Here is a 43,073-nt window from a genome sequence, read left to right as displayed (position 1 = left end):
GGCTCGGCGCGCTTTAACTCTGCCGCCGAGAGGGCGGCGGTGGCCTGGGCCTGGCGAAGGCTGGCATCCTTGGCGTCCAGTTCCTCAGGGCGATCGCCCTTCAGCAAGTCGGCCAGCCGGGCCTCGGCGGTGGCCACCCGGGAGGCGGCCTCGTTGCGGGCGGCCAGTTCGTCATCCGTGTTCAGGGAGAACAGCGGCGCGCCCGTCGTGATGGCATCTCCCCGCATGACGTCGCGCTTCACCAGCCGGCCCGCCACCGGGGCTGCCACCCGGACGTAGTCAGCCTCCACGTAGCCGTTGAGCAGATTGGGATCGCTCTTGGTGCATGCAGGGAGGGCCAGCAGGGTGGCCAGGAGCATGGGAAGCGGAGTTTTCATGTGGGTTTCGGGTTGGGAATGGCAGCCTGGGGCAGGGCCGATTGCAGCCCTGCGAGCGCCATGTCGATGCGTTGGGAAATGGCCTCGTCACTGAAAACCGCGCTCTCCAGCCCCTCGAGAAGCGGGGCGGGTACGAGGTCAAACTTGGACATCACCGTCCCCACCACAAAGGGCATGGTGATGCTGCCGGCAATGAAGCCAATGAGCTGGGGCACGGCAATCGCCGGAAGCTGCCCGGCCGCCTGCGCAGCCATCATGCGGGGCACCATGGTGCCAATGATGCGGGGCTGGTTCTTGACGAAACCATTGATCACCACCTGCTCACCAGCCATGGCGTCCGCGGCGAGTCGCATGAGCAGCTCCCGATGGTCCCGCGCCCAGCGGCCGAGGGCGTTGAGCGCCGTCCGCAGGTTTTCCAGAGGTGTGACGTCCGGTTGGGAGGTGTGCTCAAGCCGGGCCAGGATCTCGTCATACGTCCGGCTGATCAGCGTCTCCAGAAACGCTTCCTTGTTCCCAAAGTGGTAGTGAAACATCCCCAGATTGACCCCGGCATGGCTGGCCACCTGGCGGAGGCTGAGTTTATGGCAGCCCATCGTGGGAAGCAGCTCCCGCGCAGCGGCCAGGAGTTTCTCGTCAACATGGGAGGAAGGGCGGGGCATGGGTGAACTATACAACTGTATAGTTATACAGCCGACTAAAAAGTGAGTTTTTTCACTGGGGCACCATTTGAACAGCGGATTTTGAACAGGAGGGCTGTGAATTGGCACCCACTCCTTTATGCGACTGCTTCCCATGGGTTGCGCATGTCTCCTGGCCATGAACGCAGGTTGTGATCCCGTGCTGCCTACCGCCGGTCAGGCGGAGGACGGGGCCGGAGACTATGAGATCGAGAGGAAGCGCATGGTGGAGACCCAGATTAGAGTGCCAGAACGGGGCATCCGGCATGATGGGGTGCTGAAGGCCATGCTGGAGGTGCCCCGGCACGAGTTTGTGCCGCTCAAGTATCGCTCAGAGGCCTACGACGATCGGCCCTTGCCCATCGGTCACCGGCAGACCATCTCCCAGCCCTTCATCGTGGCCTTCATGTCGGAAGCCCTCGATCCCCAACCCATGCACCGGGTGCTGGAGATCGGTACGGGCTCCGGCTATCAGGCTGCGGTCCTGGCGCGGCTTGTGAAAGAGGTGTTTACGATCGAGATCGTGGAACCCCTTGGCCGGCAGGCGGAGAAGGACCTCAAGCGTCTAGGGTATAACAATGTGCAGGTGCGCGTGGGCGACGGCTATGCCGGCTGGCCGGAACAGGCCCCCTTCGATACCATCATCGTCACCTGCGCCCCGGATCACGTGCCCCAGCCGCTGACCGATCAGCTCAAGGAAGGCGGCCGCCTCATCATCCCAGTGGGAGAGTTGGGGAACCAATCCCTGGTCCTTATCCGCAAGAAAGACGGCAGGCTGAAGCAGGAGCAGGTGATGGAGGTGAGGTTCGTACCCATGACGGGGAAGGCGGAGGAGTAGGCGAATCGAGTGTCCAAGGGTTGCCAATTTGGCCGGACGTCCCGAGGAACCGTTTTCCCTTGACGAAGTGGCTGCAAATTCACACTCTCAATGCAGGCCTTCTGCCGTTCCCTTCCCCATGCCGAGGAACCCTCAGCCGCTCCGTCGTGCTTTTTACGTACCTAGCGAAGATAGTGCTGGGCATCATTTGCTGAGCAGGGGCTGAGTGTTGCAACGGCTCCCAACCTGTCTCCGATTCACCATGAAAACGGGCGTCGCTATGGTCATCCTCTCAGCCGCCCTGTGCATCACTGGCTCGGCGCTATTCGCGGGCAAGCCTTCCAAAGACGATCAGCAGTCTCGCAATGTGATGGGCATGAGCCTGCTCAAAGCCTTTGATCGTGGGGCGCAAATTTATCTTGTCACCGAAGGGGAACGTGAGCCCTTTCCTGAGTCATCGAGCCGCAACCTCCTGCGTGGCATAGTAACGATGCGGGTTGACTCGACGCTACGAGGTCCGGCGGTGGAAAGTGTGCGCCTGCCCTATTGCTACGTCTATACTGGGTCGCTTCACCCTGTATGGCAGAATCTCGTCTGGACCAAACCTGGCACACTACATACATGTGTGGTGATACCACAGGGCTGGGACCCCGGAGTGGTCTATGCAGAGGAAACGCAGGCCGTGGCTGCTTTTGTTTGGTCTCACCGAACTCCCGAAGCTGCTGCCGTCAGGGCTGCCCAGATGCGAAAGTTGATCGCGATTTATGATGGGGAGAAGGATGTTGACTCCATAAGACGGATTGAAGAGGCAGTTGCAGATGCGGATCCAGTTGTGTGCGGCTTTGCACTTCAGTACGCGGTGCTCAATGCCCGCCATCTTTCGCCGGATGTAGTGATGGGCATGTTGACCAGAGAAGTGCAGAATCCTCGTCATGGTCAGAACTCCGCCATCTTGGTGGAGCTGGCTGGTGCGGCGGAGCTGCGTTTGCTCTATGTTAGCGAGAAGGAGGGCAGCAAAAACACGTCTTTGCGTTGCTTGGCCGTACTGACTCAATGTCCCAATGAAAAGGTGAGGGAGGCCTCCCTGAATGCCATCGGCTCAGTAATTCATCGCTATTCCGCGTCCTCTAAGGTTGCAGATCTTGGCAGCCTGAGTTCCGCGGAGGAAGAAGCCCTCCGCAAAACACTGGAGACGAATGCTGTGCATCCTCTATCGGATGAGATGGGGAAGTGGCTGGATCGGCCGAAGACGCCGTAATGAGGGTGCAAGAGCGAAGACAACGGTCAAGCCTGCGCCCGCAGCACTCGTAGCATGTTCCCCCCTAGAACCGCGCGAATGTCCTCATCCTTGTGCCCACGCATCACCAGGCCGAGGGTGAAGAGGGGCCAGTTGGTCCAGGCCAGGCTTTGCTCCGCCTCCAGGGTGGTTTGAAAGTCATCCTTGGGCCAGAGGTGTTCCCAAGAAGGGCCGGGGGCGCTGAGTGGGGAGCTGCCGTCGGCGCGACGTTTCACCTTCAGGCGCTCGGCCTTGTCATTTCTCGAGAGGTAGCCCACATCTGTTCCAATGGCCACGTGAGTGGGGCCAAACCTCTTCAGCAGGTGATCGAGGTGATCCATCATCGCGACGATGTCCCCTTTGCCGCCCAGGAAGCGCGAGATGCAGCAGATGCCGACGAGACCGTCGGTGTCGCAGATGGCCTGGATGACGTCATCCGGCTTGCCGCGGAAGTGCCTGTAAAGGCTGGCGCACGAGGTGTGACTGGCCACCATCGGCTTGGAGGAGGCTTTGGCGGCCTCCAGACTGGTTCGCCAGCCTGAATGAGCTACATCCACGATCACGCCAGCGCGGTTAAGCTCCGCCACGGCCTGTTGCCCGAAGTCGCTGAGGCCGCCATTGCCGGGTTCGCCCGCGCCATCGCCCAGCGGATTGCGGCGGTTGTAGGTCACATGCATCATGCGCACCCCGAGTTGCTGGAAGATCCGCACGAGACGGAGCTCATCGCGGGTGCTCTCCCACTCGCCGCGCAGGGGCACGCCATTGGTGGTGAACAGCAGGCAGATGCCCTTGGACTTGTGGGTGAACACGACATCCTCTGCCGTCACCGCCTTGGTGACCTCCGGCTTCATGAGGTCTGTCTTCTGGGTGAAGCGGGCCAGGCGTTTGAGGAGACGAAGCGGATCATTGCCTTCCTCTCCCGCATTCTGAAAGATGCAGGTGACTCCGGCGGCTCGGAAGGCTTCCAGAAACTCCTTTCTTTCAGCAGGATCGGTGGCGCTCCGCGTCATGGACATCTCCTCACGCAGGTCCACCAGCTCTGCCGGGCTGGCCCCGGATTCGACGGCAGCCTGGAATTTCTCCCCATCAAGGGCGGCGCGTGGCGCGAACCCGTAGCTGTCCAGGACCAGTGCGCTGTGATGCAGCTCCCATGCCCGTTCCAACTGGGCCGGGGTGGGCTTGAGCAGGCTCAGCGCAACTTCCCGGGCGCGATCAATCACTTCGTTTCCGGTTCGCCAGAGGTTCCCAGTTTCCTGGGCCCGGACATGGATGTTGAACAGCGGGGCGACGGCGAGGGCTGAGGCAGTCTGAACGGTACGATGAAGCAACTGACGGCGGGAGAGTGACATGGGGCGGGGGTGGGCAAGATAAGCGCTAGTGGAAGTTGAGAACTAAGGGGCCTGGTAGACCAGCTGGCCAGCCAGCCAGGTCTTGAGCACCTTGGTTTGCGACAGGTCGCTGATCGGGCAGGTGAGGGGATCGCGATCCAGGAGAATCATGTCCGCTTGTTTGCCGGTCTCCAGAGAGCCCGTCTGGGTCTCAAGGAACAACAACTTCGCGTTGTTGATCGTGTACATCTGGATGGCCTGTTCGCGGGTCAGGCATTCCTCGGGATGCATGGGTTCATTGAGAAAGCGGGCCGTCCGGGTGATGGCGATCCACATGCCCAGCCAGGGGTTGTAGGGATTCACGGAGCGGAAGGAGCCGATCTTCTGCATGTGGTCACTGCCGCCTCCCACAACACCGCCTGCGGCAAAGATGCTCTTGAGCGGTTGAAACCAGCGGGTGCGCTCCTGGCCGAACTGCCCTAGCAGCGTGCGGGAATCCAGGTGCAGCCAGATGGGCTGGATATCCATCATCACCCCCAAACTTGCAGCACGGCGGACGGCCTCCTCACTCATGAAGTTGCTGTGGGTGATGCAGGCCCGCGTGTCGCGCACCGGGTGCGCCGTGTTGACCTTTTCATACGCATCCAGCAGCGTGTGCACCGCGCCATCGCCCACGCTGTGTGCGGTGAATTGCAGCCCTGCGGCAGTCACTTTGTCCACCATCTTTTGCAGAGTCTCCGGCGGGATGTTCAGTGTGCCCTGGTACTTGGGATCGGAAATGCCGTACACCTGGCTGATGCCCCAGGGCTGGCGCATGTAGGCGCTGCCCGTGAGCATGCCGCCGTCCAGCCAGACCTTGGTGCCGATGATGCGGAGACGGTCATCACCCTTGCACAAGGGGTGGCCGATGACCTCGTCGATGCCCTGCTCGATGGTCCGCCACATGCCCACGGTGTTGAAGGTGTGCGAGCACATCACCCGCAGGCTCAGCTCACCCCGCTTCTTCATTTCCTCGTACCGATCCAGGGAGGAGCGTCCCGCTCCGCGATCGCCAATGGCAGTGAGCCCCACCGAGTTGTAGTCCTGGAAAAGGGCTCGCGTGCGTTCATAGACCTCAGCGGGAGTGGGGGACTTCACCTGCTGCTTCACTTTCACGAAGCGACCCATCTCGCGCAGCAGGCCGGTGGGCTCACCCGTAGCGGGATCGATCTCCACCTTCCCGGGACCTCCGTCGGTGATCTTGAAATCGCGGCTGATGCCACTCAGTTGAAGCGCCAGGCTGTTCAGCAGGCAGTCCGGTCCGGTGGAGAAGTTGACGGCATGTTTGGGCGCCGCCGTGTCCAGTTCCTGCCGCGTGGGATAACGCTGTTCCTTCAGCCGGGTGATGAAGACCTGCCGGATGTGGATCCACGAACCTTCCGGGGTGCCTTTGGCCCGGGCGGCGATGTAGTCGAGCACGTCCTGGATCGTCTCCATGATGGGGATCTCATGGTCGTACTCCGTGAGGGCGGCGCCGGGGTGCACGTGGGAGTCCATGAGCCCGGGCATGAGGGTTTTCCCCGCCAGATCAATCAACTGCGTGCTGTTGTCTTTGAGGGCGAGCACCTCACTATCACTGCCGCAGGCAATGATGCGGCCCTTGGCATCCACCGCCAGGGCTTCCCGGATGCTGAAGCCTGGATCCACCGTGAGGACCCTGCCGTGATGAAGGATCAACGCGGGAGCCGTACTTTGGCCCCAGCACGGGCTGAGGGTGACTGACAACAGCGTGACGGCGAGTGCCGAGCGCAGAATGGGAAGCGGACGCATGAACGAACAAACGCACCGACAGGTGCCGTTCGTGCATCGCGTGGAGGATCCTTCCCTACGTGGGAAGTCTCACGGGGCAGCCCTGTCTCTCAGGACTGCACGGGCTCGTCACTCTTCCCGGTGATCGTGCGGATGAGGTAACGGCCGAAGAGGATCGTGCTGAAGCTCATTCCCATGAGGAGCAGGGCATCTCTTCCCAGCACGATCTCCCCATTCTTGAAATCTTTCACCACCGGCAGGGCGGTGGCAGCCATGACGGCGAGACAGGCCAGCATGGCCAGCGCGGACTTGCCCCGCACCGAGCCTGATTGCTTCTTCTTGGCCTTCTCAATGTAAGCCGCTGCATCGTCTCCCACGATGCCGTGCTTGGCCCCCAGCCACACCCGGATTTCGAACTCAGGTGTCTGCAGGTCCACCTTGTTGTCCACCTGCTCCTGAATAGTCCATTGATGAGGGGCCGCCTTGGGGGCATTGGGATCAATCTTAGTATCGTCCTCTGGGATCGGCGCGAAGAGGGGATCGATCTGTCGGTCCACGAACCAACGCGTCACCCCTTTGGCCATCGCGAGGGCGATGAATGCCAAAGCTCCGAGGCCGAGAATGAGCATCATATGGCTGAATTCTTAGCACAGAGCGTGCGAAATCCCAGGAGAAAGACGTCCTCCTCCCGGGGATTCCGCAGCCCGGTTATGGCCCACTCTGATGTCTCACAACCGGCTCGAAGTCTGGGCTACTACAACTCCGCCGTCACGGCCACTGTGGTCGCGGCCGGACCGCCGCCAGGGCTGGAGAGTTCCACCTTCGTGAGCGGGGATTCGGGCTGAAGTGGAACTGTAAACCAGCGCAGGCCCTTGTTCTTGACCAGGCCATCCGCGAACTTGGAACCTGGCACTTCCACATCACCCGCGTAGTCCGTAAAGACGATGCCATCACGAAGGTCTACTTCGTCCACCTTGCCGTTCGCGTAGGTCAGTTTCACGGTCATTGCGGTGCGTCGTTCTCCGGCTTTGCTCGCTCCCCAGCCGGCCACGCCGCCCAGGAAGTGCAGCTTCTTCGCGGCATAGCCCACCGGGATCTCCACACGCTGGGGCAGTGTGTTGGCGAAGGACTCGGGCGGCCCGCCTTTCAGCACGATGACATTGCCACCCAGCGAGCTCTTTTCCGGGTCCATGATATCGAAGGGGATGCCCTCTACATTCACGATGCCGAACTTCAAGAAGGGCAAGGTGTCACCGGTTTGCTCCTGGCTCTGATAGAGCCCACGACGCGTGTCGGCAGTGAACGCGTGGGTGAGGTTGAGCACCCGGTGCTTGCCGGTGTCGGCACAGATGTAGGCCAGCAGGTCGCGCAGGATTTCGCCACCCAGGGCTTCATAGCCTTCAGGCATCAGGGAGCGATGGGTGTTGGTGCGTGTTTTGATGTCGGCTTTGGCCACCTTCACATCCGCCCCCGGCATCTTAACGAGAACCTCCGTGGCATTCTCATTGGCAATGATGCCTGAATGGAACTTGCCGTCATTGAGCTCGAAGCTCCACACCTCGTAGTTCGCATCCACCTGGCGGTTGGGATCCAGGATGTGGACCATGAGGTCAGCCGGGCCATGCAGACCGATGCCGGTGAGCACCGGGCCGATTTCGTGGCCGAGGTCATTGAACTTGTGGCACATGGCGCAGGTGGCGGCAAAGATGGCCTGCCCTTTGGTGGCATCTCCGCGTTGGAGCACCTCGGGCACCAGCCGGGCGATGGCGGCGTCCTTGTCCTTGGAGACCGCCCGGAGCTGCTCAAGCATCTGGTTGGCACGGGCGGCGACCTCCTTCGCTGGGTGTGTGCGCAGCTTGAAGAGCGTGGCAGGCCCCAGAAGGTTGATGCTGATCTCCTTCTTTTCCACCGCATCCAGAAACGCCATGGTCCAGTCGCTGCGGGTCAGAAGCAAGTCCACGGTGGAGGGTTGGAGAGAGGCTGCGAGGTGGTTAAAGGAAAGAACCATGAGCTGCCCTGCGGCGGCGTCGTTGAGGCTGCCCAGCTGTGTCAGCACGTGACGCTTGAGCGCCTCCGGGTGGTTGGTGGCAAGCACGCTCCCCATCGCGGGGAGGATGGCGGGATCGGCGGCACGGGCTCCGCAGAGCGCCGTGGCCATGTCCATGCGCAGCGGGAGAGGGACCTCGGCGGAGGCCAATTGTTTGAGCAAGTCCTGAACCAGGGGCTGGATGACCTCATGCAGAGGCCCGTCAGCACGCCAGGCCACCGTGAGGGGCAGCGCCGCTGCGCGAATGGAGGGATGCTTGGAGGTGAGCAGCGCCCGCAGCGTGGCGGTCACTTCCGTGGATGGACTCGCTGGCGCAGTCAGCAGCCGTGCGGCAGAGACTATCTCCTGCACCAGCGGAGCGGCCCGATCTGGCGCGTTTGCGCAGGCTTGAAGCAGTGGGATTAAGTCGCCCGCCTGATGCCCCTCCGGCAGCTTGCTGGCTACAGCGGTGACGAACGAGGCGAGGGCCTGGGGTTCGGAAGATTCCAGCGCCACTTTCAGCACTGGCAGGGGATTCTGGGAGGCGGCCGCCACCGCAGCAGAGCGGGCCCAGTCGTCCGGCAGGGTGGGCACCACGTTGGTGAGTTGTCTTGCGGCCTCGTCATCCAGGCCAGTGACAGCGAGCGCACGCAACATGGCGATGGCGACGCGGATGTCTTTGTCACCGAGTGCGTGCGCCACGCTTCCCTGGGGCGGTGTGGCCCCGGCCTCGATGATCAGCGCGGCATTCTTTCGCAGAGCCGGATCGGGATCGGCGAGCGCAGCGGCCAGCGCTGTCTGGTCCAGAGTGCCCAGTCGATGTAATCCCCAGAGGGCGGCCACGCGTGAGGCGGTAGGGTTCGATGAAGCAATCATGCCGGTCAGGGCGGCGGAGCTGTGGGCACCGCCTTGTTCGCAAAGCAGACGCAGGGCGTTTTCCCGCACCACCTTGTTGGGATGCTTCAGGGCCTGCGCCAGTTCATCTGATCGTGCCTTGGCAAGATCCGGCACCACGAGTCGGATGGCATCCTTGTGATCGATGCGATAGACCCGTCCAAAGTAGTGATCCCGGTCCGGACGCACCGAGGCACCGGACTTGCTGTGCTGAGGGCCGCGACTGTCACTGTGCGCCACCACCGGGCAGTAGAAATCCAGCACATAGGCGGCACCATCAGGGCCGCAGGCGATGTCGAACGGGCGGAACCAGTAGTCTGGAGAGAGGGCGTACTCTGCATCCTTGCGCACCATCTCTCCTGCAAACGTGGACCCGGTGGGGCTGAGCACTTCATGGTGCAGGATGTTCAGGATGGGCTCCGTGGTGAAGGCGCTCCGATTCCACTCCGCGGGCCACGACCCGCCCTCGTAGATGAGGGAGCTACAGGCCGCGCTGTAGCCTCCCACAACGTCGATCTGCATGAGCGCGGCCCGGTCTGGCATTTCTCGCCTCACCACCTTGCGTTGCTTGATCACGGATTCCGCGCCCAGAAGATTGCCGATCCGCCCCTTCGCCAGCACCGTCTCTGGCACCACCACATGTTGGATGGGGTTCCCACTTGTGGCCTGGTTGAAGAAGATCTCGCCATCGCTTGTGATATCGAGCCCGAAGCCGTTGCCTCCTTTGCTGGACACCTGCTCAATGGCGGACCCATCTGGTTTGAAGCGGAAGACTCCGGAAATAACTTTGCCAAACGAGTGGTTGCCGTCCGGTGACTTCACATTGGCGTCGCCGCCCATGTTGGCGTAGATCCAGCCATCCATGCCCTGAATGAAATGGTTGGCAACGAAGTGGGAGTCCCCTGGGGTGAATCCCGTGAAGATCCGTTCCACCTTGTCCGCCCTGCCATCCTGGTCCGTGTCCCGGATGAAGACAATGTCCGGCTGATGCACGGCGATCACGCCATCCCGGTGCATGCAGAATCCGGTCACCAGCTCCAGGTCCTCATGCCATACTGTCTTCTTTGTAAAGCGTCCGCTGACATCGGGTGCGCTGAGGATGCTGATGCGGTCGCGCGCGGGCCGGTCATAGGTGCCGGGTTGGAGGACGCCCGTTTCCTTCCATGATGCGGCCACATTCTCCCGGCGCCCGTTGGGATACTCAACCGATTCAGCGATCCACATCCGTCCAGAGGCATCCCATTGGATGGCGATCGGTTTGTTGATCAGCGGCTCGGAGGCCACTTCACGCATGACAAAGTCCGGATGCAACTCCATCTGCCGGGTCACTTGGTCTGCGGGCTGAGCCCCATCCTTGGGGTAGCGCAAGGCGGTTACTTCTGGGGGTGTGAGATAAGCGTCGATCTTTGCCTGTCCCGTGGTCCAGGCCAGGCTGCGCAGGAGAAAGGCGCGCATGCTTGGATGTTGCAGGGTCTCCGGAGATCCCTGCAACAGCACCACTGCCTTGTGCCCGGCTGCCTCATAGGCCCACATCTGCGGCTGGATGTCGAAGATGTTGGCGCGGTTGGAGTCTGTCGGCGCGGATCCTTTCTTCGACGATACCTTGGGCGTGAAAGCGGACCCCAGCACGGTGAGGCCCTTGTTCTCAAGCTCTATATCCAGGTCAAAAGCGGCGTCGTCGGTGATGTCGAACGGGGACGCTCCCGCCATGATGGAGTGCTGGTCCGTCATGGTGTAGAACATCATGCGACTGCTGAACTTGCGGCTGTGGGAAGTCCATGCCCCACCTGCCAGCGGCTTCATGAATTCAGGGGCTGCACCTGCAAGGGCCTGATGGATGAGAATGATTCCTCCACCGCGTTTGGCCGTTGCCGTCAGTATTTCTCGTTCACTCTCCGTCAGCTCTTTGGGTTGGGACGCTTGCAAAAGCACAGCATCCCATGCTCCTGCCTCATCGGATGTGGAAAGGCCCCGCGCGGCGAGATCGCTTTTGAAGCTTTGGACGAAGGCTGGATCATCGCCCAGCACGGCCACCTTGGGAGGTGATGCCGCGGGCAGACGCAGGGCGCAGAGCCCGGCGAGAAGGAAGGTTCCGAGGGAACGGAGAGGGTGTATCATGGCTGTTCATAAAACGGCGCTTGAGCAAAAAGCGTATCCACATGCACCTTCGCAAAATCCACAAGATGCTGGATCAGTTGGGCTCACGCTGCTGAGCACTGCCGTTCCATGAGTTATGAATCAATCGGGGCACTGGTGTTGCCGGTGATGAGACGCAGCAGACACTTGAGAAACCAGAAGGCACAGATGCAAAAGACGGCAAGCAGTGCCAGCGTCCTCCCTCCCAGGAGCACCCCTCCCACTGCGGCGAAAGCGGTCGGCACGCCAGTGGCAACCATTCCCACCCCGGAAATCAACATGCCGTAGACGGCCCTCTCCCGCACCGCCAGTTTTCTCTTTCGCTGGGCAATGGCGAGCATGCGGTTAGCGTCTTTTCCGGAGATGTAGTGTTTTTCCTCCAACCACGCCCGCACTTCATCCGCCGGAGTGTCCCAGTGGATCTTGGACGTCACCTGCTCCTGAATGGTCCAGCTCTTGGACCCTGGAGGAGGGGATGGGGGTTCATCCTTCGGGGACTCACGAAACTCCGGAGTCTCGGAGCGATGGGCAATCCATGCTGTCAGCAAGTGAGCTGCCACGCCAGCGGCGGCGAGGGCCAGGAGGACAAACGGAAACGAGTTCATGGCATTCGTCGGGCACCGTCCATCATGACAGCCATTGCTCCTTCGTCGAGCCTGATTTGGGCAAGATGACACCCACTGAGGCGTCCGGACTTTTCATAGGTGCGGGGTCGATATTGATTGAGGATGGAAAAAGCGGCTCCATGGTGTCCACGGATTTGCGGCTTGGATCATTCATCGTTGCCTCCTCCTGAATCTTCTTGGTATCGCCTCCCCGGCGCTGATGCTAAGTGCGACGGTGGTTGCTGAGGCACCAAGAGTGATCTCTCCTGCCTCACATAACTTATGCTGACGCCCGCCCTTCGAGATCGATTGTGTAAAGCTTATCTTCTATTGTCGATGAGCGTCTGCGTCATTGTGTCCAGCGTGATCGTCTATCAGTCTATTGACAGATACCCCATCTGCCATGTCGGAATCGAGCCGCGAGAGTTCGCATGGGCATTGCTACCTTCTTGCGGCGTATTTCTTGCCTCGTCATCAAGCGCCGCGCTGAATCGGTGGGCAAGAATATCCTGGGTGACGCTCCTGGTCGTACTGGTGGTGATGGATCAGTTTAACTTCCTGATCGAGTATGATGTTTGGGTTGGTCGTGGCGGTCCAGATTCCGGCACTCCACCTTGGAAGGTCTATTTTGGCCGCTGAGGCTTCCCGGCTTCAACCTGGAGTGAGGGTCTCATTGCGTCGCAGTTCCCGCCATGCTCCCGGAGGCAGGTCTGACAGCCCGAGCGATCCAATGCTTTCACGGTGCAAGGAAATGACGCGATTCTCCACCCGGTGAAACATGCGCTTGATCTGGTGATAGCGTCCTTCATGCAGAGTGACTCTCGCAAGCCGCTCTCCCAGGATCTCCAGCTCCGCAGGCAGGGTGGTCAGGTCTTCGGTGTGAAAATAGAACCCTCTGGCAAACAGCTCCACGGCCTCCGGCACGATGGGTTCGGCGGTTTCGACCAGATAGACCTTGTCCACTTTTTCCCCTGGCTCAGTAAGGCGTTTCGACCAGCGTCCGTCGTTGGTCAGCAGCAGCAGGCCCGAAGAACTGCGGTCCAGTCGGCCGGCAATGTGCAGGGTTTCCCGTGCGGGGTGGTCGATCAGGTCGATGACCGTGGGATGCTGAGGGTCACTCGTGGCGCTGAGGTAGCCGACGGGTTTGTGCAGCATGATGTACAGGGCCTGCTCGCCCTGTTGGACCAGGGTGTCATCGAGCGAGACGGTGGAAAAGCGATCCACCTCATGTTGCCCATCCGTCACCACCTGATCCTCCACTCGCACCCTTTTTCCCGCAATGGCCTGCATCGCGGCCGCCCTCCCCATGCCCTTGTGCTTGGCAATCAGTCGGGAGAGGAACATTGAGGGTGGGTTAGAAGGTGGGGGTTATGAGTTATGAGGAAAGGACCGGCATCGTGGAGGTGCTAGCTCATAACACCAAACATCTAACCCTTTCCTCCTAACCCTTCTCCTTTCTCCCCACGTACCCGACGGCCAGCACGGTCAAGTCATCGGAGGCCTCGTGGTTCAGACTGTGCAGTTGCACATCCGCGATCACGGTCTGGGTGAGCTGGTCCACGCTTTGGTTGGCATTGGCGACCAGCAGGTTTTCCAGGCGTTGATGAGTGTAGAGTTCCTTGGCGGTGTTGAAGGCCTCGGTGACGCCATCGGTGTAGAAGAAGAGCCGGTCGCCAGGGGTGAGCTGGAAGCTGCCCGTGCTGAAGTCGAAATTGCGCACCAGCCCCAGGGCGGGGTTGCGGTCGCTCTTGATGGTGTCGAGTTCTCCGGCAGCGCTGAGACGGTAGGGTGGGGGGTGACCAGCGTTGCAGATCTCCAGCGTGCCTGTGCGCACATTGAGCACGGCGTAGAGGAGGGTCACGAACATGCCGGTGTGAGCCTCGTCACACAGAGCGTCATTGACCCGGGACATGATGCCGGACACCGTGCGTTCCGGGCTGGCATGAGCCTGGAAGAGCGTCTGCGTCATGGCCATGAAGAGGGCGGCGGGCACGCCTTTGCCTGAGACATCGCCGATGAGGATGGAGAGCCTTTCGGGATCCAGGAAACGATAGTCGTAGAAGTCGCCTCCCACCTCACGGGCGGGCTGGATGATGGCGTGCAGGGCGATCGAGGCATGTTCCGGCCAGTCGGCCCGATCGGACCACTGCTTGGGCAGCATGCTCATCTGGATGCGGCGGGCGGCATTGAGCTCGCCCTCCATGCGTTCGCGGAGGGCGGAGGTGTGACGCAGCTCCTCCATGCGCATCTTCAGGTCCCGCGTCATCTTGGTGAAGGCCGACGCGAGGTCATGCACTTCATCGATGTTCACGGCTTCGTTGAACCGGTGATCCAGATCGCCCCCGGCGATTCTCCGGGCGGCTGCCGCCAGCTTGATCACGGGGCGGCTCACGGAGCGGGCCACCAGCCACAAGCTGATGAAAAGGCCTGACACCGCCACGAAGACGATGATGAGCATTTCACCCAAAGACCGGTAGGCGTTGCGAAACACCTCATCTGCCGGGTAAACGAGGGCGAGCATGAAGTTCGCGGTCTGCACGGGGGCAAAGGCGACCCAGGCCTCCTTTTGGTCGAGCGGGTTGAAGGTGTTGATGAAGCCCTCGCTGCCCGGCATCATGGAGTGGGCCAGTACCGGGTTGAGGTCTTCCAGACGCACCTTCATCACCTTGGAGGCATCGGGACACGCGATGATGCGCCCCTCAGTGCTCAGGAGCATGGCGTAGCCAGTTTCGCCGACCTTCACTGAGCTGAGCCCGGCGGTGATTTGGTCCAGGGAGATGTCGATGGTGGCGACGCCTTTGAAGTCGCCCTTCGTGCCGTCCGGCTTGGTGTGGTAAAACGGCACCGCGCGGGTGATCATGAGCACATTGCCACCGCCTTCGTCAAAAAAGGGCTCGATCCACATGGGGTGCCCCAGTCGCTTGGGTTGCTGATACCAGTCCCAGAGAAAGTGATCGTAGGTGGGGGGCGTGAGCAGGGAGAACTCCGTCTTCCCTCCCGCACGGTAGGCGTAGGGGCAGTAGTTGCGCTCCTCGGGGGCGAAGGTGTTGGGCTGGAAGGCCAGGCAACTGCCATAGATGCCCCCTGTCCGGGACACGACGTCCGTGAGGTAACGGTGGAGGGTCTCCTGATTTTGAATGAGACCGCTTTCCAGCAGTCGGGCGTGCATGTCCGGCACGCGGGCCGCTTCAGCCAAGGCTCGATCGAGCTTCGTGGCATGGATGCGGGCGAGATTCAGGGCTGCGGCCTGGGCCTGCTCCACCGCGCTCCGGAAGATACGGGCGGTCACCAGACCCAGTACGAGCAGCAAAAAGGCGGCGGAAGGAATGACGATCAGCCGCGTGAACCGCGATTGAAGAGATCCCTGAAGCAGCCGCCTGAACAACACCTGGAGAAAAGAAGGGTGTTAGGCGGCCTGCGCCTGGGGTGGGGCCATCTGCTCAAGCGCCACGGCCCGGTTTTCGTAGAGCTTGAGGATGCGGTCGAATCCGATGGTCTCGAACACGAGCCGCACGTTCGGGGTCAGGCCGCAAAAGGCACAGAGACCGCCAGCCGTTTCCAACTTTTTGGCCACGATGAGGAAAACCCGCAGGCCGGCACTGTTGATGTAGGTGAGATCGGAGCAGTCCACCAGCAGGGCGCGGCGCGTCACTTCTGCCAGATCCCCCAGCTTCATTTCCAGCTCCGTGGCGGTCAGGGTGTCCACCTGGCCACTCAGCTTGGCCAGGGTCAGGTCGGGCAGAATTTCAGAATCGAGGGTCATGGCAATTAGGCGGCGGAAGGCTGAGTCACTTTCTTGGACAGGACGAGCAGGTTGCGCTGGCCCACGCGCTTGTAATTGACCCGGTCCATCAGGCTGCGGACGAGGTGGATGCCGAGGCCGCCGGGCGAACGGTCTTGCAGCGGGGCGGCGACGTCCGGGATGGGCAGGTCCAGCGGATTGAAGGCGCAGCCGTCGTCTTCCACCTCGGCCCAGAGTTCGTGCTGATTCGTCGTCAGCCGCAGAACGATCTCCCGCACGCAGGGAACTTGGCCGGCGGAGTGGACCACAATATTGGTCACCAGTTCATCCAGGGAGAGCTTGACCAGAAAGACGGTTTGCTCCGGCACATCGTGCCATTGGCCGAACTCCCGCACAATTTTGCCCACCAGTTCCGTCTCGCGGAGGTGGACATTGAGCTTGGTGCTGAGGCTGCCTGGCCGCATGGCGGAATTATTGCTTGCTTAAGGGTTTGTGCAAGCAGGCATTCCAGGGAGGCCGGGTCACCTAGAAGTTCCTTGGGTTCCTTGCTTGACGCTTGAGCGCCAGTTTCCATAGTCGCGGTCTCCCGTAAAAGGTGCAGTTCACCGCAGAATCAACGGCATTTTTCCATGAATATTCACGAATACCAGGCCAAGGAACTCTTTGAGAAGTTTGGAGTCGCCACCCCGCAAGGGAAAGTGGCCGCCACCGCGGAGGAGGCCGGTGCGGCCGCCCGCGAAATCGGAGGAACCGGACTGGTGGTAAAGGCCCAGGTGCACGCGGGTGGCCGCGGCAAGGGGACCTTCACCAACGGCTTCAAAGGCGGGGTGCACGTCATCAACACCGCGGAAGAAGCTCAGGACATCGCCGGGAAAATGCTCGGCCAGACCCTGGTGACCCACCAGACTGGACCGGAAGGCAAACTTGTGAGCAAGGTCCTCATCGCCAAGTCGGTGGACATCGCCAAGGAGCATTATTTTGCCATCCTTTTCGACCGCAGCACCAGCCGTCACGCCATCATCGCCAGCACCGAAGGCGGGATGAACATCGAAGAGGTGGCCGAAAAGACCCCGGAGAAGATCATCAAGGAGTTCGTCCACCCAACGCTCGGCCTGCAGGGCTACCAGTGCCGGAAAATCGCTGCCGCCCTGGGGCTGCGCGGCGCCCTCATGAACCAGGCCGTGAAGCTCTTCACTGCCCTCTACAAGCTCTACATCCAGAGCGACTGTTCCCTGGTGGAGGTGAACCCCCTCGCCATCACCACTGACAACCAAGTGGTGGCCCTCGATGCCAAATTCAACTTTGACGACAACGCTCTGTATCGTCAGAAGGACGTCGTGGCCCTGCGCGACACCTCTGAGGAAGACCCTCGTGAAGTGGCGGCCAGCGAGTTCGGCCTCAGCTACATCGGCCTGGACGGCAACATCGCCTGTCTCGTGAACGGCGCGGGCCTGGCCATGGCCACCATGGACATCATCAAGTTCCACGGCGGCGACCCTGCCAACTTCCTCGATGTGGGTGGTGGTGCCTCCAAGGATCAGGTCGCAGCGGCCTTCAAGATCATCCTGGGCGACCCGAACGTGAAGGGCATTCTGGTGAACATCTTCGGCGGCATCATGGACTGCAACGTCATCGCCACCGGCATCATCGCCGCAGCCCAGGAAACCGGCCTCAGCCTCCCGCTCGTGGTCCGGCTTGAAGGAAACAACGTGGCGGCTGGCAAGGAAACGCTCGCCAACAGTGGTCTCGCCATCACTGGCGCAGATGACCTGACGGATGCGGCGCAGAAGATCGTCGCGGCTGTCGCTGCGGCATAAAACCCTCCAAGGAATCGCCACCATGCTGAAGGTTACCGAGTTTGCATTCACGGGGTACGCCGTGACGGACTTGGCCCGCGCCCGGGCCTTCTATGAGACTGTGCTCAACCTGCCCACCGGCTCCGTATTCGAGCACGACGGTCATGGTTGGGTTGAGTACGAAGTCGGCCCGCACGTCCTGGCCATTACGGACATGGCGGCTGACTGGAAGCCCAGTAAAGACGGCGGCGGTGTGGCTCTCGAAGTCGAAGACTTCGAAAAAGCCGTCGAATGGCTCAAGAGCAAGGACGTGAAGTTCTACTCTGAGCCCTTCGAATCCCCCGTCTGCCACATGGCGCTCATCAGCGATCCCGACGGCAATTCCATCTGCATCCATAAGCGTAAAGCTGGGCACTCATAATGCTGCGCGGCCTTATCCCTTGACCCTTTTCCCTTATCCCTCTCATGTCTATCTTAGTCGATCCCTCCACCCGCATTCTCGTCCAGGGCATCACTGGCGACTTTGGTTCACGTCACGCGAAAGCCTCGCTCGACTATGGCACTCAACTCGTGGCCGGGGTGACCCCAGGCAAGGGTGGTCAGACGTTTGACCACGGCACGCACAAGGTGCCCGTTTATGACACCGTTGATGAAGCGGTGAAGCAGAGCGGGGCGACCGTGAGCGTGATCTTTGTGCCGCCGCCCTTCGCTGCGGAAGCTATTCTGGAAGGTGTGGACGCAGGCCTCGATCTCGTGGTGTGCATCACCGAAGGCATCCCGGTCAATGACATGATCAAGGTGAAGTCCGTCATGCAGGGCAGCAAGACCCGCCTGATTGGCCCGAACTGCCCTGGTCTGGTGACTCCCGGTACCGGCGATAAATCCTACGGTGGTTGCCGCATCGGCATCGCTCCGGGCTACATCCACAAGCGCGGCAACATCGGCGTGGTTTCCCGCTCCGGCACCCTTACCTATGAGGCGGTCTGGCAGTTGACCACCCGTGGCTACGGCCAGAGCACCTGCGTCGGCATCGGTGGTGACCCGGTCAATGGGACCTCCCACCTCGACGTGCTGAAGCTCTTCAACGAAGATCCAGAGACCGAAGGCATCATCATGATCGGTGAAATCGGCGGTACGGCCGAGGCTGAGGCCGCCCGCTGGGCCAAGGAGAATTGCAAAAAGCCGATTGCCGGCTTCATCGCCGGAGCCACCGCTCCTCCCGGACGCCGCATGGGCCACGCTGGTGCCATCGTGGGTGGCGCGGATGACACCGCTGCCGCCAAGAAGAAGATCCTGGCTGAGTGTGGCATCGCCGTCTCCGACTCTCCTGCGGACATGGCCGTGACTCTGCTCCGGGCCATGGGGAAGCTGTAATTAAGGTTGGGTGTTAAGGGTTAGAAGTTATGAGGGAATCGCCGGTGAATTGGCTTCTCTCATAACTCTTAACTTCTAACGCCCTTTCCCTTCACCCGCAGACTCTCCGCCCACTCGCGGGCGAAGTCGCGGTGATACCGCCAGTTGATGAAGGCGGTGACGGTCATGGCGATCAGGGCTCCCAAAGCTGCCAGTGCCATGTCCTTGTGGGCATCCCAAGGATCCCCTTGGGTGCCCAAATAAGCCGCTCCGAGGTCTCCGCCGAAGACTTCTGCCGCGGCCCACTCGATGAGTTCAAACAAGGCGGAGGTGGACAGGGTGAGGTCCAGGGGAAGAAAATACCCCCAGAAGCCGCGGGCGTTGGCGAGGGAGAGGAAGATCTCGCGGATCGGGTAAGCCAGGAGAAATCCGTACATGAAATGGATCACGCGGTCGAAGTTGTTCCGCTGCCAACCCAGGACTTCGTTGAGTGAGAAGCCGAACGTGTTCTGGAAAAAGGCATCATACGGCACCTTCGCGTAAGTGTAGTGAGCCCCCAGTTCGTGCAGGCAAAGGAAGATGCAGACCAGCGTCCAGGAGAGACGGGAGAATGGGAGCTTCCGGTAAACCGCGTAGAGCACCGGAATGGCGACCAGGACCAGAGCATTCTCCAGCAGCCAGTCGTGACGGTAATGCGGGCCCCATCCGGAAAGCAGGATCGCCAGTAAAAAGATCCCGGCCAGCCGGAGGACGTGCCGGCGATGCTTCCGGTTGGCGGCGAGGGCCGCGCTCCCGTTTTTGGAGGGCAGTGGTGTGGCCACGTTTCCTGCCATGGAGCTAGGATGGCAGGAGGCGGGACCCGGCGTCAAGCTGTCAATTGACCGGCGGTTATCTGGAGGAAACGGATGGGGTGGCTCCAGCGGGAGTGTCTTGGAGTTTCAGGGCTTCAGCCTGCAGATCGAAGAAGACCGACTGCAGCGCCTGTCGTTTCATGGCGGCGGCCCGTTCCAGTCCGGCGGAACCAAACCGCCCCAACTGAAGTTTATGGAAAGCCGCCGTGAGGGCCGGGGTGGCCCGTTCGGTGACGGCTTGGTCCAGCAAGGCGGCGAGTGCTTTCTCCTGCGAGGGCGTGAACACTTCCATCCTCGCGACAAAGACTCGCTTCACCTTCGTTGGCGTCGGCGACAGCTTCAGGGGAAGCACGGTGTTGACCCAGCTCTCCGGCAGCAGCGCCAGGACACGGGTGCCAGGCTCCTTGAACCACGCCTCTTTCCAGGTGGCAACCATGGCGGCCGCTTCGGCGGGTGAGAGGCCAGCGGTAGTGAGTTCCTGTTTCACGGCCTCCGCCAGTGACTGGGCGGCTTCATCCACGGAGGTGGTGGGGCGTTCAATCGCCAGGGCGGGGGAGTCCTTCGGAGCCACTGGCAGAGGGTCCAATTTGCGCCACGAGGCCTGGTTGTTCTCTACCCGTAGTATGAACGCTCCCTTGATGGGCTCAGAGTACGTGTTGAACAGCCTCAGATTGGTATCCGAGGGTGCGGTGACGAGCAGGGGGATTCTCAAGTCCGCAGCACCACGATAGAAGATGAACTTGTCTGCCTGCGTCGAGCCGGTGGGGTAGGTGGAGCGGACAATCCAGGCGTCAGGCACCTCCCGGGCGTGAGCATAGTGATCGCCCCGGCCGCGAGGCGCGGGGGGAATCTGGGCAAGCGCCGTCTTGTCATCCGGAGGCAGCAGCTCAAACCGCCACTCCACTGGGGTCGCAAGGTTGACTGGCTCGCCCGTCTTCGCGGTGAGGGCGAAAGGGAACGCTGCGGGATAGGGGAACCACTCGGTGATCCGGCCGCTCTCCATGGTCACGCTGGCCGTGGCCTTCATGGGAGCCTGAGGATAAAAGTACAACACCGGCGTCTCCATGCGCAGCAGAGTGCCTGCTACGCTTTTGCCCTGGAAGGGGTTGTTCCCGACGAAGATTGGTAACCCAGCGAGATCTGCCGAGGGTTGGTACCATTGGAGAGGCGCGCCGTCTGATCCCGCGACTTGGGTCATCGTTCCCCACTCATGGACGTAGTAGTTTTCGGCCGACAAGGCGATGGCATTTGCCGCGATGACTGCCACCAGGGTCAAGATCGAGGTTTTCATGATCCTATCGTAGTCTTTGCCGGGGAATCAGGGGAAATCGGAAATTGTAAGAAGAATGTCTGTAGAGGCCGCCGTATGCTTCAGGTTTGCCAAGGTGAAAGTTGGGGGAATAAGAGCAAATCGGGGCTCGGATGGCGCGGTTTTCGCTTGAGTGAAATCCGCCCCGCAGTTAACACAATCCTGACGTGACCGCGCTTGGATCAGGATCTCCAAGCGGAGGCATCATGGGCATACTTTTTCAACGTTCACCAACTCTCTGTCATGGCTGTCGTATCAAAAGGTCTCGAAGGTGTGGTTGCTGCGGAAACGCGGCTCGGCGAAGTGAAGGGTGCGGAAGGCATCCTGTTTTATTGCGGGTACGACATCAATGAGCTGGCTGGCAAAGTCTCATACGAGGAAGTGGTGTACCTCCTCTGGCACCAACGCCTGCCCAACCGGACAGAGCTGGACGCGCTGACCACCGCCCTCCGTGCGGAGCGTGAGTTGCCCCAGGGCGTGATCGATTTCCTCGTTCATGCTCCAAAGTCGGCCAAGCCCATCGACATCATGCGCACCGCCGTGTCCATGCTGGGCTGTTATGACACTCAGCGCCATGACCTGAACATGGGGGCGGAACTCGCCACCGCCATCAAGCTCGTTTCCCAAATCGGGATTGTCGCCGCCTACTTCCATCGCTCCCGCCAGGGCCTGTCCCTGCCGCCCGTGCGCAAGGATCTCGGGGAAGCTGCACATTTCCTTTATCTCATCACCGGTGAAGTGCCCAGCAAGGAAGCTGAGCAGACGCTCGATGTAGCTTACGTGCTGCATGCGGAGCACGGCTTCAATGCCAGCACCTTCACTGCCCGTGTGGTCGCCTCCACGCTCTCAGACATGTTCTCGGCGATCAGCGCTGCGATCGGTGCCCTCAAGGGTGCCCTTCATGGCGGCGCCAACGAAGGCGTCATTCACATGCTCGAAGAAATCGGCGAAGTGGACAAGGTGGACGCCTGGGTGGATGATGCACTCGCTCAGAAGAAGAAGATCATGGGAATCGGCCACCGTGTGTACAAGGTGCTGGATCCCCGTGCGCCTCACCTCAAGGAGATGGCGATCAAGCTCAGCGACCAGTTGGGTGAGCCCAAGTGGATCCAGATGTCCGAGCGCATCGCTACCATCATGCGTGACCAGAAGGGGCTCAATGCCAACGTGGACTTCTACAGCGCTACCGTGTACTACAGCCTCGGCATCCCGACGGACCTGTTCACGCCCATCTTCGCCATCTCCCGTATGAGCGGCTGGACCGCACACGTGCTGGAGCAGTGGTCTGAAAACCGCCTGTTCCGTCCGTTGAGCGAGTACGTGGGCAAAGCCTACGGTCAGAAAGTGCTTCCCATTGACGAGCGCTAGGACGCGATGGATGTAGAGCCCTTGGACTTGGATTGTCCGGGGCATTTTGAATCAAAGGGCCCGGAATTGATCTGGGCCCTTTCTTTTTTGTTTCGTATCCCCGTTCATGACTCCAATTACTCCCGCATCCATCATCGAGGCCCTTCAGTGGCGCTATGCCACCAAGATGTTTGATGCCTCCAAAAAGATCCCGGCTGAGACTTGGGCCGTTCTGGAGGAGTCGCTGGTGCTCACCCCTTCTTCCTACGGGCTGCAGCCGTGGAAGTTTCTGGTGATCACGGATCCGGTGGTACGGGAGGCTCTGGTCCCGCACGCGTGGCGTCAGCGCCAGGTGGCGGACGCGTCCCACCTCGTGGTGATGGCGGTGCGCAACGGGTATGCGGAAGCGGATGTGGACGCGAACATCTTCCGCATGGCGGAGGTGCGGGGCGGCACCCCGGACGCGCTCATGGGCTTTAGAAACATGGTCATGAAAACCTTGGTGAACGGGATGTCACAGGAGGATCTCATGCATTGGGCCAAATGTCAGGCCTACATCGCGCTGGGCCAGTTCATGGCGGCGGCTGCACTTCTGGGCATCGACACCTGCCCCATGGAAGGTTTTGTCCCGGCCAAGATGGACGAGGCGCTGGGGCTTTCCGCCCGTGGCTACACCACGGCCGTGCTCTGCCCGGCAGGCTATCGCTCTGAGGATGATCGTTACGCCTACCTTCCCAAGGTGAGGTTTGCGGCCAGAGATGTGATCGAGCACATTTGAACCCCATGGCGTTTTAGGGTAAAAAAGTCCTTGGATTCCCGGCGGAATCCACAAAATTCAAGGGACCGGGTGGCATTCCGCTTGATAGACAAGCGGAGGGCGGCAGTTTATGATCCCGACTTCTATCCTCATCATGCGCACTTATCTTTCCCTTATATTGTGCTTGCTGGCCATGAGCCCGCTTGCCGCCATGGCGCAAAGCGGTGGTGGTGAGGCCGGGGAGCTCTACTTCAAGGGCTACATGCTGAAAAACGAGGCGGAGAAGCTGGAGCAGTCGAATGATCTGGCTGGTGCTCAAGCAAAATACGAAGAAGCCAGGCAACTGGTCGCCAAGGTTTCACAGAATTTTCCACAATGGCAGCCGGAAGTGGTGACCTATCGCCTCAAGGCGATTGAGCAGTCTCTGGAGCAACTTTCCGCCAAGCTCGGCGGAGCTAGGCCTGCTGCTGCCGTAGCGGCCGCGCCGAAGGCTCCGGCCCCGGCCAGCCCCAAGACGGTTTCGCCTGGAGCAGCGGGAACCAGCGGTGTGTCCCGTCCTCCAGTTGGTGAAATCTCGCCTACCGTGCCTCCGGGCAATATGGCAGTGGAAGACCTCACCAAGCAGTACCTCGCCCTACAGCGCAAGAACGCGGAGATGGCGGCCCAGATCAAGGCTTACGACGAGAGCTACAACGCCACCCTTCAGGAAAAGAACCGCGCCCAGCAGGAGAAAATGCTGCTGGAGCGCCAGATGAAGGACCTCAATGAGAAGGTCGAGTCTCTGAGCCAGGCGACCAAGACCCGCGACACGACCTCCAAGGCGGAACTCGAGAAGGCTCGCAATGAAGTGAAGATGGTTTCAGACCTTCTGGAGAAGACCACAAATCAACTCACAGAGTCCACCAAGGTGATGGACTCCCTTCTGAAAGAGAAAGAGTCTCTTCAGGACACCCAGCGTCGTCTGGAAAACGAGATCGACGTCATCAAGAAGGACAAGCCTGAGGAGTTCAAGAAGCTGCTGGCTGACAAGGACACTGCCCAGAAGAAGTTGGAGGCAGATCTTGCCGAGGCCCGCAAAGGCGCGCAGGAAGCGCTCGATCTCCGCAAGACCATTGCGGAAAAGGAAGCCGCTCAGAAGAATCTGGAAGGCGAGATCGAGACGCTCAAAGTGGAGTTGACCAGCGCCAAGAGCGGAACGCCCATGTCCGCCCAGCTCAAGAAAAACGTCACAGAGAAGGAGACGCTCCAGAAGCAACTGGAGTCTGAGCTCGCTGATGCCAAGCTGAAGGCCAGAGAATACGACGATCTGAAGAAGACGGTGGCGGAGAAGGACGTCGCCCAGCGCCGTCTGGAAAGCGAGCTCGCCGCGGCCCGCCGCGACGCCATGTTGTCGGATGAACTCAAGAAGACTCTCGCGGAAAAGGATCTTGAACGTCAGAAACTGGAAAACGATCTGGCACGGGTGGAAGTGGATCTGGCCGAGGCGAAGAAGGGGGTAGTGATGTCTGCCGAGCTGCGCCGGACGATCGCGGAGAAGGAAGCGCTTCAGAAGAAGTTGGAAACCGAACTCGCTGACGCAAAGAAGTTTGCCCAGGAAGTGGACGAGCTGAAGGCTTCGATCACCACCAAAGATGCGGCGAGCAAGAAGCTGGAAACGGAGCTGGCCACCGTGAAGTCGGATCTGGAATCTGCCCGCAAGGATCTGACCACGGCCAAGGCGGATGCCGCTGGTGCCTCCGCGCTGCGCAAGACCATCAAGGAGAAGGAAGCTCTCCAGACCAAGTTGGAAGGGGAGCTCGCTTCAGCCAAGAAGACCGCCCAGGAAGTGCCCGGTCTGAAGTCCTCCATTGAAGAGAAGGATGAGGCCAGTGAGAAACTCACGGCGGAACTGACCAAGCTGAAGGCTGACCTTGCCTCCGCTCGCAAAGAGCTCACCACCGCAAAGACCGATGCGGGGACAGCCTCGACGCTCCGGAAGTCCATCACCGAGAAAGAATCTGCCCAGAAGAAGCTGGAAGCAGACTTGGCGGTGGCCCAGAAGGGTGCCAAAGAGGCCGCGGAGCTGAAGAAGACGATCCTGGAGAAAGACGCCCTGCAATCCAAGCTGGAAGGGGATCTGGCCAAGCTGCGGGTGGAACTCGCTTCCGCGAACAGCACCGCGGTGAAGTCCACGGACCTTAAGAAGAGCATCGCCTCCATGGAGGCCACCCAGCAGAAACTGGAGGCTGAACTCACTGCGGCCAAGCAAGGCGCAGCTCAGGCTGAAGCGCTGCGCGTGGCCATGGTGGACAAGGACGCTCTTCAGAAGAAGCTAGAGGATGAGCTCACCCGCCTGGAGGCGGAACTCGTGGAAGCCCGTCGTGGGGCGGCGCTGGCGGAAGAGATGAAGCGAATGATCGTGGAGAAAGATGCCGCCCAGAAGAAGATGGAGGCCGACCTCGCCAAAGTTCGCTCGGATCTGGAGAACACCAAGAAGGAGAAATTCCAGTCCCAAGAGATGGCCAAACTATCCGCCGACAAGGAGGCTATGCGGTCCAAGCTGGAGTCGGACTTGGTCAAGATGGAGATCGATCTGGCCGCTGCCCGTCGCATGGCGCAGCAAGCTGACGAGCTCAAGAAGCAGCTCGCTGACAAAGAGGCTCTCTACAAGCAGCTTCAGCAAGAGCTGGCCGAGACCAAGCTGGAAGATTCCATCCGCAGTGACGACTTCCGCATGCAGCTGGCTGAGAAGGATGCCGCACACAAGAAGCTTGAGGCCGCCCTCGCCGCCGCCACCAAGGACGCCCCGAAGGCGGAAGACCTTCGTCGCCTCATGGTGGAGAACCAGCGACTGAAAGACCAGCTGGAAGAGGCTGCACTCCATGTCGCCAACCTCAAGGACGAAGGGCTGCGTAAGGACGCGGAAATCACCGCACTGAAGACCCAGGTCGCTAGCATCCAGGGGGAACTGGTGCGCCTTCGCCAGGAAAACACCGTTTACCAGACGCAGGTGGCTGACCTCACCGTCAAACTCAAAGAGCTGAGCCGGGAGCTGGATCAGCAGCCGAAGCGGCAGGTGGCTGGCACGGTGAGCCCTGGAGAGTCCGCCCGGTTGACCCAGGAGAACGAGATGCTTCGCAACATCATCATGCGTCAGTTGCGCCAGCAGGAGCGCCAGCGCCAGGCGAAGGAGATCGTCATTGGGGAGATGAAGAAGCTGGAAAACTCCTCCATCGCCCTCATGCAGAACCTGGAGGAGATGACGGCGGGCAAGATCATGGTCACTGTGGAAGAAGAGCCTCTCTTCAGCGAACCTCAGTTGAAAGAGATCTTTGCAGCCAGCGGGGTGAATGTGACGCTCGAGACCACCAGCGGCCGCTCCCCGGCTTCCTCCGCCACTGCCGCTGCCGCCCCGCGCCGGGTGCTTGCGTATGATGCCTCAGAGGAGGAGCGCCTCATGGCCCATGCAGAAGAAGTGCTCATCCGCAGTGACTATGCGGGTGCCGCCGTGGCCTACCAGGATGTGCTTCGCGCCAATCCCAAGAACATCACCGCGCTCACCAGTCTGGCCGGGATCCGCCTGCAGGAGGGCAAGTATGAAGAGGCAGAGGTCATGCTGCAGAAGTGCCTGGTGTATGACCCTGAGAACCCGGTGGCCTTCTACCGCCTGGGGGTGAGCTATTTCCAGCAGAGCCGGATGGACGAAGCCTATGCCATGTTCGCCAAGAGCGTGGAGAAGAGCAACGACAACGCCCGCTCCCGCCACTACATGGGCATCATTGCCACCAAGATGGGCAACCGCGCGAAGGCAGAAGCCGAGTTCAAGGGGGCACTGGCCATCGATCCTGGCTATGGCGATGCCCACTTCAACCTCGCGGTGCTTTACGCCACCTCCAATCCTCCCAACTGGTCGCTGGCCCGGCAGCATTACAAAAATGCCCTGGCCCGTGGGGTGAAGGCTGATCCCACCATGGACAAGCTGATGCGCGACACCCAAGCCCCCAATCCGGCGGTGCAGACCCGGGAAACCGCTGCCACCGCCCCCTATTAACGGCCTCTGGAGGGCATTTGACCTCTCCAAGCCTGCGCTTCGCTGTAAAAACTGATTGACCGTGACTGCGGGCGGCATTTCTTCGCCGCTCGCTCTACACCCCGCTTCCCATGCTCGAGTTTCTTCGCCGCCAGACCAAGCCTATCATGATCACGCTCGCCGCGATCATCATCATTGCATTCACCTTCTGGGGTGGGCAAACCAATCGGAAAGAGCCGGGAATGCATTCCGCTGAGGACACGGCCTTCACGCTCTATGGCAAGGAGCACACCTTCGCTGAGCAGTCCCGGCTGGAGCGTCTGTACCGTCTGGCTTACGGCATGGGGCTCTCGGCTCCCACCGGCCGTGGCGATTTCGCCAGCACTCTCGGCTTCGTGGTGCAAAAGTATCAGAGCGAGGGCTCGATTCCTGTGGACTTCGCGTTCAACCTCCTGGTGCTCCGTGAAGAGCTGGAGAAGAACGGCGTGCAGGCCACCAACGAGGAGGCTCGTGAAGCCTTCCGCAAGCTCCCCATCTTCCAGTCCAAGGAAGGTAACTTCGATGGCAACGTTGCAGAACAGTTCCAAAACAACATCGGTGCGCTGGGCCTGCGTGACACCGACGTGTTCGACGTGCTGCGTGACTGGATCGGTTTCCAGCGCCTGCATGAAATCGTGGCTGGCAACGCGGTGCTGAACAACAACGTCTCCAAGCAGCTCTACGCTTCCACGTTCCAGACCGTCAAAGCTGCTTCCATCCCCTTTGCCACCGACGACTTCAAGAAGGACGCGAAGCCGACGGATGAAGAAGTCGCCAAGTACTTCGAAGAGAAGAAGGATTCCTTCAAGACCGCACCCAAGCGCGCCATCTCCTATGTCCTGTTCGCAAAGCCGGATGTGGAGAAGCTCAATGCGGAAGACACAGTCAAGGCCCGCAACGAATACGCGGCCAAGGTGAATGACTTCGGTGCCGCAGCGATCGCTCCGGGAGCAAAGCTTGATGTGGCGGCCAAGAATGCCAAGGCAGAATTGAAGTCTGAGCCCCTCTTCACCATGGAGGCTCCTCCTGAGGCTCTCAAAGAAGAGTTCGGCCTGCTGACCGAGATCTTCCGCATCGACCCCAAGAACCGTCCGGTGAGCGATCCGGTGGAAGGTGCCAAGGGCTACTACTTCTTCAGCGTGACGCAGGAAGAGGAGCCGAAGCAGCAGGAGCTGGCAGAGGTGAAAGAGAAGATCACCGAGCTGCTCACTGCCCAGAAAGCCCAGGAACTGATGACGAAGGCCGCCAGTGAGGCCCGCAAGAAGCTCGAAGAAGCCACCAAGGGCGGCAAGAAGTTCGACGAGGCTGCCAAGGAGGCAAATCTGACTCCACAAGAGCTTCCCGAGTTCTCCCCGTCCAATCCGCTGATGGACCGGACAAACGGCCGTGAAATCGCTGCTGAGACCCGCACGACTCCCGCTGGCAGCTTCACAAAGCCCCTGCCAACCGAAAACGGCGTGTTGCTCGTGTACGTGATCTCGAAGGAACTTCGCAAGCGTGACGATGGTGCCACCACCAAGGCCAACATTGAAAAGTCTCTTGATGGCATGATGCAGGGCGACATCTTCCGCGCCTGGTTCCAGCGCCGCCGCGATGAAGCCAAGGAAAATGCCGAACCGCTTCAGCGTCGCCTTCTGGGTATCCAGTAATTGATGCGCGCGGCGTCAGCCGCCGCTTGTGAATATGAGTGATCACACTGAGCGCGACGCTCTCTACGATGAGGCCAGCGGCCTCGTCGCCATTGGGGAGATTGAGGGGGCCGTGGCCCTCTATCGCCGCTCGGTGGAGCTCGATCCGGCTTACTTTGACGGCTGGCATGCGCTGGGCATGGCCCTGTTGAAGTCCGGACAGGTCAAGGAGGCCATCGGTGCAGGACTGATGGCCACCACCCTCCACCCCAACGATCTCCTCGCCTGGACCGCCCTGTCGCAGATGTACGTGAAGGACGGCCAGATCGCCGAGGCGGAGGACGCCAAGGGCAAGGCGCGGATCTTGTCCCTGGGGGGAAAAGTCGTGCAGACTCCCAAAGACGGAGCGTAGCCGCCAGCGACCGTGGGGGGCGTTTTTCCCCATGACAGAGGCAGCTTTTTGCAGCATGGAAGGAGGTCCATGCCCAAGCCCTATTACATCACGACCGCCATTGACTACACCAATGCACCGCCGCACATCGGCCATGCTTATGAGAAGGTGTTGGCGGACGTCATGGCCCGCTTCCAGCGGTTGAACGGGCGTGAGGTGTTCTTCCTCACCGGGGTGGACCAGCATGGACAGAAGGTGAAGAAAAAGGCTGACGAAGCTGGCATCAGCCCCCAGGAGTTTGTGGATCAGATTTCCGGCAAGTTCATTGCGCTCTGGGAAAAGCTTGGAGTGCAGTATGATGGATGGGCGGCCACTACGGCAGAGCCCCACAAGAAGGTGGTGCGTGCCATGCTCCAGAAGCTGCTGGAGGCAGGCCAGCTCTACAAGCAGCCGTACAGCGGCTTCTACAGCGAGCGCCAGGAGCAGTTCCTCACCGACAAAGAGCGTGGGCCGGACGGCAATTTTGGGGAAGAGTGGGGTGTGGTGGTGGAGTATCAGGAGGAGAACTGGTACTTCAAACTCAGCGACCACGTGGACTGGCTCCGCGAGTTCATCAAGACGCACCCTGATTTCATCTTCCCGTCCTTCCGTGTGAACGACGTGCTCAACGCCTTGGAGAACTCCGTGGGGCAGGACCTTTGCATCTCCCGCCCGAGCAAGCGCATGAGCTGGGGCATCCCGCTGCCGTTCGATGAGAATTACGTGAACTACGTCTGGTTCGATGCCTTGACGAACTACATCAGCTTTGCCGGGTATCTGGCAGAGGAAGTGGGGAACACAGGATTGCCGAAGTTTGAGAACGTGTGGCCTGCGGATGCGCACGTCATCGGCAAGGACATTCTCAGGCCGGCGCATGCCATCTATTGGCCCATCATGCTGCATGCCCTTGGGTTCACCGATGAACAAATGCCGAAGCTCATTGTTCACGGCTGGTGGAACATCAAGGGTCAGAAGATGAGCAAGACGCTCGGGAACGTGGTTGACCCCAACGAGGTGGCGGATGTTTATACTCCGGAAGCTCTGCGTTATTATCTCATGAGGGACATGGCCACCGGCTATGATGCAGACCTCAGCGAGGAGCGCATCCAGATTGCCTACAACGAGCTCGCCAAGGGCCTTGGCAACCTCCTGAACCGGGCGCTCAACATGTCTCAGAAGTACCGCTCCGGCGCGCTCTCCACGGGGGGCGGTTATGACGATGAGATCAATCAGGCACTGCGCCAGACGGTGGCAGCGGCTCCGGCGGCGTATGTCGAGGAAATGAACAAGTGGGCCATCCACAACGGTATCGCCGAAGCGTGGAAGATCGTGACCCATGCCAACCAGTTTGTGGACCTGACCCAGCCTTTCAAGCTGGCCAAGGATCCAGAGCAGGCTGCCCGCCTGGACAGCGTGCTCTACCATCTGGCGGAGGCTCTGGCGCACGTGAGCATTCTGTTGAGCCCCATCATGCCCGAGGCTTGCAAGAAGCTTCAGGCCCAGCTGGGTTGGACGCCTGCCGAAGGGTTCCTGGTGACAGATCTCGCCTGGGGGCTCCTGAAGGAAGGGCATCAGCACGGGCAACCAGTGCCCCTGTTCCCGCGCATTGAGTTCGGGGAAGCGGAGGCCAAGTAGGGTATTGGGACCTAGATGCTGCTCTCCGACGGGGAGCAGCGCTGGGAAAGGGTGAAGGTCTCGGAGTCGAATCGGGCTGCGGGGCATTCGTTCTGTGGCCGCCTTTCTGGCACCGCTTTCAGGGTGCAGGGAACTTACGCTTTCACCAGGGGTATCGCTACGCTCAACCCTTGGCTACCGTCTGGAATGCCTTCGGCATGTTGGCGAGGTTGACCCGACACATAAGAACGCCCATGCGCAGTCAATATTCCGTACTCCCAGAGGCTTTTCCGAACATGCCGAAGGCATAGTAGATGGTAGCCAGGGGCTGGGCGAGTTATACGAGCCCTGCCCCTGGTTTCGCGGATATTTCATAGCACCCTGAAAGGGTGCCAGAGAAACGTCGCAACGGGCTGTTACTCCCTCGCCCCCTGGCGTCTGGGAAGGGAGGGAACCCCCGCCTCAGTTCAACGATGGATCCGCAGGCATGCGGGCCAGGAGCTTGTAGTAAGGTCCCAAGTCATCCAGCACCGTCGTCCATAGATCGGCAGACGGCTGGGCCGTCACGATCTTGGAGAGCGGGGCGCAGGTGATCCAGGAGTTCTGCTCCAGTTCCACTTCCAGCTGACCCTCGGACCAGCCGGAATAGCCGACGAAGCCCCGCACGGAGCGGCCTTTCTCAAGCTCCTTCATGGCTTGCTCCGTGGACAGGTGGGTCTGCATGCGCAACTCCCGTTTCTTGGAGTTCCAGTTGAAGGCGGCGAAGGAAAGTTTGTTGGTGCCCACAGGGCCGCCAAGGAAGACGGGAACTTCACCCAAACGGCCCAGATCCTTGTCCTCCAGGAGGTCGGCCACCCGCTTGTCCAGCGGGCGGTTCAGAATGTAGCCAAACGCTCCATCCTCGGTGTTGTGCGAGGCGAGTAGTAGGACCGTGTGAAAGAAATTGGGATCCCGTAATGCTGGCGAAGCCACCAGCAGCGAACCACTCAGAGACTCAGGCTTGCTGTCGTCGAGATTCATGATGGTATGACAGAAAAAGGTTGCCCTTGGGAAGCATAGTGTGCATTCACCGCCAAGGCAAGAGGCCTCCGGTAAATCTACATCAAGGATACGACTGTCAGAGATGACGTGAAGTTTGATGTTTGAGGCTTGAGCGCTCCTCCGCCCTGTCCCAGTATTCTTGCATGCAAGAACTGGAGAGACATCTGAAAGCCGGAAACGATTTGACGCCCGCCCAGGTGAGAGAAGCTGCAGCCTTCCTCCTTGATCCGGAGCCTGAAGCCACCTGCAAGGCGTCATTTCTGCGTACTCTGGCCCAGAAAGGGGAGAAGCCTGCTGAGATTGCCGGGTTTGTGAATGAGTTTTTGGAGCATGCCGTGTCTCCCGGAATCGATCCGGCCACGCTCTCCGGGCCGATGCTGGATGTCGTGGGCACGGGCGGGGATAAACTGAATCTTTTCAACGTGTCCAGCACGGCCATGTTCATCCTCGCCGCTGGCGGGGTCTCGATCGTCAAACACGGGAACCGTGGCATCACTGGGAAGAGTGGCGGAGCGGATGTGCTGGAGGCGCTGGGGGTCAAGATTGATCTTCCTCCCGCGGAGCTTGCCCGCTGTGTGAGGGAGGTGGGAATCGGCTTCGTCTTCGCCCAGCTCTATCATCCCGCGTTCAAGGCGGTGTTGGAGGCCCGGAAGCTCCTGGCGGCCGAGGGGCAGCGCAGCATCTTTAATATTCTGGGCCCCTTGTTGAATCCTGCGAGGCCTCCTTACCAACTGGTGGGGGTGTTTGATGAAAAACTGGTGCCAGTATTTGCAGAGATCCTGCAGCGGCTGGGTCGCAAGGCGGCTTGGGTGGTCTATGGGCGGACGGAGGATGGCCGCGGCATGGACGAGATCTCCACGCTGGGCTCCAACACGATCGCCAAGGTTGAGAATGGGACCATCAGTCACTTCGAGATGACTGCCGCGGACTATGGCTTCCCCAAGGGCAATCTGAATGATCTGGAAGGGGGCGTCGCGTCAGAGAACGCGAACGTGCTGGAGGGCGTGCTTGCCGGGACCATCAAGGGGGCCCGCAGGGATCTCGCGGTGCTCAACGCCGCTGCAGGTTTTGTCATTGTCGGGAAGGCTGCCGACCTTAAACAAGGTCGTGCCATGGCTGAGGAGATCCTCGATCGTGGGGCCGCTCACGCCAAGCTGCGGGCGCTTCACGATTGGATGTAGGGAGAGAGGGGAAAGGGAGGGGGACAAGGGATCAGCGGATCGGGAGGGCAGGTGTCCCGAATACCAACACCGTATTATCCCAGGCCCTCCACTTTCCAGCCGTCCCGGTAGGCGCGCTTGATGTGGCCGTTCAGTTCCGGGTGATGGGGCACTGACATGCTGGGGCGATCCCACTCCAGCCACTGCCCGGGGATATGTTCGGCGAGGGTGCCCACCAGCACGGTCTCGGTGAGCCGGGCGGCATGCGCGAAGTTGGAGCAGGACTTCCGGTTCTGGAAAATGGCATCCACCCAGTCGTAGTAGTGGTCCTTGCGGCCGAAGTCTTTCGGATAGTTCTCTGCAGGGTAGCTGCTCTCCGGCATCAGGAAGGGGCGGACGGTGTAGGGCTTGAAAATGGACCCCTTAGTTCCGATCCAGAGCCCGCCGGAAACGGGAAACTTGGTCATGCCCTGAGGCAACGGAATGCGGGAGGTGTCAGGGGGCAAATCTCCATCGGTCCAGGATAGTTTCAGTGTGTCGCCGTCAATCAGGTCGTTGGCGGCCTGCCCGCCGAACTCGAACTCCACCCGGCGATGCTTTGCCCACAATCCCTCGCCAGACTCGCCGGTGGCGGTCTGTCGGACACGGGTGGGGGGCAGCAGGTTGAGTCCGTCCACCGTGCTGTCGAAGTGGTGGCAACCCATGTCGCCCAGTTCTCCGACGCCGAAGTCGCGCCACGCGCGCCACACCTGGGGGTGGTAGGTGCCTTCGTGATACGGGCGTGGCTCGCGAACCCCCACCCAGGCATCCCAGTCCAGCTCTTGCGGGATGGCATCGGGGCGCTTCCGGAGGTTGGTATTGGCTGGCCACCAGTTGAGCGGCTTGTTCTCCCACAAGATCACTTCTTTGATCGGGCCGACTGCCTTTGTGTGCAGCAGCTCAACCATCATGCGGCTTTCAATCGAGGAGCGCCCTTGATTGCCCAGTTGGGTGACAACGCCCGCTTTTGCAGCCTCCCTCGCGATCTCCCGGCACTCATGGACGGTCGGGGCCAGGGGTTTCTGGAGATAGACGTGCTTCTTGGCCCGCAAAGCCAGGACGGCCATCGGGGCGTGCATATGGTCGGGCGTACCGATGGTGACCGCGTCAAACTTGTCCGCGTGGTTGGTGAGCAGATCCCGCCAATCGCGAAACTTCCTGGCCTTTGGAAACTCGCGAGCCCCCTGGGCAAGGTGGCGCGCATCCACATCGCACAGTGCAACAATCTGGACCTTGCCATGGGTGGAGACGCTCCGCATGGTATTGCCGCCCATCCGCGCTACGCCAATGGAAGCGACCTGCAGTTGGGAATTGGGGGCTGCGCACTGGACAACAGCAGGGAATCCCAGAGGACTGAGGGCGGTGGCTGTAGCTTTGCTGAGAAAGCGGCGGCGGTTCATCGGTTCTCCCAAACGCGTGAACCTCATCCGTACTCACATAATCGCCGGAAATACAACGGTATAGTGGAGGAACCCTCCACCTTTGGCTAATCCAGTCGATTGAGCCGGTGAAAAATGGGTCAGGGTTCCGTCAGCTTCAGCGCCAGGGTGGGGGGCGGCAGGTGGGGATGTCTGGAGGAAGCCATGCCGTGCACCAGGCCATTGTCATTGATCTCAATCGTCTTGCGGAAGATCATCAGCGTCGCCTGACCATTGGGATCATCCCGGAGAAAGTCGCGCAATGCCTCGCTCTGGAGGGTGAACTCACCCTTCTGAACGCCGCGCGGCACCGTGAAGCTTCCCAGCAATCGGGCAGCAGAGAGATCAACGGCATTGCCCTTGGTCACATTGGCCGGGGCGCTGGCCCAGGGCAGGTCGTTGGGATCCCAGTTTTCCAGCTCTTCTTTCGTGATGCCATACACCTCGAATTCGCAGTCGGGTACGGCAGAAGCCAGCCCCCAGCCAGTGGGTTCAAAGGTCAGAATGAGCTCGGCCGTGGTGATCTTTTCGCGCGGCACAGTGGAGAGGTCAAAACCCAGGTACGCCTTCCGGCGGGGGCCGCTCTTTTGCTCAGAGGATTTCACCAGCAACTGGGTGTTGGACGTGTGCTCATTGATGACGGAGGCGGTGTACCCGTCTTTGCCGCGTCCATCGCGCGTGGAGATCAGCCTCCACCCGCTGCCTCGCTCGAGGACCGTGGCGGGCTGGGCCGACCAGCGCTCTTCCACTGGGCCCGGGCTCACGGGATCCAAGTGGTCTCCCTCCACCCTGTTCTTCTGCCCGGTGCGCAGTTGTACGACTTTGTCCGTGGTGGGGTGCTCCACCTCCACCAGTCCCTCGAACACATGGGTGCGTGTGGCTCCCGTATCAGACTCAACGTTGACGGCAAACCGGGTGCCATGATCGATGACCCGGGCGGAGGGCGTCACGATCCTGAAACCGTGTGCCGACTCCGGCACATCCGCGACCGCAGTGCCCGCCACAAGATTGGCATTCATGGCGTCCTCGATCTCAAACACGGCCGGGGACTCTAATGTCACGGTGGCTCCGGAGTCGAACTTCACGGTCGCCAATCCCTCTTCCAATCGGAATTTTCCTTTTGCCAGGCGGGAGCCGACGGCCGTAGGCAGGCTGCCTCCGCCCCAGGTGGCGGCATCGGCGTGCACCAGGGTGGCAAAGGTAGCGGGTTGGGCCGTTTGCTTGCCGATGAGCAGGCCTGCGGCCAGGGCGGTCAGGGTCACGCTCGCGGCCAGGGCCATGGGCAGCCACAGTGAACGCTTCGGCTTTGGGAGCGTGCCCGCAGGGGGATGCACTCCTTCGCGGAACTGTTCAACGCCATCGGTTGCCGGGGCTTCCTGTGCCACATGATTCCAATGGAGCACGGCGTGGTCGCGCAGCATGTCCGCGACGATCCGACGGGATTCACCGCCGGCCTCAATGGCAGCCTCCAGAGCCTCACGCTGAGGCGCGGTGAGCTGACCCTCGATGTGGGCATGCACGAGGTCCGCCAGTTTTTGAAGGTCGGCGTCAGTCATGGGGTCTGAGTTTGAGTCTGGCTGGTGCGTTCCACGCATTGATAGAGGTTCTGCCGCAACCGGCTGAGCAGGCGGTAGACGGCGGTCTCCGTGCGTTCCACGGCGCGGGCGATCCGGTCGATCGAGGCCTCGTCGCGGTAGCGCATCTGGATGATGTTACGATGGTCGGCATTGAGTTTGGCCAGGCACTGGGCCAGAGCCTGCTCGCGGGCCACCCAGCGCCCTTCGGTCGTGGCGGATTCCGCTTCATCGCTGAGCAATTCCAGCGCGCGTTCGCCAATGGCCTCCGTGTTTTCCTTTTTCACCCGGCGTCGATGGGCGATCACCTGGTGGAAAAGGATCTTTCTGGCCCAGGCCGGGAAGTTCGTTCCGAGTTCGAAGCGGTCAAAGCACCGCCACATCACCACCTTCCCTTCCTGGAGAATGTCCTGCGCGTCCTGCGCTGCCGGTACCAGGCCAGTCACGTACAGCGCGAGCTGCCGGTCATGCTGGGTCAGCAGCCGCAGGAAGGCCTCGGTCCGGTCTTCGGGCGGCGTGGGGTTGGGTGTGGAGGGAGTGCTCATGACAGCGGGCGCGACTACTGGAACAAGGCATAATTCGACCTCATTGGACATGGGAGATTTTTATCCTGTTGGGAGATCCAGAAGAAAAAGAGGTGTCCAATGCGTAGTGGTTTTGCCTTTTTCAGCAAATCATGCGCTCGAATTGCTACATTCGCGTTCTTGGACCAGGCATCCTGGTGGCGTTGCTGTCCGCATCTCCTGCCGCCTCGGCGGATTCGGGAGGCACCACTTTCTTCGAGAATGAGGTGCGCCCCCTGTTGGTGAAGCACTGCTACGAATGTCACTCGCAGGAATCTGGCAAAGCCAAAGGCGGGCTCCTGCTGGACCGCCGTGAAGGCTGGGCCACGGGCGGGGATGCGGGGCCGGCGGTGGTGCCTGGCAAGGTGGCGGAGAGCCTCCTGATCACCTCGGTGCGGTACGAGAAGGCTGATCTGCAGATGCCTCCCAAGTCACGCCTCAGTGCCGCAGAGGTGGCCGTGCTGGAGCGGTGGGTGGCCATGGGCGCTCCCGATCCGCGAGGGGACTCGCTCGCGGCCGCTACGCAAAAGAAGCAGATCGACTTCGCTGCAGCCCGCCAGACGTGGGCCTATCGCGAGCATCAGTCGGCACCCGTGCCTCTGCCTGACGTGAAAAACACCGACTGGCCCCGGGAAGAGATGGACCGCTTTGTCCTGGCCCGTCTGGAGGCAGCGGAGCATCAACCAGCCCCTGATGCGCCTGCCCGGGCTCTGGTGCGCCGGTTGTACTATGATCTGACGGGGCTCCCTCCCTCCCCGGCGGAGGCGGATGCCTTTGTTGATTCCATGAACCGAGAAGGGGAGTCGGCCTTGACGACACTGGTGGACCGGTTGCTCGCCAGCGCGTCGTTTGGTGAGACCTGGGGGCGGCACTGGCTGGATCTCGCGCGGTATGCGGACTCCAACGGGGGAGATCGCAACTACACCTACTATCAGGCCTGGCGGTATCGCAACTATGTCATCGATGCCTTCAATGCCGACAAGCCCTTCTACACCTTCGTCAAAGAGCAGCTCGCAGGAGACCTGCTGCCCTGGAGCACAGATGCCCAGCGGCGGGAGCAGCTGGTCGCCAGCACCTTCCTGACTCTGGGGCCCAAGATGCTCACCGAGCGTGACAAGGAGAAGATCCGGCTTGATGTCGCCGACGAGCAGATCGACACGGTCGGCCGCGCCTTCCTCGGTCTGACCCTCGGCTGTGCCCGGTGTCATGACCACAAGTTTGATCCCGTGAGCCAGCAGGACTACTACGCGCTGGCGGGCATCTTCCGCTCCACCCAGGTGGTGATGGGGACCCGCAACGGATGTGTCAATGTGGCCAGTTGGGTGGAGCTTCCGCTGCCTGTGCCTGAACCCCAACGCGGTGAGTTGGAACAGCAGGTGACCCGGCTGGAGCTGATCATGCGGCTGAAGGTGGAGAAGGACTTCAAACAGAAATCCGGCGGCAAGAAGACGCTGGATGACCTGCCGCTGGCGGGTGTGGTGTATGATGAGGCCGACGCGGAGCTCACGGGGGCATGGAAGAGCTCGACCCTTTCGCCCAAGCGGTTCGGGGAAACTTACATCCATGACGACCGTCAGGAGAAGGGCGGCAGACAGGCGCTGTTCCGCGGCAGCCTGCCAGAGAGCGGCGTGTATGAAGTACGGGTGGCCTACAGTCCGGGCGGGAACCGCAGCCGGTCGGTGCCGGTCACGGTGGAGGCGGGGGATGGGGTTCATGAAATCACACTCGACCAGACCAAGGAACCCGCCGTGGCCGGGCTGTTCCAGCCGGTGGGCCGGTTTGAGTTCAAGAAAGGCGCCCGGGCCAATGTGATGCTCAGCAACCGGGGCACCAGTGGCTATGTCATGGTGGACGCGGTGCAGTTCGTCGCCGTCAAGGACATTGAGCGGGAGGCGGAAGTGCTGGCGATGAGCGGGGGCGGCACCGATCCGCTCTTCAAGATGTCGGCCGGGGAGCTGTCCAAGGCGCTGACGAAGCAGATCGACGAACTCAAAGATGCCGAGCTCGCCATGGCCCCTCGCGATGCGGAGGATGCGGGCGATTGCCACCTGCGTATCCGTGGGGAGGTGGCGCAACGCGGGCCACTGGTGAAGCGAAACTTCCCGCAAGTGCTGCATTCCGGGCCGCCGCCGGTCATTCCTGCTGGTGCCAGTGGCCGGCTGGAGCTGGCCAACTGGATCACCGGGCCACAAAACGGCCTGCTGGACCGGGTGATGGTGAACCGCCTCTGGGCGCAACTTTTCCGACGGGGTATCGTGGGCACCGTGGACAACTTTGGCATCCAAGGGGAGACACCGACGCATCCAGAGCTTCTGGAGCATCTGGCCCAGCAGTTCCGCGCCAGTGGGGGTTCCATGAAAGCACTCATCCGTGAGATGGTACTCAGCCGCACCTACCGGCTTGCGGCAGCCCCAGAATCGAAGCTGGCCGCAGTGGATCCCGAGAACCGCTTCTTTGGCCGGCATCAGCCACGACGCTTGTCGGCGGAGGAACTCCGGGACAGCCTGCTTTTGTTGGGAGGGCGGCTCAGTCTGGAAAGGGGCAATGCCACGGCCAGCTCTTACGGTGAGGATCTCGACGGGAAGGTGGATGCCACCAAGCTCCCGGTTCGCAGTGTGTATCTGCCGATGGCCAGGAACAATCTGGCAGCTGATCTGGAGGTGTTTGATGCCGCCAATCCCGAGGTGACCGTGGGGGAACGAGCCACCACCACCGTGCCCACCCAGGCGCTTTACCTGTTGAACAGTGAGGTGCTCCAGGCCCAGGCCAGGGAACTGGGAGCCGGTGCCTACCTTCATGATAACCCAGATGCCGTGAAGCATCTGTACCGGAGCGTGCTTGGTCGCGTTCCCCATCCTGCGGAGCTGCAACGTGCCGTGGCCTTCATCAACGATGGCGGCTCGGACCGCGAACAAGCTCTGGCAGATCTCGCTCACATCCTGCTCGCCTCCACGGAGTTTCTCTTCCTCGATTGAATCCCTGCGCCCTTCCTGTCATGAATTCTGTCTCTGCCTGCCATCGATTTGATGCCCCCACCTTCAGCCGCCGCACGGCGTTGAAGACGGCCGCTTGCGGTTTTGGCTCGCTGGCTTTTTCCAGTCTGGCTTCAGCCGCAGCAGCGGGCGCATCTGGAGCACTGCCCATCGGTCTGCACCATGCGCCGCGGGCCCGGCGGGTGATTTTCCTGTTCATGCATGGGGGACCTTCACAGGTAGACACGTTTGATTACAAGCCCCGGTTGCAGGCCGATGACGGGAAGCGTCTTCCCTTTGCCCCGGCGGACAACCTGGACCCTGCGGCCGCCAGCCAGGCCAAGCTTATGGGCTCCCCCTGGGCCTTCCAGCAACACGGTCAGTCGGGGCTGTGGTGCAGTGAGTTGTTTCCTAATGTCGCGCAACACATGGATGACCTGTGCGTGATCCGCTCCATGCAGAGCAAGGGGCAGTCACATGGTCAGGCGGTGTGCATGATGCACACGGGTGCGGACAACTTTGTCCGGCCCTCGCTTGGTTCCTGGGTGAGCTACGGTCTCGGGACGGAGAACGCCAACCTGCCCGCCTTCGTCAGCATCAGTCCCCCGGCCGGTCATGGTGGTCCGCGGAACTACGGCTCCGCATTCCTCCCGGCAGCGCACCAGGGCACGACGGTGGGGCGAAGTGGAAAGCTGGGCAAGGAGGCGACCTTTCGTTTCCTCGATTCCGGTTCCACTCCGGAGCGACAGCACCGCAAACTGGAACTGCTGCAGGCCATGAACCGGGAGAATCTGGAGCGCACCCGACTGGCTCCGGTGGAAGGGATGATCGCGTCCATGGAGCTGGCGTTTCGCATGCAGCAGGAGGCCCCGGAAGTGATGAACCTTGATGGCGAGCCCGAGCACATCAAAGACCTGTATGGCATCGGCAAGGAACCCACGGACAACTATGGCCGTCAGTGCCTGCTGGCGCGTCGTTTTGCGGAGGCCGGGGTCCGCTTCATCCAGGTGTCCACGGGCTACACCTGGGACCAGCACTCCGGGCTGGTGAAGGGGCATGAGAGCAATTGCGCCCGGGTGGACCGGCCGATCGCGGGGCTGCTGGCGGACCTTAAGCAGCGGGGGTTGCTGGAAGACACGCTGGTGGTTTGGGGCGGAGAGTTTGGTCGCACGCCCATTGTGCAAGGGGTGAATGGCCGGGATCATAATCCGCAAGGATTCACCATGTGGCTCGCCGGGGGTGGCGTGAAGAGCGGCCACGTTCATGGAGAGACGGACGAGTTTGGCTACTACGCGGTCAAGGACAAGGTCCACATGCATGATCTGCACGCCACCCTGCTGCATCTCATGGGGATTGATCACGAGCGCCTGACCTACCGCTACGCTGGCCGCGACTTCCGCCTGACGGACGTGTACGGTCACGTAGTCCGCGAGATTTTTGCCTGACCGCTGGCATTGAAGGGGAAGCCTCCGGGGTGGGGAAAAACTGTGCTCGCGACCGGCGAGAAGGGATTTTTGCGATTTCCCTTCAAAAGGCCAAGGATCGGGAAGGAGAATGCGTCTTGAGGTTATTCTTTACGCGCATGTTCCCTCTCGATGAAATCGAACTTTCAGATTCCCTCCTGGTGGAGCGCGCCCGTCGTGGTGAGAAGGACGGCTTCGAGAGCCTGTTCGACCGGTATTACGAGCGGATCCGCCAGTACGCCTACCGGATCGTCCTGGAGCATCACGCGGCAGATGACGTGGCGCAGGAGACCTTCATCCGCGCGGCACGCAAGCTTCCGGGCCTGGAGGAAGGTGTGGCTTTTCTTTCCTGGCTCTTCACCATTGCCTCCAATGTGGCGCGCGACTACCTCCGCCGCCAGCAGTCCCAGCGGGCCAGAACCTTTGCCGCTTATCAGGAGCACAGCGGGGGAGATCGTTCGCTGGAAGGTGAGGAGGCTTCCACGGACAGGCAGTCCCGGCTGCTCAGGGCCATGCAGGCGCTCTCCCCACGCCAGCGAGAGGCGGTGGCCCTGGTTTATTTTGAAAACTGCAACCATGCCGAAGCCGCCAGACGGGCGGGATGTGCTGAGTCCACCATCTCCTGGCGGGTCTTCCTGGCCAAACGAACCCTCAAAAAGTTACTGACCCCATGAGCAACCAAGATGAATGGATGAAAGAGGTGGTGGCCGGGGTCCATGCGGCTCCGGCCGACCCCAAGGTGAAGCGTGAGGCACGTCGGCGGGCGCTGGCGGCCTTGGGGGATGACCGGCCTGAGCCTGCCCGGAATGTGCCGGTGCAGGCGTGGATGTTGATCTCCACCGTCACCGTGGCGGTCGCCCTGGTGGTGCTGGCAGCGGATGCCCTGTTGTTTCATGAATCGAAGTCTGGTCCGGCAGGCCGCCCCCAGCTTTTGACGGAGATGGAGAAGCTCTTCCCCCGGCAGCTGGACGCAGTGATCCGTGATGGTGACAAGGTGGATGTGGAGTTGCTGGAGAGCCCGAGGGACACGGCCGCGGACCAGCGCATCCTGGTCACCCTACATGACAAGGGACGCAAGATTGAGGTGTTCACCTACAGTGGTCACGAGGTCTGCCTCGACAGGGCGGGGGCGCATGTATGCTTTACCCCGCTGCTCACCGGGGATGGCGCCGTGCTGGTGGTGACGGATGGGATGGTGATGCAGTCCCCAGATGAGGCGACGCTGGCGGGTTTCCATTGGTCTGCTCAATCTCTGCCGGAGGTGGCGTCATGAATCTGATGCCCTTGGTGTTCTGGGCGGGGTGCATTGCCCCTTTGCTGGGCGCGCCTGACTCAGGCCTTGTGAAACTGCTGGCGGTGGACGGTCCGCTGGGGCGTGATGCTAAGGTGTGCCTGGAGAAATTCATCGAACCCAAGATGGTCATCCCCATGACCTTCCTCGCGCCTGCTGGTGCGAGGCCCGATCTCAGGGCAAATGTGTATCTGGACGGTGGCGAATTCGGTGCCTTGCTGCTGGAGAATCTCCCCTTCCAGCTGACCAAGCAGCCTGGGCATCCTGCGTTGCTGGAAGGTGACTTCTCGTTTTCGCTCCCAGAAGACGTCAAGGGGGGGCGGATCAGACTCGTGATTCGTTCAGGTCAGCCCGGCAGCCCGGTTGATCCGGGAGAGGTGCGCGTACAGCTCGTAGATCGGAATAAAGTCAGGAAGAGCCTGCAGGCCCACGACCAGGCCCAGCGATCCCTTGCGGTGTTCGGGCGTGTCTCGGGGCTCCGGGAGATGCTGAAGGAGTGGAGAATCCCTTTTGAGGATCTGGGGCTGGATCTGCCTGAACGTGTGTCCAAGGGCGTGCTGGCAGTAGGCGATGGGGAAGGCGTATTCCGCATGCCAGAGATTCACGAGAAGGCCGCCTTGATCCTGGTGAGGAACTCCCAGGATGAGCCTGAGGGGATCAAGGAAATCAAGTCAGAGAACCATGTGACCATCCTCGCCAACCGGCGGCAGGCGTGGGAGTGGCGGCAGGAGCCGGTACTGCAAAAGCTGATCA

At 60.9% G+C, this 43,073-nt stretch carries 34 protein-coding genes and 1 pseudogene; 18 read left to right on the top strand and 17 right to left on the bottom strand.

Annotation, left to right across the window (positions count from 1 at the left end):
* Together BV106_RS33110 and BV106_RS36665 are read right to left on the bottom strand one after the other, a co-directional pair.
* A pseudogene (locus tag BV106_RS33110) lies at nucleotides 1-377 on the bottom strand (secretion protein HlyD); the annotation flags it as partial.
* A complete protein-coding gene (locus BV106_RS36665) occupies nucleotides 374-1,036 on the bottom strand; it encodes a TetR/AcrR family transcriptional regulator (RefSeq protein ID WP_051946812.1) in 663 nt (220 codons plus the stop codon). The pseudogene BV106_RS33110 and the gene BV106_RS36665, both read right to left, overlap by 4 nt.
* Before the next feature lie 118 nt (nucleotides 1,037-1,154).
* On the opposite strand from BV106_RS36665, the gene BV106_RS33100 reads away from it, so the two are divergent.
* Both BV106_RS33100 and BV106_RS33095 read left to right on the top strand, forming a co-directional pair.
* The gene (locus BV106_RS33100) at nucleotides 1,155-1,892 is read left to right on the top strand and encodes a protein-L-isoaspartate(D-aspartate) O-methyltransferase (RefSeq protein WP_265596340.1); all 738 of its coding nucleotides are present in this window, start codon (nucleotides 1,155-1,157) and stop codon (nucleotides 1,890-1,892) included.
* 241 nt (nucleotides 1,893-2,133) lie between these two features.
* Nucleotides 2,134-3,129 (top strand): hypothetical protein, encoded by a 996-nt coding sequence (locus BV106_RS33095; RefSeq protein WP_265596339.1) that lies wholly within the window; start codon nucleotides 2,134-2,136, stop codon nucleotides 3,127-3,129.
* Nucleotides 3,130-3,155: 26 nt separating this feature from the next.
* Here BV106_RS33095 and BV106_RS33090 read toward each other — a convergent pair whose 3' ends face one another.
* From BV106_RS33090 to BV106_RS33070, 5 genes are all read right to left on the bottom strand, one after another.
* Entirely contained in the window at nucleotides 3,156-4,496 is a 1,341-nt protein-coding gene (locus BV106_RS33090; protein WP_038172160.1) for a membrane dipeptidase, read from the bottom strand.
* Nucleotides 4,497-4,538: 42 nt separating this feature from the next.
* Nucleotides 4,539-6,284, bottom strand: coding sequence for an amidohydrolase (locus tag BV106_RS33085; protein WP_038172158.1), 1,746 nt, complete (start codon nucleotides 6,282-6,284; stop codon nucleotides 4,539-4,541).
* An 89-nt stretch (nucleotides 6,285-6,373) separates the two neighbouring features.
* Nucleotides 6,374-6,895: a hypothetical protein gene (locus tag BV106_RS33080; protein WP_038172157.1), complete on the bottom strand. Its 522-nt coding sequence runs from the start codon at nucleotides 6,893-6,895 to the stop codon at nucleotides 6,374-6,376.
* A gap of 122 nt (nucleotides 6,896-7,017) precedes the next feature.
* A complete protein-coding gene (locus BV106_RS33075; RefSeq protein WP_038172155.1) occupies nucleotides 7,018-11,301 on the bottom strand; it encodes a PVC-type heme-binding CxxCH protein in 4,284 nt (1,427 codons plus the stop codon).
* 113 nt (nucleotides 11,302-11,414) lie between these two features.
* Nucleotides 11,415-11,924: a hypothetical protein gene (locus BV106_RS33070; protein WP_038172153.1), complete on the bottom strand. Its 510-nt coding sequence runs from the start codon at nucleotides 11,922-11,924 to the stop codon at nucleotides 11,415-11,417.
* Between the two features lie 282 nt (nucleotides 11,925-12,206).
* On the opposite strand from BV106_RS33070, the gene BV106_RS39130 reads away from it, so the two are divergent.
* Nucleotides 12,207-12,563, top strand: coding sequence for a hypothetical protein (locus BV106_RS39130; RefSeq protein WP_265596338.1), 357 nt, complete (start codon nucleotides 12,207-12,209; stop codon nucleotides 12,561-12,563).
* A gap of 12 nt (nucleotides 12,564-12,575) precedes the next feature.
* Here the strand turns inward: BV106_RS39130 and BV106_RS33065 are convergent, their stop codons facing one another.
* From BV106_RS33065 to BV106_RS33050, 4 genes are all read right to left on the bottom strand, one after another.
* Nucleotides 12,576-13,214: a 16S rRNA pseudouridine(516) synthase gene (locus BV106_RS33065; protein ID WP_343123388.1), complete on the bottom strand. Its 639-nt coding sequence runs from the start codon at nucleotides 13,212-13,214 to the stop codon at nucleotides 12,576-12,578.
* 151 nt (nucleotides 13,215-13,365) lie between these two features.
* A complete protein-coding gene (locus BV106_RS33060; protein WP_081892538.1) occupies nucleotides 13,366-15,312 on the bottom strand; it encodes a SpoIIE family protein phosphatase in 1,947 nt (648 codons plus the stop codon).
* A gap of 18 nt (nucleotides 15,313-15,330) precedes the next feature.
* Complete coding sequence (locus tag BV106_RS33055) at nucleotides 15,331-15,687, bottom strand: STAS domain-containing protein (RefSeq protein WP_038172147.1); 357 nt, start codon at nucleotides 15,685-15,687, stop codon at nucleotides 15,331-15,333.
* Between the two features lie 5 nt (nucleotides 15,688-15,692).
* Nucleotides 15,693-16,130, bottom strand: a complete 438-nt coding sequence (locus tag BV106_RS33050; RefSeq protein WP_038172144.1) for an ATP-binding protein — start codon at nucleotides 16,128-16,130, stop codon at nucleotides 15,693-15,695.
* Between the two features lie 165 nt (nucleotides 16,131-16,295).
* Between BV106_RS33050 and sucC the strand changes: the two genes are divergently transcribed.
* The 3 genes from sucC to sucD are packed head-to-tail and all read left to right on the top strand — an operon-like array spanning nucleotide 16,296 to nucleotide 18,836.
* Complete coding sequence (sucC, locus tag BV106_RS33045; RefSeq protein ID WP_038172142.1) at nucleotides 16,296-17,483, top strand: ADP-forming succinate--CoA ligase subunit beta; 1,188 nt, start codon at nucleotides 16,296-16,298, stop codon at nucleotides 17,481-17,483.
* 22 nt (nucleotides 17,484-17,505) lie between these two features.
* Nucleotides 17,506-17,883 (top strand): VOC family protein, encoded by a 378-nt coding sequence (locus tag BV106_RS33040; protein WP_038172140.1) that lies wholly within the window; start codon nucleotides 17,506-17,508, stop codon nucleotides 17,881-17,883.
* Nucleotides 17,884-17,927: 44 nt separating this feature from the next.
* Nucleotides 17,928-18,836 carry a succinate--CoA ligase subunit alpha gene (gene sucD, locus BV106_RS33035; protein ID WP_038172138.1) on the top strand — a complete coding sequence of 303 codons (909 nt, stop codon included), beginning with the start codon at nucleotides 17,928-17,930 and terminating at the stop codon, nucleotides 18,834-18,836.
* Between the two features lie 68 nt (nucleotides 18,837-18,904).
* Here the strand turns inward: sucD and BV106_RS33030 are convergent, their stop codons facing one another.
* Both BV106_RS33030 and BV106_RS33025 read right to left on the bottom strand, forming a co-directional pair.
* The gene (locus BV106_RS33030; protein WP_081892537.1) at nucleotides 18,905-19,648 is read right to left on the bottom strand and encodes a DUF2238 domain-containing protein; all 744 of its coding nucleotides are present in this window, start codon (nucleotides 19,646-19,648) and stop codon (nucleotides 18,905-18,907) included.
* Between the two features lie 55 nt (nucleotides 19,649-19,703).
* A complete protein-coding gene (locus tag BV106_RS33025; RefSeq protein ID WP_038172136.1) occupies nucleotides 19,704-20,957 on the bottom strand; it encodes a hypothetical protein in 1,254 nt (417 codons plus the stop codon).
* A 261-nt stretch (nucleotides 20,958-21,218) separates the two neighbouring features.
* On the opposite strand from BV106_RS33025, the gene BV106_RS33020 reads away from it, so the two are divergent.
* The 6 genes from BV106_RS33020 to metG all read left to right on the top strand — a co-directional run bounded on the left by BV106_RS33020 (nucleotide 21,219) and on the right by metG (nucleotide 30,820).
* Entirely contained in the window at nucleotides 21,219-22,343 is a 1,125-nt protein-coding gene (locus BV106_RS33020) for a citrate synthase (protein WP_038172133.1), read from the top strand.
* 106 nt (nucleotides 22,344-22,449) lie between these two features.
* A complete protein-coding gene (locus tag BV106_RS33015) occupies nucleotides 22,450-23,100 on the top strand; it encodes an NAD(P)H-dependent oxidoreductase (protein WP_038172131.1) in 651 nt (216 codons plus the stop codon).
* A 133-nt stretch (nucleotides 23,101-23,233) separates the two neighbouring features.
* Nucleotides 23,234-27,109, top strand: coding sequence for a tetratricopeptide repeat protein (locus BV106_RS33010; protein ID WP_265596337.1), 3,876 nt, complete (start codon nucleotides 23,234-23,236; stop codon nucleotides 27,107-27,109).
* Nucleotides 27,110-27,219: 110 nt separating this feature from the next.
* Entirely contained in the window at nucleotides 27,220-28,776 is a 1,557-nt protein-coding gene (locus BV106_RS33005; RefSeq protein WP_038172128.1) for a peptidyl-prolyl cis-trans isomerase, read from the top strand.
* Nucleotides 28,777-28,810: 34 nt separating this feature from the next.
* On the top strand, nucleotides 28,811-29,167 hold the full coding sequence (locus tag BV106_RS33000; RefSeq protein ID WP_038172126.1) for a tetratricopeptide repeat protein: 357 nt from the start codon (nucleotides 28,811-28,813) through the stop codon (nucleotides 29,165-29,167).
* Nucleotides 29,168-29,236: 69 nt separating this feature from the next.
* Entirely contained in the window at nucleotides 29,237-30,820 is a 1,584-nt protein-coding gene (gene metG, locus BV106_RS32995) for a methionine--tRNA ligase (protein ID WP_038172125.1), read from the top strand.
* A gap of 441 nt (nucleotides 30,821-31,261) precedes the next feature.
* On the opposite strand, the gene BV106_RS32990 is transcribed toward metG, so the two are convergent.
* Nucleotides 31,262-31,819, bottom strand: a complete 558-nt coding sequence (locus BV106_RS32990) for a YqgE/AlgH family protein (RefSeq protein WP_038172124.1) — start codon at nucleotides 31,817-31,819, stop codon at nucleotides 31,262-31,264.
* Nucleotides 31,820-31,983: 164 nt separating this feature from the next.
* Between BV106_RS32990 and trpD the strand changes: the two genes are divergently transcribed.
* Entirely contained in the window at nucleotides 31,984-33,021 is a 1,038-nt protein-coding gene (gene trpD, locus BV106_RS32985) for an anthranilate phosphoribosyltransferase (protein WP_038172123.1), read from the top strand.
* Nucleotides 33,022-33,095: 74 nt separating this feature from the next.
* Here trpD and BV106_RS32980 read toward each other — a convergent pair whose 3' ends face one another.
* From BV106_RS32980 to BV106_RS32970, 3 genes are all read right to left on the bottom strand, one after another.
* Nucleotides 33,096-34,439 (bottom strand): Gfo/Idh/MocA family oxidoreductase, encoded by a 1,344-nt coding sequence (locus BV106_RS32980; RefSeq protein WP_265596336.1) that lies wholly within the window; start codon nucleotides 34,437-34,439, stop codon nucleotides 33,096-33,098.
* A gap of 119 nt (nucleotides 34,440-34,558) precedes the next feature.
* Nucleotides 34,559-36,013, bottom strand: coding sequence for a DNRLRE domain-containing protein (locus tag BV106_RS32975; protein WP_051946809.1), 1,455 nt, complete (start codon nucleotides 36,011-36,013; stop codon nucleotides 34,559-34,561).
* Nucleotides 36,010-36,576: a sigma-70 family RNA polymerase sigma factor gene (locus BV106_RS32970; protein ID WP_051946806.1), complete on the bottom strand. Its 567-nt coding sequence runs from the start codon at nucleotides 36,574-36,576 to the stop codon at nucleotides 36,010-36,012. The genes BV106_RS32975 and BV106_RS32970 overlap by 4 nt, the downstream gene beginning before the upstream one ends.
* A 131-nt stretch (nucleotides 36,577-36,707) precedes the next feature.
* On the opposite strand from BV106_RS32970, the gene BV106_RS32965 reads away from it, so the two are divergent.
* The 5 genes from BV106_RS32965 to BV106_RS32945 all read left to right on the top strand — a co-directional run.
* On the top strand, nucleotides 36,708-39,569 hold the full coding sequence (locus BV106_RS32965) for a DUF1549 domain-containing protein (RefSeq protein ID WP_038172119.1): 2,862 nt from the start codon (nucleotides 36,708-36,710) through the stop codon (nucleotides 39,567-39,569).
* Between the two features lie 20 nt (nucleotides 39,570-39,589).
* The gene (locus BV106_RS32960) at nucleotides 39,590-41,011 is read left to right on the top strand and encodes a DUF1501 domain-containing protein (RefSeq protein WP_081892534.1); all 1,422 of its coding nucleotides are present in this window, start codon (nucleotides 39,590-39,592) and stop codon (nucleotides 41,009-41,011) included.
* Between the two features lie 137 nt (nucleotides 41,012-41,148).
* Nucleotides 41,149-41,703, top strand: a complete 555-nt coding sequence (locus BV106_RS32955) for an RNA polymerase sigma factor (protein ID WP_038172117.1) — start codon at nucleotides 41,149-41,151, stop codon at nucleotides 41,701-41,703.
* Nucleotides 41,700-42,302, top strand: coding sequence for a hypothetical protein (locus BV106_RS32950; RefSeq protein WP_038172116.1), 603 nt, complete (start codon nucleotides 41,700-41,702; stop codon nucleotides 42,300-42,302). Before BV106_RS32955 ends, BV106_RS32950 begins: the two co-directional genes overlap by 4 nt.
* Nucleotides 42,299-43,073 (top strand): hypothetical protein (locus BV106_RS32945; protein WP_038172115.1); only part of this gene is annotated, 775 nt, incomplete at its 3' end. The genes BV106_RS32950 and BV106_RS32945, both read left to right, overlap by 4 nt.

Origin of the sequence: Verrucomicrobium sp. BvORR106, from assembly GCF_000739655.1 — a bacterium.
Taxonomy (GTDB): domain Bacteria; phylum Verrucomicrobiota; class Verrucomicrobiia; order Verrucomicrobiales; family Verrucomicrobiaceae; genus Verrucomicrobium.
The sequence above is the reverse complement of the archived record's forward strand: the minus strand, read 5'-3'. Positions and strand labels throughout refer to the sequence as shown.

What these genes read in the sequence shown, in the direction of transcription:
- BV106_RS32975 (WP_051946809.1), bottom strand. Translation starts at nt 36,013, where the DNA reads ATGACTGACGCCGACCTTCAAAAACTGGCGGACCTCGTGCATGCCCAC.
- BV106_RS33100 (WP_265596340.1), top strand. Translation starts at nt 1,155, where the DNA reads ATGCGACTGCTTCCCATGGGTTGCGCATGTCTCCTGGCCATGAACGCA.
- BV106_RS33090 (WP_038172160.1), bottom strand. Translation starts at nt 4,496, where the DNA reads ATGTCACTCTCCCGCCGTCAGTTGCTTCATCGTACCGTTCAGACTGCC.
- BV106_RS33075 (WP_038172155.1), bottom strand. Translation starts at nt 11,301, where the DNA reads ATGATACACCCTCTCCGTTCCCTCGGAACCTTCCTTCTCGCCGGGCTC.
- BV106_RS33095 (WP_265596339.1), top strand. Translation starts at nt 2,134, where the DNA reads ATGAAAACGGGCGTCGCTATGGTCATCCTCTCAGCCGCCCTGTGCATC.
- BV106_RS33080 (WP_038172157.1), bottom strand. Translation starts at nt 6,895, where the DNA reads ATGATGCTCATTCTCGGCCTCGGAGCTTTGGCATTCATCGCCCTCGCG.
- sucD (WP_038172138.1), top strand. Translation starts at nt 17,928, where the DNA reads ATGTCTATCTTAGTCGATCCCTCCACCCGCATTCTCGTCCAGGGCATC.
- BV106_RS33050 (WP_038172144.1), bottom strand. Translation starts at nt 16,130, where the DNA reads ATGCGGCCAGGCAGCCTCAGCACCAAGCTCAATGTCCACCTCCGCGAG.
- BV106_RS36665 (WP_051946812.1), bottom strand. Translation starts at nt 1,036, where the DNA reads ATGCCCCGCCCTTCCTCCCATGTTGACGAGAAACTCCTGGCCGCTGCG.
- BV106_RS33010 (WP_265596337.1), top strand. Translation starts at nt 23,234, where the DNA reads ATGCGCACTTATCTTTCCCTTATATTGTGCTTGCTGGCCATGAGCCCG.
- BV106_RS33020 (WP_038172133.1), top strand. Translation starts at nt 21,219, where the DNA reads ATGGCTGTCGTATCAAAAGGTCTCGAAGGTGTGGTTGCTGCGGAAACG.
- BV106_RS32960 (WP_081892534.1), top strand. Translation starts at nt 39,590, where the DNA reads ATGAATTCTGTCTCTGCCTGCCATCGATTTGATGCCCCCACCTTCAGC.
- BV106_RS32955 (WP_038172117.1), top strand. Translation starts at nt 41,149, where the DNA reads ATGTTCCCTCTCGATGAAATCGAACTTTCAGATTCCCTCCTGGTGGAG.
- sucC (WP_038172142.1), top strand. Translation starts at nt 16,296, where the DNA reads ATGAATATTCACGAATACCAGGCCAAGGAACTCTTTGAGAAGTTTGGA.
- BV106_RS32980 (WP_265596336.1), bottom strand. Translation starts at nt 34,439, where the DNA reads ATGAACCGCCGCCGCTTTCTCAGCAAAGCTACAGCCACCGCCCTCAGT.
- BV106_RS33000 (WP_038172126.1), top strand. Translation starts at nt 28,811, where the DNA reads ATGAGTGATCACACTGAGCGCGACGCTCTCTACGATGAGGCCAGCGGC.
- BV106_RS32950 (WP_038172116.1), top strand. Translation starts at nt 41,700, where the DNA reads ATGAGCAACCAAGATGAATGGATGAAAGAGGTGGTGGCCGGGGTCCAT.
- BV106_RS33070 (WP_038172153.1), bottom strand. Translation starts at nt 11,924, where the DNA reads ATGAACTCGTTTCCGTTTGTCCTCCTGGCCCTCGCCGCCGCTGGCGTG.
- BV106_RS33085 (WP_038172158.1), bottom strand. Translation starts at nt 6,284, where the DNA reads ATGCGTCCGCTTCCCATTCTGCGCTCGGCACTCGCCGTCACGCTGTTG.
- BV106_RS33055 (WP_038172147.1), bottom strand. Translation starts at nt 15,687, where the DNA reads ATGACCCTCGATTCTGAAATTCTGCCCGACCTGACCCTGGCCAAGCTG.
- BV106_RS33025 (WP_038172136.1), bottom strand. Translation starts at nt 20,957, where the DNA reads ATGAAAACCTCGATCTTGACCCTGGTGGCAGTCATCGCGGCAAATGCC.
- BV106_RS33015 (WP_038172131.1), top strand. Translation starts at nt 22,450, where the DNA reads ATGACTCCAATTACTCCCGCATCCATCATCGAGGCCCTTCAGTGGCGC.
- BV106_RS33005 (WP_038172128.1), top strand. Translation starts at nt 27,220, where the DNA reads ATGCTCGAGTTTCTTCGCCGCCAGACCAAGCCTATCATGATCACGCTC.
- metG (WP_038172125.1), top strand. Translation starts at nt 29,237, where the DNA reads ATGCCCAAGCCCTATTACATCACGACCGCCATTGACTACACCAATGCA.
- BV106_RS39130 (WP_265596338.1), top strand. Translation starts at nt 12,207, where the DNA reads ATGCTGACGCCCGCCCTTCGAGATCGATTGTGTAAAGCTTATCTTCTA.
- BV106_RS32965 (WP_038172119.1), top strand. Translation starts at nt 36,708, where the DNA reads ATGCGCTCGAATTGCTACATTCGCGTTCTTGGACCAGGCATCCTGGTG.
- BV106_RS32990 (WP_038172124.1), bottom strand. Translation starts at nt 31,819, where the DNA reads ATGAATCTCGACGACAGCAAGCCTGAGTCTCTGAGTGGTTCGCTGCTG.
- trpD (WP_038172123.1), top strand. Translation starts at nt 31,984, where the DNA reads ATGCAAGAACTGGAGAGACATCTGAAAGCCGGAAACGATTTGACGCCC.
- BV106_RS33040 (WP_038172140.1), top strand. Translation starts at nt 17,506, where the DNA reads ATGCTGAAGGTTACCGAGTTTGCATTCACGGGGTACGCCGTGACGGAC.
- BV106_RS32970 (WP_051946806.1), bottom strand. Translation starts at nt 36,576, where the DNA reads ATGAGCACTCCCTCCACACCCAACCCCACGCCGCCCGAAGACCGGACC.
- BV106_RS33030 (WP_081892537.1), bottom strand. Translation starts at nt 19,648, where the DNA reads ATGGCAGGAAACGTGGCCACACCACTGCCCTCCAAAAACGGGAGCGCG.
- BV106_RS33065 (WP_343123388.1), bottom strand. Translation starts at nt 13,214, where the DNA reads ATGCAGGCCATTGCGGGAAAAAGGGTGCGAGTGGAGGATCAGGTGGTG.